This window comes from Duganella sp. CT11-25 (assembly GCF_047302815.1).
Lineage (GTDB): Bacteria > Pseudomonadota > Gammaproteobacteria > Burkholderiales > Burkholderiaceae_D > Rugamonas.
The window spans coordinates 3,821,535-3,878,175 of sequence record NZ_JBKBFD010000001.1 but is presented as its reverse complement, the minus strand read 5'-3'; the positions used below and the strand labels follow the sequence as shown (position 1 = coordinate 3,878,175).

Here is a 56,641-nt window from a genome sequence, read left to right as displayed (position 1 = left end):
GCTGCGCAACAAGCGCATCATCGGCAGCCTGAATCTGGGCAGCTGCGACCCGACCCGTTTCACGCCCAGCCTGGGCACCGATTTCATCGAGCACATGGCGTCGATCATCGCCATCTGCCTGGAAAACGTCATCAGCAACGAGATGCTCAAGTACATCGGGCTGACCGATTCGCTGACCGGCGTCTACAACCGCCGCTACATCGACCGCCGCCTGCTGGAAGAGATCGCGCGCGCGCGGCGCCAGTCGTATCCGATTTCCTTCATGTACATCGATATCGACCACTTCAAGCGGGTCAACGATACGGTGGGGCATGGCGGCGGCGACGAGGTGTTGCGCGAGGTGGCCAGCCGCATCAAGAACGAGCTGCGCACCTCGGACGCGCTGGCGCGCTTCGGCGGCGAGGAATTCGTCGTGCTGCTGATCGACGCCAACCTGGACAGCGCCGCCTTCGTGGCCGAACGCATCCGCGCCAGCGTGGCCGGCAGCATGATCGCGCTGTCGCCCGAGCTGCAGCTGTCGGTGACGGTGTCGATCGGCGTCGCCTGCCTCAATCCGGGCGAGGCCGAAGGCGATCCCGAAGTCATTTCCCGCACCTGGATCGCGCGCGCCGACGACTTGCTGTACGAAGCCAAGGAATCCGGCCGCAACCGCGTGGTCAGCCGCCGCGCGGACGACCAGGCCGCCTAGCGCAGCAAGCGCTGTTCGGCGCGGTTGACGGCGTCGGCCACGCCGCGCAGCACCACCACGTCGCCCGCTTCCAGCACGGTATCCTTGGCCACCTCCACGCGCGCCCTGCCGCGGCGGATGCTGGTCACCTCGGCGCCGGCGCCGGCCACGTCGAATTCGCCCAGCATCTTGCCCACGCACACCGCGCTGCCGTTCAAGGTGACCGAATGCAGCCGCTCCAGGTCGGCGTCCTCGCCGACATCGCTGGCGCCGTGGAAGTAGCCGCGCAGCGAGGCGTAGCGCTCCTCGCGCGCCGCCTGCACCCGGTGCACCACGCGCCGCAGCGGCACGCCCAGCATGATCAGCGCGTGCGAGGCCAGCATCAGGCTGCCCTCCATCAGTTCCGGCACCACTTCGGCCGCGCCGGCCGATTTCAGCATGTCGAGGTCGGTGTCGTCGTGCGAGCGCACGATCACCGGCAGGGTCGGCGCCAGCTCGTGCACCAGGTGCAGCACCTTCATCGCCGACGGCGTGCTGGCGTAGGTGATCACCACCGCGCTGGCGCGGTAGATGCCGGCCGCGACCAGGCTCTCGCGCCGCGCGGCGTCGCCGTAGGACACCTGGCGGCCGGCGGCCTGCGCCTCCTGCACCCGTTCCGGGTCGAGGTCGAGCGCGTGGTATTCGATTTTTTCCTCGCTCAGCATGGTGGCCAGGTTTTGCCCGCTGCGGCCGAAGCCGGCCACGATCACGTGCTTGTTGGTGGACATGGTGCGGCTGGCGATCCGCGTCAGCGCCAGCGACTGCATCATCCATTCGTTGGCCGAGACCTTCATGACGATCTGGTCGGACTTGGCGATGATGAACGGCGCCAGCAGCATCGACAGCACCATCGACGCCAGCACCACCTGGATGATGAAGGAATCCATCAGGTTGGTGCCGGCCGCCAGGTTCAGCAGCACGAAGCCGAACTCGCCCGCCTGCGCCAGCGCCAGGCCGGTGCGGATCGAGACGCCGTCCGAGGCGCCGAACAGCTTGGCCAGGCCGGCGATCAGCGCGAACTTGAGCAGCACCGGGCCGGCCAGCAGGATCAGCACCAGCCACCAGTGTTCGATCACCAGCCGGACGTTGAGCAGCATGCCGATGGTGATGAAGAACAGTCCCAGCAGCACGTCGCGGAAGGGCTTGATGTCTTCCTCCACCTGGTGCTTGTATTCGGTTTCGGAAATCAGCATGCCGGCCACGAAGGCGCCCAGCGCGAGCGACAGGCCGGCGCGCTCGGTGATCCAAGCCGCGCCCAGGGTCACCAGCAGCAGGTTGAGCATGAACAGTTCCTGCGAGCGGCGCTTGACCACGATGGTGAACCAGGTGCGCAGGATCTTGTGGCCGAAGAACAGCAGCAGCGCCAGCACGATGACCGCCTTCAGGCCGGCCCAGGCCAGGGTTTCCACCAGCGCGTCGGGGCGCTGGCCCAGCGACGGGATCAGGATCAGCAGCGGCACCACGGCCAAGTCCTGGAACAGCAGGATGCCGATGATCTTGCGCCCATGTTCGCTTTCCAGCTCCAGCCGCTCGGTCAGCATTTTGACCACGATGGCGGTCGACGACATCGCCAGCGCGCCACCCAGCGCGAACGAGGCTTGCCAGCTGATGTGCAGGGCAGGGGGCAGCTGGGTGGCGATGGTCCAGCCAAATATCATGGTTGCGACGATAGTGAGCACTACCTGCGCCAGGCCCAGCCCGAACACGATGCTGCGCATCGACATCAATTTGGAGAGCGAGAATTCCAGCCCGATGGAGAACATCAGGAACACCACGCCGAACTCGGCCAGCCCGTGGGTCGCTTCGCTCTGCTCGGCCAGGCCCAGCGCGTGGGGGCCGATCAGGATGCCGACGGCCAGGTAGCCCAGCATCGGCGGCAGGTGCATCATGCGGAAAGCGACCACGCCCAGCACCGCGCTGCCGAGCAACAAGAGGGTTAATTCAAGTGGTGAAAACGTCATCTCAACATCGCCAGTGGGTGAGCCAATAAGTAAAATTTCGTTGTTTGTGGGCCGTTGTCGGCACACTAAGCGCGTTATGTTGTGACTGGCAAGTTTTTTGCTTTCTCAATTCGGCTATACTTGGGCATGAGTGTAACCCATGAAAAAACAATGCTGAAAGCTTTTGACGCAAAAACGGCACTGCGCCTTGCCCGCGAGACCCTGCAAAACGAAGCGGACGCCATCGCCGCCCTGAACGCCCGCCTGGAAGACGACGACAGCGTGGTGCAGGCGATTTCCCTGCTGCTGAACTGCACGGGCCGCGTCGTCGTGTCCGGCATCGGCAAGTCCGGCCATATCGGCCGCAAGATCGCCGCCACGCTGGCCTCGACCGGCACGCCGGCGCTGTTCGTCCACCCGGCCGAAGCGGCGCACGGCGACCTCGGCATGGTCACCGCCGACGATGCCTTTATTGCAATTTCGTATTCCGGCGAAAGCGCGGAGCTGATGACCATCCTGCCGGTGGTCAAGCGCATGGGCAGCAAGGTCATCGCCATGACCGGCAAGCCCGGCTCCAGCCTGGCCAGCATCGCCGACGTCCACCTGAACGTGGCCGTGGCCAAGGAAGCCTGCCCGATGAACCTGGCGCCGACCACCTCGACCACGGTGACCTTGGCGCTGGGCGACGCCATCGCCGTGGCGCTGCTGGACCTGCGCGGCTTCAAGGAAGAAGACTTCGCCCGCTCGCATCCGGGCGGCGCGCTGGGCCGCCGCCTGCTGACCCACGTGAAAGACGTGATGCGCAGCGGCGCGGACGTGCCGAAAGTCACCGCCGACGTCAGGCTGACCGAGGCGCTGCTGGAAATCACGCAGAAGGGCATGGGCATGACCGCCATCGTCGACGCCGACGACAAGCCGATCGGCGTGTTCACCGACGGCGACCTGCGCCGCATGATCGAGAAGGTCCAGGATTTCAGCAAGGTCGTCATCCGCGACGTGATGCACGCCAACCCGCGCAGCATCGCGCCGGAAAAGCTGGCGGTCGACGCCGTCGCCGTGATGGAGCAGCACCGCATCAACCAGATGCTGGTGACCGACGCCGCCGGCAAGCTGGTCGGCGCGCTGCACATCCATGACCTGACCCGCGCCAAGGTGATCTGATGAGCGAATTGACTTATGTGGAACGCGCCGCGCGCGTCAAGCTGATGATCTTCGACGTCGACGGCGTGCTGACCGACGGCAGCCTGCACTACGGCGCCGAAGGCGAGGCGCTGAAGACCTTCAACGTGCACGACGGCCTGGGCATCAAGCTGCTGCAGGAATCCGGCGTGCAGACCGCCATCATCAGCGCGCGCACGTCGCCGCAGGTGATCAAGCGCGCCGCCGACCTCGGCATCGGCCACCTGCACCAGGGCGGCCACGACAAGCTGACGCCGTTCAACGCGCTGCTGGAAAAGACCGGCCTGACGGCCGAACAGGTCGGCTTCATCGGCGACGACGTGGTCGACCTGCCGATCCTGGGCCGCGTCGGCTTTGCCGTCGCCGTGCCGAACGGCCGCGCCGAAGTGCTGGAGCGCGCCCACCACGTCACGGTGGCGCACGGCGGCCGCGGCGCCGTGCGCGAAGTCTGCGAACTGCTGCTGCACGCGCAGGGCACGTACGAGCGCGTGATGGCGCAGTTCCTGGTTTGATAGGATAGAGTCATGCGTAAAAGAACAGCACATCGCTGGCAGTTGACGCTGATCCTGATGGTCGGCGTGTTTGTCGCCGTCGGCAGCTTCTGGCTGGTGCAGGTGGTCAACCAGGCGGGCGGCGAGGCCCAGGCCGACCGCTTCCGCAACGAGCCGGACTACATCATCGACCGCTTCAGCCTGGTACGCATGAACAAGCAAGGGCAGCCGTCGTACATCATCTCCGGCGACAAGCTGACCCATCACCCGACCGACGACTCGTCCGACATCGACAAGCCGTTCGTGCACAGCCTGGCCGGCGAGCAGCCGTCGATGAATATCCACGCCGACACCGCGCATGTCGACCAGGGCAATACGCGCGTCAAGCTGAATGGTAATGTGGACGTGGTGCGGCCGGCCACGGACAAGACGCAGGCGATGCGCATGCAGACGCCGACGCTGACCGTGTTCCCGGACGAGGAGCGGATGGAAACCGAGGCGCCGGTCGATCTGCACCTGGGCAGCTCGACTGCCAAGGGCACCGGCATGCAATTCAATAACGCGACGCGCCAGGTGCAACTGGGCGGACGCGGAACGATCACGATGCCGCCGCGAGCGGCACACTGAAGGAACGAGACATGAATGGATTCACGATGAACAAGTTACTCCTGTCGGCCGCGCTGCTGCTGGCCGCCGCCGCCGCGGTCAACCCCGCGCACGCGGAAAAAGCCGACTCCAGCAAGCCGACCGAGATCACCTTCGACAACCTGGACGCGGACGACGTCAAGCAGATCAAGACCTTCACCGGCAACGTCGTGCTGACGCGCGGCACGCTGCTGATGAAGTCGCCGAAGGCGGTGGTGACCGAGGATCCGGAAGGCTACCAGTACGTGGTGCTGCACAGCGCGCCCGGCACGCAGGCGAACTTCCGCCAGAAGCTCGACGGCGCCGGCGACCAGTGGGTCGAAGGCCAGGCCGACCGCATCGAATATGACAACAAGACCGAGCTGGTCAAGCTGTTCGCCAAGGCCCGCATCAAGCGCCTCGAAGGCAGCAAGACCAGCAGCCAGGTCGACGGCGAATTCATTTCCTACGACAGCCGCAAGGAATTCTTCGCGGTCAAGAACACGCCGACCGGCGAGAGCAAGCCGGGCGCGGGCCGCAGCACGATGGTGATCCAGCCGTCGAGCAAGCTGGCTGTGCCGCCGGCCACCACGCCGACGCCGGGGAAATGAGCATGGAACCATCCTGCGGTAGTACCCTGATCGTCAAAGGACTGCAAAAGACCTACGGCAAGCGCCAGGTGGTGCACGACGTCTCGCTGCAAGTCGAATGCGGCGAAGTGGTCGGCCTGCTGGGCCCCAACGGCGCCGGCAAGACCACCTCGTTCTACATGATCGTCGGCCTGGTGCCGTCGGACGCCGGCAGCATCGACATCAGCGGCGTCGACATCTCCTCGCTGCCGATCCACCGCCGCGCTTCGCTCGGCCTGTCCTACCTGCCGCAGGAAGCGTCGGTGTTCCGCAAGCTGACGGTGGAAGAAAATATCCGCGCCGTCCTCGAAATCCAGAAAGTGGACGGCAAGCCTTTATCCAAGGCTGAAATTGATGAACGGCTGAATACCCTGCTGGCCGATTTGCAGATCGAAAAGCTGCGCGAGAACCAGGCGCTGTCGCTCTCGGGCGGCGAGCGCCGCCGCGTGGAGATCGCGCGCGCGCTGGCGACCAACCCGCGCTTCGTGCTGCTCGACGAACCATTCGCCGGGGTCGACCCGATTGCCGTGATTGAGATCCAGCGCATCGTGCGCTTCCTCAAGGAACGCAGCATCGGCGTCCTCATTACCGATCACAATGTGCGCGAGACGCTGGGCATCTGCGACCGCGCATATATCATCAACCAGGGCACGGTATTGGCGTCAGGCCGGCCAGACGACATCATCGCCAACGAATCGGTGCGTCGCGTGTATCTGGGTGAACATTTCCGTATGTAAGCCCCATGAAACAGTCTTTGCAACTGCGCACGTCGCAGCACCTCGCGTTGACGCCACAGTTGCAGCAGTCGATACGGCTGCTGCAACTGTCGACGCTGGAACTGCACCAGGAACTCGAACAGCTGCTGACCGACAACCCGCTGCTGGAGCGTCTCGACGATCCGCTCGATCACTCGCTGCGGCTGCTGTCCGACGGCGCCATCAGCCAGCAGGCGCCGGTGGGCGATGCGCCGCCTGAAGGTCCGCCGGGATCGCAGGAAGCGCCGGCCGCCGACGCCGATGGCTACGACGGTCCCGCCGCCGACACCGAGAGCACCACCGCCGACGCCGACGTCGACTGGAGCGACGCCGGCCGCAGCAAGGCGCCCGACGACGAAGACGCGCGTCCGCAGCTGGAAGCCAACCACTGCACGTTGCGCGAGCACCTGATGGAGCAGATGCGGGTGACGGTGCTGGAGATGCGCGACCGCGCGCTGGTCGAGCTGATCATCGATGCGCTCGATGAGAACGGCTACCTGGAAGAATCGCTGGAAGAGATCCACGCGCGCCTGCCGGAAGAACTGGAACTCGACCTCGACGAATTGCAGACCGCCTTGTCGATGCTGCAGAGCTTTGATCCGATGGGGGTGGGCGCGCGCAACGCGTCCGAGTGCCTGGCGCTGCAAATCAAGCGCTTGCCGGGCGTGCCGATGGTGACACGGCGCATGGCGCTGGCCATCGTCGAGCATCATTTGACCTGGTTCGCGCAGCGCGATTTCAACAAGCTGAAGAAAGCGCTGCTGTGCGACGACGAGGATCTGCGCGAGGCGCAGACGGTGATCCGCCAGTGCAATCCGCACCCGGGTTCGGCCTTCGCATCGGACGTGTCGGACTACGTGGTGCCGGACGTGATCGTGAAGAAATCGCGCAACGGCTGGCAGGTCAGCTTGAACAACGACGTCATGCCGCGCCTGCGTGTCAACGCCATGTACGCCAACCTGCTCAAGCAGGGAAAAGGCGAGGGCGCGATGGGCGCGCAGCTGCAGGAAGCGAAGTGGCTGATCAAGAATATGCGCCAGCGTTTCGATACCATTCTACGCGTTGCACAAGCGATAGTAGAAAGACAAAAGAACTTTTTCTCGCACGGCGCGGTTGCCATGCGCCCCCTTGTGCTTCGCGAAATTGCTGATACACTGGGTTTACACGAGAGTACTATTTCTCGGGTAACAACTCAAAAATACATGCTGACCCCGCACGGCATGTTTGAGCTGAAATATTTCTTTGGTAGCCATGTCGCCACCGAAGCGGGAGGGGAAGCAAGTTCGACGGCGATACGTGCATTGATCGTGCAACTGACAGGAGCAGAAGACCCGAAAAATCCTTTATCCGACAGTAAAATTGCGGACATGCTGGGAGAACAAGGCATGGTGATTGCGCGACGCACTGTTGCCAAATATCGCGAAGCTTTAAAAATCCCGCCAGTCAGTCTCCGCAAGTCTTTGTAGTTTCTTGGTTCCTGCGCGCCCGGCCGCAATGGGCAACGCACTAACCGTCAGCGACATCATCTTTAGGAGTGTGTATGAATCTCACCATCAGTGGACATCATCTCGAAGTGACTGCAGCTATTCGCGAATACGTGCAGAACAAGCTGGAGCGCGTCACCCGCCACTTTGATCAAGTGATTGATATTGCTGTCATCCTGACTGTAGATAACCTTAAAGAGAAAGAGAAACGTCAGAAGGCTGAAATCAACCTGCGTATGTCGGGCAAGACCGTCTACGTGGAAAGCCTGTCGCAAGACCTGTACGCCGCCATCGATACGCTTATCGACAAGCTGGATCGCCAGGTCATGAAGTACAAGAACAAGGTCCAACAGCACGGCCACGATGCGATCAAGCATCTCCCGGATAGCTACGAACCCGCTGCCTCCGCCCTATAACAACGGCCCCGGCACATCCAACTAAGGGCGCACGGCGCCCTTTTTTGCGCCTGTGTTGGTAAACGATTTTCTGCCGTTTGGCAAGCACTGCCGACAGAAACCGCTTCCAGTGGTGAATTCCCCTACAGTTTCTCTGTATTTATGGTTTTTAGATAAGAAAAATGATTTAATTGGGTAGTTAAACGTTTTCCTTGTTTGACGCTAAAACTATAAAGAGAGACAACACCATGCAAACCTTAGCCATCCGTCCGATGAGCGCGGCCATCGCCGTCGCCATGCTCAGCCTCGCCAGCGCGCAAGCTTTCGCGCAAGAAACCGCCGCCGTGGACAGCGCCGCCACCGTGGTCGTATCGGGCATCCGCAAGTCCTACGCGGACGCCGTCAACATGAAGCGCGACACGCTGGAGATCACCGACAGCATTTCGTCCGACGGCCTGGGCCGCTTCCCCGACCTGAACGTGGGCGAAGCCATCCAGCGCATCCCCGGCGTGCAGATCAACCGCGAGGCCGGCTCGCGCAACGCCACCATCAACCTGCGCGGCCTGCCGGGCACCTTCGCGCTGACCACCATCAACGGCATGTCCTTCGCGCAGCCGGTGCTGAACGGCTCGACGCCGCTGGGCGCGTTCAACTCGGACATCTTCAGCGCCGTGACGGTGCTGAAAAGCCCGACCGCGGCCGAGCAGCCGGGTGGCTTGAGCGGCAACATCGACCTGCGCATCACGTCGGCGCTGGCGCGCAAGGATGGCGGCGGCGTCAGCATCGGCGACGAGTACGACGAGCTGGGCAAGCTGACCACGCCCAACGCCACCGTGTCGTGGAACAAGCACTTCGGCAAGGACCTGGCGGTGTTCGGCGTGTACGCGTACAAGAAGGAAGACTTCCGTCGCGATTCGACCCAGATCCAGGACTACGATACGCTGGCGCCGAGCAATCTCGGCATCACGCAGGCGCAGTTCGACGCGCTGTATCCGAAATCGCAGTACGCCAAGGGCATCCTGTTCCCCGGCCAGATCCGCCAGACCGTGACCGCCAACACCGGCGCCACCAACAGCGGCGCGGCCGGCGTCGGCTGGCGCATGAACAGCGAGACCAAGCTCAACCTGACCGGCTACTTCAGTGACCGCAAGCTGGGCTCGTCCAACCAGTACCTGAACTATATCGACCCGACCGCCAACTCGCCGATCACCAACCTGGGGCCGGTCTTCGAGGTCGACACCGCAGGCGGCAAGCAGGCGATGATCAATTCCTACGACTACGCCAACGCCAGCGTGACCGACTCGCTGCGCTCGGCGCCGCAGCGGCAGATGACGCACGGCGTCACCGGCGATGTCGATTGGGAGAACGACGACTGGCATGTCAACGGCGCCTTCCACACCTCGCGCGCCGAGAACCGCCAGGACCAGCTGTCGATCGACATCGTGCAATCGGCGCGCACCCTGCCGGGCAGCAACGGCACCTACGGCCACTACTACTCGGGCGGCGACGACCTGGCGCAATCGGTGCTGACCCTGTTCACGCCGACGGTCAGCCACATCAATCCCGGCCCGTACGACCAGCGTCCCGGCACCTCGGTCACGCAGGCGCGCAACAACGGCAACGACCGCTTCGGCGTCACCGGCACCAACGGCCGCGCGCTGACCTCGGTGGATTCGGTGCAGGGTTCGGTGGAGCGCAGCTTCGAGCAGGGCTTCTTCAAATCGATCAAGGCCGGCCTGCGTTTCGAGAACAACGACTTCGTCTCCAGCGGCACGCGCAACACGGCGCAGGGCATCAACTTCGCGGCGATCCAATCGTCGCTGGCGATCACCAATCCCTACGTGTCGACCTTCGCCGACGGCTACATCCCCGGCTTCACCAAGAACTGGGTGGCGGTGGATATTCCTGCGGTGCTGAACGCGGTCAAGCCGGTGACCGTGCTGCCGGGCCAGACGCTGACGCCATACGGCCTGGTCAACAACGACGCCGATCCCGGCTTCTCCTCGTATAACTTCACGGTGTCGAACAAGATCTCGTCGGCCTATGTGTCCAGCATCTGGGGCACCAGCCTGTTCGGCGTGCCGGTCAAGGGCAACCTGGGCGGGCGCTACGAATCCACGCGCCAGACCATCAACTCGGTCGACACCAGCAACATCACCGTCACCATCCCGGGCGGCACCAAGGTGGTCACCACCAAGACGCCGCGCGAGTTCGAGCAGACCTACCACAACTTCCTGCCGTCGCTGGTGGCCAAGGCCGACCTGAGCGACAAGCTGGCGCTGCGCGGCGCCGCCTACCGCACCTTCGTGCGTCCGCAGCCGCGCGACATCACGCCGTCCACGGTGGTGACCGAACCGGCGCTGGGCACCGCCACGCCGACCTACAACGTCACCTTGGGCAGCGCCAACCTGCAGCCGTACAAGGCCAACTCCTACGACCTGGCGCTGGAATGGTATAACCGTCCCAACGGCCTGGTGGCGCTGACCGTGTTCCAGAAGGACGTCAAGGGCCTGGTGGGACCGGTGCGCGACATCAACCGCCTGTGCCCGGCCGACGCGACCGCGCTCGGCCTGGGCCACCTGTCGGTGGTGGGCAGCAACTGCCTGAGCGACATCATGGTCAATGTCGGCACGGCGGAGGCGCCGTCGATGCAGCCGGCCCGCGTCGTCATCTCGGGCCAGGCCAACCAGCAGGCGATCAAGGTCAACGGCGTGGAGTTCAACGTGCAGCAGAACCTGGACTTCCTGCCGGCGCCCTTCAACAACCTGGGCGGCGCGTTCAACTATGCCTACACCACCATCAAGGGCAAGAACGACGACGGCTCGGCGGCGACGCTGCCCGGCGTTTCCCGCAATAATTACAACCTGATCGCCTACTACGAGACCAGGACCTGGGGCGTGCGCGCGGTCTACAACTACCGCGACGATTACGACCTGGCGGCCGGCGGCACCTTCAACGGCGCGGCGCGTTCGGTCAAGGCGCGCGGCCAGCTGGACATGTCGGCCAGCTACACCTTCGACGGCGGCTACAAGATTTCCTTCGACGCCTTCAACATGACCAACTCGGTGCGCGAGGAATACGAGGGCACGTATATGAAACCGCGCCGCCTGGACGTCGACGGCCGCACCTACCAGTTCAAGCTGAGCGCCACTTTCTAACAGGAGCATCATGAAACATACTAAATTGTTTATCGCATTGTGGCTGGCGTCGGCCGCGCCGCTGGCGCTGGCTTGCGCCGCGCCGCCGCCGGCCAGCATCGACATCGACGCCAACAGCTATTACTCGGACAGCCATCATTCGGTGATCGATCCGGTGCTGAGGGCGCGCAACATCGCCAACACCAAGCCGATCGAGGACTTCCTGGGGCAGGTGGCCAGGGATGCCGGCGGCAAGGGCGAGCCGGCCTGCGCGCTGACCTGGCTGGAGAGCTGGGCCGGCCAGAAGGCCCTGCTGGGCAAGCTGTCCAGCGAGCAGGCTTACTACGTGCGCAAGTGGACGCTGGGCGGCATGGCCTTGAGCTACGCGCGCGTGCAGGCGTCCGCCACGCCGGCGCAGCGGCAAGCCATCGAAGGCTGGTTCAAGGCGCTGGCCGATGCGACGATGGCGCACTCGGACGCCAAGAAGGGCACGCGCAACAACCACTACTACTGGGAAGGCCTGGCGGTGACGGCGGTGGGAGGCGTGACGCGCGACCCGCGCTACCTGGACTGGGGCCGCAAGGTGTTTGACCACGCGATGGGGCAGATGGCGGCGGACGGCTCGCTGCCGGCCGAGATGGAGCGCGGCGTCAAGGCGCTGCATTACCAGGTGTACGCCACCGTGCCGCTGGTGATGATCGCCTCGGTGCTGGACTTGCACGATGCCAGGCTGGACCAGCTGGTCAAGTTCACCGTTGCGGCGTCGGCCGATCCGTCGGGCATCGCCAAGGCCACCGGCTTCGAGCAGGAGCGGGTCGGCGTGCGCGACGTGACGACCATCCATGGCCGCCACGAGGGCAAGCCGCAGGAGGCGTCGGACAAGCCGCAGTGGCAGCCGCGCCTGGGTGGCGACCTGAACGCGCCGAATCCGCTGGAGCATCTTGCGGCGCGCAAATAGCGGTAGCAGTAGAATAGGGCTTTCTCTTCAGCCCTGTTCATCATGAGCGAATACGTCCACACCAGCGTCGGCAACGGCACCGGCTTCATCGTACTGGATCGTCCCAAGGCCTTGAATTCACTGTCGCTGGCGATGGTGCGGAGCATAACGCAAGCGCTGCTGGCGTGGCGCGACGATAGCGCCGTGGCCGCCGTCGTTATCCGCAGCAGCAGCGGGAAGGCCTTCTGCGCCGGCGGCGACATTCGCTTCTTCTACGATGTGGGCCGCGCAGGGCCGCAGGGCGGCAGCGCGCTGCTGGAGGATTTCTTCAGCGAAGAATATGCGCTCAACCACCTGATCCATTTTTATCCCAAGCCTTACATCGCGCTGATGGATGGCGTGGTGATGGGCGGCGGCATGGGCGTGTCGCAGGGCGGACCGCAGTGCCGCGCGCGCATCGTCACCGAGCGGACCAAGATGGCGATGCCGGAAGTGAATATCGGCTTGTTCCCGGATGTGGGCGGCAGCTATTTCCTGGCGCGCGCGCCGGGTGCGCTGGGCTACTATCTCGGCTTGACCGGTGTGACGATCAACGCCGCCGACGCCTTGTACGCCGGCCTCGCGGATGTCTACGCGCCCAGCGCCGACGGGGAAGTGCTGGACGCGATCCTGGAATCCACGCCGGGCGCGGAACTGCGCGACGCCGTCGCCGCCTTCTCGCCTTCGTCGCAACCGGTTGCCGGCGTCCTGGAGGCCAACCGCGCCGCCATCGACCGCCACTTCGGCGCCGGCTCGGTGCAGGCCATCGTCGCCTCGCTGAAGACCGACGACGGCGCGTTCGCGCAAAAGACCCTGCAAGTGATGGCGACCCGCTCGCCGCTGATGATGTGCGTCACGCACGAGTTGATCAAGCGCGGTGCGGCGCTGGACGTGGCCGATTGCCTGCGGCTGGAACGCACGCTGGTGCGCCACAACTTTGAAGACGGCGAAGTCATCGAAGGCATACGCGCGCTGGTGATCGACAAGGACAACGCGCCGCAGTGGAAGCCGGCTAGCCTGGACGAAGTCGGAGAAGACGCCGTGCAACGCTTCTTCCAGCCCGTCTGGCCCGACTACGCGCACCCGCTGCGCCATCTGGACTAGGCGCCAATGGCCGTGGAACTGGACCGTATCGACATCCAGATACTCAACCTGCTGCAGGAGGACGCCGCGATACCGCTGCGGCGCATCGCCGAGCTGGTGCATGCATCCCCCGCCACCTGCCAGCGCCGCATTGCCCAGCTGCGCGCCGGCGGCATCCTGATCAAGGAGGTGGCGCTGGTCGACCGCGTGCGCGTCGGCCGCCCGTTGACGGCCTTCGTCACCGTGCAGCTGGAACAGCAAAACACCGCGCTGTTGAAGATGTTCGAGTCATTGATGCGGGAAGAGTCCGATGTCATGGCCTGCTATGAGGTGGCGGGCGAATATGACTTCATGCTGGTGGTGACGGCCGTGTCGATGGAAGCCTTCCAGGCCTTCACGCGGCGCGTGTTCACGTCGAATAACAACGTGGCCAACTACAAGAGCCTGCTGGCCATGAATTGCGCCAAGTTCGAGACCAAGGTACCGCTCTGAAGATAGAGTAATTCTTGCAGCGCGGGGCATGAGAATGCAATTTTTTCTCATGGCCGATCAGTATCATGGGCCTTCGACTTTGAAGGAGCCCACCATGATCGACCACGTCTCCATCGGCACGCGCGCACTGGCGCGGGCCACCGATTTCTACTCCGCCTGTTTCGCTCCCTTGGGCTACACGCTGCAGCACCAGGACGCCACCCAAGTCATCTACGGCGCCAACGGCGCATGGAGCTTCTGCCTGTATCCGTCGACCGGCGACGGCGTGCTGGCGGGCGACCGCGCCCACCTGGCCGTTGCCGCGCCGAGCCGCGAGGCCGCCGCGGGATTCTTCTCCGCCGCGATGGCGCTGGGAGCGACCGCCTTGCGCGAGCCCGGTTTGCGGCCGGATATCAATGAGCGTTATTTCGGCACCATGATCAAAGACCTCGACGGCCATACCGTCGAGGTGGTGCACTGGCTGACCCCGGCCTGACGCCGGTCGCGCATCAGGATTGTTCGCGGTGGCGCAGGACCACGCGCTCGGTGGTGTTGAAGTAGGCGGCGAGTTTTTCCGCCATGTAGACCGAACGGTGCTGGCCACCGGTGCAGCCCAGCGCCACCGTCAGGTAGCTGCGGTTGTCGGTCTTGAAGGACGGCAGCCATTTTTCCACAAACACGCGGATGTCGTTCAGCATTTCCAGCGCGCTCGGCTGCGCATTCAGGAAGTCGATCACCGGCGCATCGCGGCCCGTCAGCGGACGCAGGGTCAGGTCGTAGTAGGGATTCGGCAGCGCCCGCACGTCGAATACGAAATCGGCGTCCATCGGCACGCCCAGCTTGAAGGCGAACGATTCAAAGAACAAGGTCAGCGGCGCGCGCTCGATCGCCACCAGATCCTTGACCCAGCTGCGCAGCTTGTTGGCGCTCAGTTCCGAGGTGTCGATCACATGGCCCAGCTGTTCGATGGTCGACAGCCGTTCGCGCTCTTCCATGATGCATTCGATCAGCGTGCGGCGCGCGGCCGGGTTCTGCCCCGGACGCAGCTCGTGCGACAACGGATGGCTGCGCCGCGTTTCCGAAAAGCGCGCCACCAGCGAGTGCGTGTTCGCGGTGAGGAACATGACCTTGACGTCGTGGCCCTCTTCGCGCAGGCGCTTGACGTCGGCCGGCAGCGAGGCCAGCGATTCGGCGCTGCGCGCGTCGACCGCCACCGCCAGGGCTTGCAGGCCTTCCTCCATCAGGGTCTTCACCAGGCTGGAGAGCAGGGCGGGCGGCAGGTTGTCGACGCAGTAGTGTCCGGTGTCTTCCAGCACGTTCAGTGCGACCGATTTGCCGGAGCCGGAAATGCCGGTGATGAGGACGATGCGCATCTGCTTAATCTCCGCTCATGGCTTGACGTTGGTGGAGCGGGGAATTCGTGGAGCGCAGCTCCGCGCCTGCGGAACGGTTGCGCCATGCATGGCGCGACTCCTTAGCAACATTCAGTCTTTGCTGCATTTCAATCTCCGCTCATTGCTTGTCGTTGCCGTTCCATGAATTCCTGCAGCGTGTCGATGCCGCGCAGTTGCAAAATCGTGTTGCGCACGGCGGCTTCCAGCAGCACCGCGATGTTGCGGCCGGCCGCCACCGGGATCACCACCTTGCGGATCGGCAGGCCCAGCACGTCCTCGGTCGGGAACTGGAACGGCAGGCGCTCCACTTCCTCGTCGGCCGCGCCGCGCCGCACCAGGTGCACGATCAGCTTCAGGCGCATCTTGCGGCGCACCGCGGTCTCACCGAAGATGGCCTTGATGTCCAGCAGGCCCAGCCCGCGCACTTCCAGCAGGTTCTGCAGCAACGCCGGGCAGCGGCCTTCGATCATGTTCGGCGCGATGCGCGAGAATTCCACCGCGTCATCGGCCACCAGGCCGTGCGAGCGCGAAATCAGTTCCAGGCCCAGCTCGCTCTTGCCGAGGCCGGAGTCGCCGGTGATCAGCACGCCCACGCCCAGCACGTCCATGAACACGCCGTGCATGATGATGCGCTGCGCCAGCTTCTTCGACAGGTAGACGCGCAAGAAGTCGATCACCTGCGCCGCCGGCAGCGGCGTCGAGAACAGCGGGATGTTTTTCTCGTCGCAGATGGCGAGGATGTCGGGCGGCGTTTCCAGGCCTTGGGCGATGATCAGCGCCGGCGGGCCGCCGGCGATCAGCTCGCCGATGACGTGGGCCCGCGTCAGCGACTTCAGGCGCTGGTAGTAATTGATTTCCTGGTGTCCGAAGACCTGGATGCGGCCCGGGTGGATGGTGTTCAAGTGGCCGACCTGGTCGGCGGCCGAAGCGACGTCGCCGGAGATCAGGCGCTCGCCGCCGGGGAAGCCGGCGAACCAGCCTAGCTGCAAACTTTCGCGATTGTCGTCGTAAAGCCTTTGTATCGTCAGCGGAGTTTGCAGCATGGGGCGTCTTTATCGAATAGGTTGAACTGTCCTTAGTTTAACCTATTGTCGGACGTCAGCCAGCGGCCTGCAGGCTGGGCAGCCAGTTGATGATGCGCGAATGCACCGATTTCGGTTCCGGGTCCGTGCTCAGCGCGGTGCGGAAGGCGTCATCGGAGAACATCTCGGCGATCTCGGACAGGATCTCCAGGTGCTGCTGGGTCACGTGATCCGGGATCAGGAGGAAGAACAGCAGGTTGACCGGCTTGCCGTCCGGCGACTCGAACGGGATGGGCTCGGCCAGGCGCACGAAGGCCGCCAGCGGCGATTTCAGGCTCTTCATGCCCTTGATGCGGCCGTGCGGCACGGCGACGCCATGGCCCAGTCCGGTCGAGCCGAGGCGCTCGCGCGCGAACAGATTGTCCGAGACGGTGGAGCGGGCGATGCCGCAATTGTTTTCGAAGATCAGGCCGGCTTGCTCGAAAGCGCGCTTCTTGCTGGAGACTTCCAGATCCAACAGCACATTTTCGAGAGAGAGTATTTTGCTAAGGTTGTTCATAACACGACATAAAATGTTGCAACGCACAAGGTTGGCATGCGAGCAGAATTATAGGCTTGTTTCTGCGCCATGTAACTCGAAATCGCTCGCGCCGGCGTTGCGTTTCCATCCGCCATGGTCTGGGCTGTGTGCTGGTATGTATGCATAGAGGAAAGGATTTGCTATTTCTGAACAGAAATCCTGAAAAACACCGGTTTTTTGCCTGAAACCGGGCCCTTTTGCCAATTTTTGACGCTTTTTGAAGCAGCGGCGGCGTATCGCTTGGCCGGCACGCTGTCTCCACATCATACGCCGGTTTTTTCTTGTTCGATTGAAAAAACTATTACGTTTATTGACGTGCGCCACGCAGGTTGGCTGGTTTCTGTGCTGTGCTGAAATTGCTGCGCCAGGGATTGATGTCCAGTCCGCCGCGCCGGGTATAGCGGGCGTACACGGCCAGCTGCTGCGGCTGGCACTGGCGCAGGATGTCGACGAAGATGCGCTCGACGCACTGCTCGTGGAATTCGTTGTGCTCGCGGAAGCCGATCAGATACTTCAGCAGGCTTTCCTGCTCGATCTGCGGGCCGCTGTAGTGGATCTGCACGCTGGCCCAGTCCGGCTGCCCGGTGACCAGGCAGTTCGATTTGAGCAGGTGCGAGACCAGTTTTTCCTCCACCGGTTCCTCGTCGTGCGCGGCCTTCAGGATCTCCGGCGACGGGCTGTAGTGGTCGACCTCGATGTCGAGGCGGTCCAGCAGCAGGCCGTCCAGTTCGCCCATCTCGACCATGCCGAATTCTTCCGGCTGGGTGATGGTGATGTGGACGTTGGCGCCGACGCCCTTGGACAGGTCTTGCTGCAGCAAGGTCTTCAGCGCGACCACGCCGTCGAGGCGGGTCTGGTTGAACGAGTTCAGGTACAGCTTGAAGGATTTCGATTCGATGATGTTGGGCGAATCGGCCGGCACCGTGATGCGGGCGATCGCCACCTGCGGCTTGCCGCGCTGGTTCAGCCATGAGATTTCATAGGCGTTCCAGATATCGACGCCGAAGAAGGGCAGGGTGCCGGACAGGCCCAGCTCGTCGCGCTTGCCCTGGCGCGGGATCGGGAACAGCAGTTCCGGCGCGTAATCGGTGCGGTAGGCGGAGGTTTTTCCCAGCGGGGACAAGTCGACGGTGTTGGTCATGGCGTTGCCTGTATTTCGGTGAAGGTCGGCATGGTACTGCAAACCATGCCGACCTGCTTGGATTAGCCGAGGAACAGCTTGTAGACGGGATTGGCGCTCTCGTCCCAGCAGCGGTAGCCCAGCGTGGTCAGGAATTGCGCGAACGCGCCCATCTCTTCGGCCGGCACCTGCAGGCCGATCAGGATGCGGCCGACGTCGCCGCCCTGGCTGCGGTAGTGGCACAGCGAGATGTTCCAGTTCGGCGCCATCGAATCGAGGAAGCGCATCAGCGCGCCCGGACGCTCGGGGAACTCGAAGCGGTACAGCAGCTCGTCCTTGGCCAGCGCGCTCTTGCCGCCGACCAGGTGGCGGATGTGGGCCTTGGCCAGCTCGTCGTGGGTCAGGTCCAGCGCCTTGAAGCCGTGCTCCTCGAAACGCCGCGCCAGCGCGCCCGATTCGCTGCGGTCGGCGATCTGCACGCCGCAGAACACGTGGGCCTCGTCCTTGTCGCTGATGCGGTAGTTGAACTCGGTCACATTGCGCGGGCCGACCAGCGAGCAGAAGCGCTTGAAGCTGCCGCGCTGCTCCGGCAAGGTGACGGCGAACACCGCCTCGCGCGCCTCGCCCAGTTCGGCGCGTTCGGCCACGAAGCGCAGGCGGTCGAAGTTCATGTTGGCGCCGCAGGCGATGGTGATCAGCGTCTCGTTCTTGATCGGCTCCTTGGTCAGCGCGGCGCGTTCGATATACGCCTTGGCGCCGGCGATGGCCAGCGCGCCGGCCGGTTCCAGGATGCTGCGGGTGTCGGTGAACACGTCCTTGATGGCGGCGCTGATGGCGTCGGTGTCGACGATGATGATGTCGTCCACGTACTGCTGCGTCAGGCGGAAGGTTTCCTCGCCCACCAGGCGCACCGCGGTGCCGTCGGAGAACAGGCCGACGTCGGCCAGCGTGATGCGCTCGCCGGCCTTGATGCTGCGCGCCATGGCGTCGGAATCGAGGGTCTGCACGCCGATGATCTTGATGTCGGGGCGGATCGCCTTGACGTAGGCGGCCACGCCGGAAATCAGGCCGCCGCCGCCGATGGCGACGAAGATCGCGTGGATCGGGCCCGAGTGCTGGCGCAGGATTTCCATGCCGATGGTGCCCTGGCCGGCGATCACGTCCGGATCGTCGAATGGGTGGACGAAGGTCAGCTTCTGTTCCTTCTCCAGGGTCAGCGCGTGGTTGTAGGCATCGGTATAGGACTCGCCGTGCAGCACCACCTCGACCTCGGCGCCGCCGCGCGCCTTGACGGCGTCGATCTTCACTTGCGGCGTGGTGGTCGGCATGACGATCAGCGCGCGGCAGCCCAGCTTGGCCGCCGACAGCGCCACGCCCTGGGCGTGGTTGCCGGCCGAGGCGCAGATCACGCCGCGCTTGCGCTGGGCCTCGCTCAGGTGCGCCATCTTGTTATAGGCGCCGCGAATCTTGAAGCTGAACACGCTCTGCATGTCCTCGCGCTTGAAGTAAATTCGGTTCTCGAAACGCTGCGACAGCGTCGGCGCGAGTTCCAGCGGGGTTTCATCAGCGACGTCGTAGACGCGCGCGGTCAGGATTTTCTTCAGATAGTCGATAGTCATGGTCTGCAAACTTAGAGTTCCAAGGCCCGGTGTCAGTGCCGACATTCGGACACTGACACCGAAGTTTCAATGCTAACTATCCGGCGGGTGACCGGGTGGAGCAGGGGCGCGGATGCCGGCGGGTGGGCCGGAATCGGACTGTTCAATCGTGCGGTGTATGAGTCATTATAATGGACACCTTTCGTCCCGCTAAAGAAACCGATGATCGAATCTGCAATTGCCTGGCTGCTGCACGTGCTGGCCGCGCCGGAAGTGGGGCTGACATCGGTCTTCATCATCAGTTTCGTCTCCGCCACGCTGGTGCCGCTGGGCTCGGAACCCACCGTGTTCGCCGTGATCAAGGCCAACCCGCTGCTGTTCTGGAGCGCCATCGGCGTCGCCACCGTCGGCAATACGCTGGGCGGCGCGGTCGACTACTACATCGGCTACCAGGCCAAGCAGACGTTCTCCAAGGAGCGCAAGAGCCGCTGGTTCCACTGGCTGGAACGCTACGGCGCCAAGACCATGCTGCTGGCCTGGCTGCCCGGCATCGGCGATCCGCTGTGCACCCTGGGCGGCTGGCTCAAGCTGCCTTTCTGGCCCAGCCTGGCCTATATGGCGGTGGGAAAACTGCTGCGCTACCTGACCATGACCACGCTGCTGTTGTACGTGCCGGACGGTGTTTGGCACCGGATCGGACAAATGCTGGGCTAATTTGGTGCAATGGATCATATTGCCGCATAAGCTTATGCATAAATTTCATTCAGTTGACTGATCGTGATTGGCATCTTCTTGCTCGTGAATGGGGGTTTCGGCGAATTTTCGGCGGGTTTCGGCCTTGATGAGTATCCGTAGGCCTTCTAAGGCTGTTCCCGCGTGGTGCGCCGCAATACGCTAGAATGACCCTCCCGGGTTCAGTTTACAAGTCCAATCGCATAATGAATGCCCCTGCACAAATCCAAGCTTTGCTGGCGGAGACGCCCCACGGTCCGGAGGCCACGCGCCTTCGGGAAATTCCTTATAACTACACGTCGTTTTCCGATCGCGAGATCGTCATACGGCTGCTAGGCGAGGAATCGTGGAGTTTGCTGGATGCGCTGCGCGGCGCGCGCCAGACCGGCCGCTCGGCCCGCATGCTGTACGAGGTGCTGGGCGATATCTGGGCGGTGCGGCGCAATCCCTATCTGCAGGACGACCTGCTGGACAATCCGAAACGCCGCCAGGAACTGATCAACGCGCTGCATCACCGCCTGGCCGAGGTGGACAAGCGCCGCCTGACCCTCGACGACGACGGCGCCCAGACCGACGAAGCGGCCAAGCAGCGCAGCGCCAACGTGGTCAAGCTGTTGCGCGCGGCCGGCAAGGCGGTGGCCGATTTCGGCGAGGAATTCAAGCAGGTCTACGACCTGCGCAAGCGCACCACCAAGGTCCTGGGCCGCTACACCGAAAAGCACAACGTCTGCTTCGACGGCATGAAGCGCATCTCGCACGTGACCGACGCCACCGACTGGCGCGTCGAGTATCCGTTCGTGGTGCTGACCCCGGACAGCGAAGAGGAAATGGCCGGCCTGGTCAAGGGCTGCATCGAACTGGGACTGACCATCATCCCGCGCGGCGGCGGCACCGGCTACACCGGCGGCGCGATCCCGCTGACGCCGATGTCGGCCGTCATCAACACCGAGAAGCTGCTCAACATGGGCCCGGTCGAGATGAAGGTGCTGCCCGGCCTGCAGAAGGAATACGCGACCATCCACACCGGCGCCGGCGTCATCACCAACAAGGTATCGGAAGCGGCCGAGAAGGCCGGCTTCGTGTTCGCGGTCGATCCGACCTCGGCGCACGCCTCCTGCATCGGCGGCAATATCGCGATGAACGCGGGCGGCAAGAAGGCCGTGCTGTGGGGCACCGCGCTGGACAACCTGGCCTCGTGGCGCATGGTCGACCCGAACGGCGACTGGCTCGAAGTCACGCGCCTGGACCACAACCTGTCGAAGATCCACGATACGCCGTTGGCCCGCTTCAGGCTGGAGTGGACCCATCCGACCGCGCGCGGCGAAAGCAAGGGCGCGCCGTTCAAGACCGAGATCCTGGAGATCGAAGGCCGCAAGTTCCGCAAGGAAGGCCTGGGCAAGGACGTGACCGACAAGTTCCTGTCCGGCCTGCCCGGCATCCAGAAGGAAGGCTGCGACGGCTTGATCACGTCGGGCCGCTGGATCCTGCACAAGATGCCGAAGTTCGCCCGCACCGTCTGCCTGGAATTCTTCGGCCAGGCGCGCGACGCGATCCCGTCGATCGTCGAGATCAAGGATTACCTGGACGGCTTGCCGGCCAAGGGCGAGAACTTCTCCACGCTGCGCCTGGCCGGCCTGGAGCACCTGGACGAACGCTACCTGCGCGCGGTCGGCTACGCCACCAAATCGAAACGCGGCGTGCTGCCGAAGATGGCGCTGTTCGGCGACATCGTCGGCGACGATGAAAACGCCGTGGCGCAAGCTGCGTCGGAAGTGGTGCGCATCGCCAACACCCGGGTGGGCGAGGGCTTTGTCGCCGTCAGCGCCGAGGCGCGCAAGAAATTCTGGCTGGACCGCGCCCGCACCGCCGCCATCGCCAAGCACACCAACGCCTTCAAGATCAACGAAGACGTGGTGATCCCGCTGAACCGCATGGGCGAGTACACCGACGGCATCGAGCGCATCAACATCGAGCTGTCGATCAAGAACAAGCTGCAGCTGGTCGGCGAACTGCAGGACTTCTTCGCCGCCGGCAATCTGCCGATCGGCAAGAGCGACGACGCCGACGACGCCGTGGGCGACGAGGAAATGCTGGGCGACCGCGTGCAGCAGGTCGAGACGCTGCTGTCGCAGGTGCATGCGCGCTGGACCTATCTGCTGGCCGGGCTGGACAAGCCGCTGGGCGCCATCACCGGCGAGCTGGCCGCGCTGGGCATGGAGCGCCTGCTGCCGGTGTTCGACGAACGCCTGAAGACGCAGCCGGACGCGACCCTGTTCGACATCGTGCAGGACCGCACCATCCGCGTCACCTGGAAGCAGGAAATCCGCGCCCAGCTGCGCCAGATCTTCAACGGTGCGGCCTACAAGCTGATCCTCGACGAGGCGACCGCGATCCACAAGCGCGTGCTGCGCGGCCGCGTGTTCGTGGCGCTGCACATGCACGCCGGTGACGGCAATGTGCACACCAACCTGCCGGTCAACTCGGACCACTACGAGATGCTGCAACTGGCGCACCAGGCCGTGGCGCGCATCATGACCCTGGCCCGTTCGCTGAACGGCGTGATCTCGGGCGAGCACGGCATCGGCATCACCAAGCTGGAGTTCCTGACCGAGGACGAGATCGGCCCGTTCCGCGACTACAAGCTGCGCGTCGACCCGGAGGGCCGCTTCAACAAGGGCAAGCTGCTGAACCTGCCCGGCATGGAGGCCGACTTAAGCAACGCCTACACGCCGTCGTTCGGCCTGATGGGCCACGAATCGCTGATCATGCAGCAGAGCGATATCGGCGCCATCGCCAACAGCGTCAAGGACTGCCTGCGCTGCGGCAAGTGCAAGCCGGTGTGCTCGACCCACGTGCCGCGCGCCAACCTGCTGTACTCGCCGCGCGACAAGATCCTCGCGACGTCGTCGCTGATCGAAGCCTTCCTGTACGAAGAGCAGACCCGCCGCGGCATCTCGATCAAGCACTGGGAGGAATTCGAGGACGTGGCGGATCACTGCACCGTCTGCCACAAGTGCGTCACGCCGTGTCCGGTCAACATCGACTTCGGCGATGTCTCGATGAACATGCGCAACCTGCTGCGCAAGATGGAGAAGAAGAGCTTCAAGCCGGCGCTGGCCGCCACCATGTTCTTCCTCAACGCCAGCGACCCGACCACCATCAACGCCACGCGCCAGGTCATGTCGAACTGGGGCTTCAAGGCCCAGCGCCTGGGCCACGACGTGCTGAAGAAGTTCGCCAGGAAGCAGACCAAGGCGCCGCCGCCGACGGTGGGCAAGCCGAAGGTGCGCGAGCAGGTGATCCACTTCATCAACAAGAAAATGCCGGGCAACCTGCCGAAGAAATCGGCGCGCGCATTGCTGGACATCGAGGACGACAAGGTTATCCCGATCATCCGCAATCCGAAGACCACCAACGCCGATACGGAAGCGGTGTTCTACTTCCCTGGCTGCGGCTCGGAGCGCCTGTTCTCGCAAGTGGGCCTGGCGACGCAGGCGATGCTGTGGGAAGTGGGCGTGCAGACGGTGCTGCCGCCGGGCTACCTGTGCTGCGGCTATCCACAGCGCGGCAACGGCGAGTTCGACAAGGCCGAGAAGATGATGACGGATAACCGCGTGCTGTTCCACCGCATGGCCAACACGCTCAACTACCTGGACATCAAGACCGTGCTGGTCTCGTGCGGCACCTGCTACGACCAGCTGGCGACCTACGAGTTCGACAAGATCTTCCCGGGCTGCCGCATCATGGACATCCATGAGTATCTGCTGGAGAAGCAGGTCAAGCTGGAAGGCGTCAACGGCACCCGCTATATGTACCACGAGCCTTGCCACAATCCGATGAAGCTGCAGGAATCGGGCAAGACCATCAACGCGCTGATCTCGACGGTGGACAACGTCAAGATCGAGAAGAACGACCGCTGCTGCGGTGACTCCGGCACGCTGCAGGTGTCGCGTCCCGACATTTCCACGCAAGTGCGCTTCCGCAAGGAAGAGGAAATGATCAAGGGCGCCGACAAGCTGCGCGCCGACGGTTTCGCCGGCGAGGTGAAAATCCTCACCAGCTGCCCGTCCTGCCTGGGCGGCGTGTCGCGCTACAGCGAAGACGCCGGCACCACGGCCGACTATATCGTGGTCGAGATCGCCAAGCACCTGCTGGGCGAGAACTGGATGCCGGACTACGTCAAGCGCGCCAACGACGGCGGCATCGAGCGGGTGCTGGTGTAATGGCCTGCGACCTGTGCAAGCTGCTGGCCGCGCCGCCGGCCGGCGTGCTGGTCTGGCGCGACCGGCAGGTATCGGTGGTGGCGGTGGACGAGCCCGAGTACCCGGGCTTCACGCGCGTGGTGTGGAACGAGCACGTCAAGGAGATGACCGACCTGTGCCCGTCCGAGCGCAACCGCGTGATGGACGTGGTGTGGGCGGTGGAAGCGGCGCAGCGCGCCGTGCTGGCGCCGGAAAAGATCAATGTCGCCAGTTTTGGTAACATGACGCCGCACGTGCACTGGCATGTGATCCCGCGCTACCTGGACGACGCGCATTTCCCGAACCCGACCTGGGCTGCGGCGCAGCGTTCGTCGGCGCCGGAAGTATTGGCATCGCGCCGTGCGCTGCTGCCGGCGCTGCACGCGGCCATCGTCGAACGATTGAAAGACTAAAATGAAGCAACCCATCGCACTGACCGTCCACAACAAATCCAAGGTGCTCGACATCGAGTTTGACGACGGTGCCGCGTTCTCGATCCCGTTCGAGCTGCTGCGCGTGTATTCGCCGTCGGCGGAAGTGATGGGCCATGGCCCGGGGCAGGAAGTACTACAGGTCGGCAAGCGCGAAGTCGGCATCGCCGCGATGGACCCGGTCGGCAACTACGCGGTGCAGCCGACCTTCACGGACGGCCACAACACGGGCTTGTTCACCTGGGACTACCTGTACAAGCTGGGTCATGAAAAAGATGCGCTGTGGGCCACCTACATGGACCGCCTGCACGCCTCCGGCTTCGAAGGCGACAGCGGCCGCGCAACCGGCGTCTCGCTGACCGGCCCGTCGACCGGCCACGTCCACGGCCCGGCCTGCGGCCACAAGCACTAATTCTTAGGGCGTGACCTGATCACGAAATGCATAAAGCACCTTCGCGCGGGCTAGTGGCTCCAGTTTTCGTAGGGTGCTGATGCTGATCTTTAATGGTTGGGAGTCTTCCGGTCTTTCAGTCTGCGGGGGCGCGCGGTAAATACCATTGCGTATCCGTTCGAGCCTGTCTTCTCTCATTCGCTGATGATCCCTACGGTTTACCTCTTGCAATTCGTTTATTTCCGCAATGGCATCTGCACTGAGTTCCGGTATCTCCATATCATCTGGAATTTCTATGCCATTCAGTTTCATAGCAGTTCTCCATTAATTCAAAAGGTGTTACTAGTTCAGGTAAAACGAACTCGCCGTCATTTATCAGCAGCCTAAGCAACCTGAGCTTTTGTGCGTTCGCGATATCGACGCAATTCCAAGTGAGCAAAATTTCGCATTTGTTGAATGTGGCTGAAGCGATGTGTCGGGCTGCGCCACCTCCCTTGCCGTTTAGACCGCCTCCTAGGACTAAAAGTTCGGACATACTTTCTAGTCTCTCGTTTTCTGGATGTTCAACAAGGTGTTTTACGCTTCGCAAGCGTTGCATTGCCCGAAGCGGATCTCCGCTCTTGATCTTTGCTGCTGGGTGGATCTGTCAGGTAACAGACGACGGACGTGTCGAGATAGACGGTTGGATGCATGATTGCGCCCTCGCTGGCTGAGCAGCCAGCTTAGGCGGCTCAGCCGGCGAGGCATTAGGCTGGATCAAACGTGATCACTTCGGTTGCCAGGTCCAGACCTTGCTGGCGATGTTGACGGCCTTGGGGATCAGCTTTTGCTGGTAGAACAGGTCGGCCACGCGCTGCTGGTTGGCGGTGATGGCGGGGCTGACCGGCACCGCGCCGTAGCGCGTGCGGCGCTGCCAGGTTTCGACGATGTCCGCCGGCAGGCCCATTTGCGGCGCCAGGATCGCGCTCACTTCCTTCGGATGCGTGTTGGCCCACGCGCCAATCGCCGCCGCCTGCTCCAGCAAAGCCGCCACCAGCTTCGGCGACTGTTCGGCGAACTTGCGCGAGGCGAGGTAGAAGCCGTTCGCCTGCGGCAGCCCGGTGTAGTCGCTCAGCACCCGCACCTGGTATGACTGCTGCGCCGACGCGAAGTACGGGTCCCACACCACCCACGCGTCGATGCTGCCGCTGACGAAGGCCGCCCGCGCATCGGACGGCGACAGGTACACCGGCTGGATGTCGCCGACCTTCAAGCCCGCCTTCCGCAGCGCGGACGCCAGCAGGAAGTGCGAGCCGGAGCCCTTCTGGAAGGCCACGCGCTTGCCCTTCAAATCCGCCACCGCGCGCAGCGGCGAATCCTTGGGCACGAAGATCGCCTCGCTGTTGACCGGCGCCGGCTCGGCGCCCACGTACAGCAGGTCGATGCCCGCCGCCTGCCCGAACACCGGCGGCGGCGCCCCCGTGCTGCCGAAATCGATGCTGCCGGCGTTCAGCGCCTCCAGCATCTGCGGGCCGGCCGGGAACTCGATCCACTTGATCTGCTGGCCCGCAAACGCCTTCTCCAGCGTGCCCTGGTGCTTCAGGAGACCCAGCAAGCCGCTGCTCTTCTGGAAGCCGATCTTGATCTCCGCGGCGTGCGCCAGCAAGGGCAGCGCCAACAATATGCAAAGCCATTTCTTCATCATCGTCCTTACGCGCTCTCGCGCTCTATCAATTCACAGGCCAGCAGGTTCAATCGGGAATCCTGCGCGGACGCGGGCAACACGCCCAGTTGTTCCAGGATGCGCAGCGCGGCGATCTCGCCGATCTCGCGCCCCGGCGGACGTATCGTGGTGAGGCTGGGCAGTAGCAGCGGCGAGAAGGCGTAGTCGCCGAAACCGACGATCGCGCACTGCTCCGGTATCTTCAGCCCCGCGCGCTGCCCCGCCAGCAAGGCGCCGGCGGCCAGGTTGTCGTTGGCGAAGATGATCGCCTCGGCGTTTTTTCCGCGCGCCATGGCCAGCGCTTCGATGGCCTGCTTGCCGGCGTCGAACGGGGCCTGCGCGGTCGGCACGTAGATGCGCGGCTCCAGGCCGTGCTCCTTCATCACCGCCGCATAGCCGTCGCTGCGGTCCACCGCGCTCAAGTCGCCCGCCACGCTGTTTTGCACGAAGGCGATGCGGCGATAGCCCTTGGCATACAGGTAGCGCGCCGCCTGCTCGCCAACCGCGTTGTTGGAGTAGCCGACCTGTATCGGCTTGCGGCGCGGCTGGTAGTCCCAGGTTTCCACTACCGGGATGCCGGCGGTGTTCAAGAGCTTCTCGGTGGCGCGGTTGTGGAAGCGCCCCGTCACCACCAGTGCCGCCGGCTTCCAGCCGAGGAAGGCGCGCACCGCGCTCTCTTCCTGCCTGGCGGAGAAGTAGCTCGACGCCAGCAACAGCTGGTAGCCGTGGCGGTTCAGCGTATCGCTGAAGCTCTGTATCGTGTGGGCGAAGATCGGACCCGAGATATTCGGGATCACCATGCCGACCACGCGCCCGTGCGAGGAGGCCAGTCCGCCCGCCACCAGGTTGGGCACGTAGCCCAATTCCTTGACGGCGGCGGCGATGCGCGCGCTGCGCTTGGCGGCGACGCGACCCGGCTCGGTGAAATAGCGCGACACGGTAATCGATCCGACTTCCGCCAGGCGCGCCACGTCGTGGATGGTCGCGCGGCCCGAGCCACGGCGCTTCCGTGGTGGCGCCGGTGGCGACGCTGGTGGTGCTGTTGATTCGGTCATTTCCGCATATTCCAAAAAAACATATCGATGATTTTTTTAATTCTTTGACTTCAAACCGGCCCGCCACGACACTAAAAAAAGGGTACCGGTACCACTTTTAGTGTAGCAGGCGTCATGTTGAGGACTAAGCAGGTTCTTCGATGATGAAAGAAGGTTTTCTGCATATGGCGCAAGGGGCGCTTCAAAATCAAGGAATCAGGAATGAAGAACAATCATAAAATTTTTGGCGCGCTGACCATCGGCGCTTTGCTGGTCAATACGGCTTATGCGGCAGCGGCGGAGGCCGACGCCGCGCCGATCGCCGATCGCGCCGACAGCGCATCCGTCCCCAGCGTGACGGTCAGCGCCACGCGCCGCGACGCCTCGCTGCAATCGGTGCCGGTCGCCGTCTCCGTGCTGGATGGCGACGCGCTGACGCAAGCCAACCGCACCAGCATCGACACCATCGTCCAGGAAGTGCCGAGCGTGACCTTCCGCCAGCAGGGCGGCAACAAGGACACGACCATCTTTGTCCGTGGTATCGGTACCATCTCCACCTCGCCCGGCGTCGAGCCGACCGTCTCCACCGTGATCGACGGCGTGGTGTATGCGCGTCCCGGCCAGGCCACGCTGGACCTGCTGGACATCGAGCACATTGAAATCCTGCGCGGCCCGCAAGGCACGCTGTTCGGCAAGAACGCCTCGTCCGGCGTGCTGAATGTGATCGGCCGCAAACCGTCGGAACAAACCAGCGGCTTTGTCGACGCTTCCTGGTACGAGGGCAACGAGAAGCGCGTGCGCGCCGGCGTCTCCGGCGCGATCCAGCCAGGCGTGGTGCGCGCGGCGGTGACCGCGCTGTACGCGGACTATGACGGCAACGTCGACAACGTGCACGCCGGCGGCGGCAAGCTGAATGGCTACGAACGCAAAGGCGCCCGGGGCCGCGTCGACATTACCCCGAACAGGGACCTGGACATCACGCTGATCGCCGACTACCTGCGCTCGAACGCGTCGCCGACCTTCACCGCCTACAAATCGACCAGCGCGCCGTTCTCGGCGGCGATCGCGCCGGTGGTGGCCGGCATCGAGAACCGCCAGGTCAACGCCGACATCCCTAGCGATATCCGCGACACCAACTGTGGCCTGTCGGCGCAGGTGGACTGGCGCAACGGCGGCTACACGCTGACCTCCATCACCGCCGTGCGCGACTGGGACAACCGGCAGTACACCAGCACCTCGGCCATCGGCAACGCGGCGGAAGTGGCGCGCATCTCGGCGGCGTATCCGGCCACCCGCGATATCGGCACCGTCGAATTCAGCCAGGCGTCGCAGGAGCTGCGCCTGGCGTCGCCGAAGGACCAGTTTGCGGAGTACGTGGTCGGCGCCTTCTACCTGCATGGCAAGGACCGCGAGACTTACCAGCGCATCGTCAACAACGGCGCGGCGGTCAATTCCGGCCTGGCCAACTACGGCGTCAAGAGCGACAGCTACTCGCTGTTCGGCGAGAGCACGCTGCGCCTGGTGCAAGACTGGCGCGCGATCGCCGGCGCGCGCTGGACCAAGGATGAACTGTCCTATGACCATGTGCGCACCTCGACGCAAGCCGTGGCTTTCGCCGGCGTGCAACCGGGCGTGCAGAACAGCGGTTCGACCAGCGAGGACGGCTACTCCGGCCGTCTTGGCCTGCAATATGATTTGTCGCGCAACGTGAATGCGTATGCGACCTACTCGCGCGGCTACAAGGGGCCGGCCTACAACGTCTTCTTCAACATGCTGAGCCGCGACACCCTGGCGCTCAAGCCTGAGACCTCGGATTCGTTCGAGCTGGGTCTGAAGGCCAGCGCCTTCGACCGCCGCCTGACCGCCAACCTGGCCGTCTTCAATACCAGGTACGAAAACTACCAGGCCAACTTCTACGACACCGTGGCCGGCGCCGTCGTCACGCGCTTGATCAACGCCGGCGATGTCTCGACCAAGGGCGTCGAGCTGGACCTGAATGCGCGCCCGGTGCGTGAACTGACATTGACCGGCAACCTGGCCTACACCGACGCCAGCATCGACAACTTCAACTGCCCGCCGGCCGCAGCCGCGTCCTGCAACCTGAACGGCAAGCCGTTGCCGTTCTCGCCGAAGTGGAAGGCCTTCACCCGCGTCAACTACGCGCTGAACCTGCAGAACGGCTTGATCGTCGATTTCTCGGCGGACTACTCGTACCAGGCCAAGACGCAGTTCGACCTGTTCCAGTCGCCGGATGCGATCCAGGGGGCATATGGCGTCGTCAATGCCGGCATCGCGCTGTCGTCGCCGGTCAGCGGCTGGCGCATCGCGCTGGTCGGCAAGAACCTGGCCAACAAGTCCTACGCCACGAATCTGGTGACATCCACCGGCTACGTGACCCGTGCCGTGCCGCGCGACGACGAGCGCTACTTCGGCATCACCGCCCGCAAGGAATTCTGACGCATGAGCCAAACTGCCCGCCAACTCAGCATCGCCGCCTTCATGATGCGGCACGGCCACCACGTCGCGGCGTGGCGTCATCCGCAGACGGACCTGGCGTCGAACCCGTTCAAGGTGTTCCAGCAGCAGGTCCGCAACGCCGAGCGGGCCTGCCTGGACGCGGTGTTCTTCGCCGACAGCCTGGCGCTGACCGGCGGCGTGCCCTCGCTGGAACCGCTGACGCTGTTGTCGGCGCTGGCCGCGTCGACCGAACGTATCGGCTTGATCGGCACCGCCACCACCACCTACAACGAGCCGTATTCGGTGGCGCGGCAGTTCGCGTCGCTGGACCAGATCTCCGACGGCCGCGCCGGCTGGAACCTGGTCACATCGGACAACGCGGCGGAGGCGGCCAACTTCGGCCGCGACCAGCACGTGGCCCACGCGGCGCGCTATGAAAGGGCGCGTGAATTTCATCAGGTTGTCACAGGACTGTGGGATAGTTGGGACGCCGATGCCTTCATCAACGACAAGGAAGGCGCGCGCCTGTTCGATCCGGCCAGGCTGCACAAGCTGAATCATCGCGGTACGCATTTCGGTGTGGCGGGGCCGCTGAACGTGGCGCGCAGTCCGCAGGGGCGGCCGGTGGTGGTGCAGGCCGGCGGCTCGGAGGTGGGGCGTGACCTGGCGGCGGCGACCGCGGAGGTGGTGTTCACCGCGCAGCCGACGCTGGCCAAGGCGCAGGATTTTTACCGCGACATCAAGCGCCGTGTCGTGGCGCAGGGTCGCGCGCCGGCGTCGCTGAAGATCATGCCGGGATTGTTCGCGGTGGTGGGGCGCACGCAGGCCGAGGCGGACGGGAAGTTCGCGCGGCTGCAAGCGCTGATCGAGCCCAAGGCCGGACTGGCGCTGCTGGGCCGCATGATCGGCAATTTCGATCTGTCGGCGTATCCGCTGGATGGCCCCTTGCCGGAGCTGCCGCAAACGCAGGATGGCCAGCGCAGCCGCCAGCAGCTGCTGACGGACCTGGCGCAGGGCGGGAACCTGACGATACGCCAGCTGTACGAGCGCATCGCCGGCGGGCGCGGCCACTTCACCGTGGTCGGCACGGCGGAGGCGGTGGCGGATCAGATGCAGACGTGGTTTGAGCAGGAGGCGGCGGATGGCTTTAATTTCATGGCGCCGTCGCTGCCTGGTGGATTGGATGATTTTCTGACGCTGGTGGTGCCCGAGTTGCAGCGGCGCGGCTTGTTCCGCACCGCTTACCAGGGCAGCACGTTGCGGGAGCATTTGGGCTTATAGGAGCAGGGATGAAGGCAGCGATCGCGGTGTTGGTGTTGAGTGTGGCGGCCTGGTCCGCACAGGCGCAGGAGTACTTCGGCGACGCGCGTCCCGATGCGCCGGAGCTGGCCGCGCGCGGCCCCTTGCCGGTCGGCGTGCGTACGCTGGTGGCGGAGCACGCGGACCAGCTGGACCTCCTGCATGCCAGCGAGGCCACACCGAATCCGCGCTACGCCCGCAAGCTGACGCTGGAAGTCTGGTATCCGGCGCGGCTGGCGGCCGGCCAAAAGGAGCATACGGTTTATACCGATGTGCTGGGATCCGGCCCGAACGATCCGCAGCGGCCCAATACGCCGTTCCAGTTCAACGGCCGCGCCGCGCGCGACGCCGCCGCTGCGACGGGGCGTTATCCGCTGGTGATCGTCTCGCACGGCTATCCCGGTTCGCGCCTGCAAATGAGCTACCTGACCGAGAACCTGGCCTCCAAGGGCTATATCGTGGTCGCCATCGACCATCCCGAATCCACCCGCGCCGACAAGGCCGGCTTCGCCAGCACGCTGCTGAACCGCCGGCTGGACGATTTGTTCGTGCTGGATACCGTGGCGGCATGGGGCGGCAAAGGCAGCGGCAACTTCCTGGCCGGCGTGGTGGATGCGGACAACACGGCATTGATCGGCTACTCGATGGGCGGCTACGGCGCGCTGAACACGGTCGGCGCCGGCGTCAGCCCGGTGGCGGCGGCCTACGTCCCCGGCGGCAAGCTGGCGGTCAATCAGCAGGGGAACGCGGAATACGAGGCGCGCCGCGACGCGCGCATCAAGGCGGTGGTGGCGTTCGCGCCTTGGGGCGGCGCGCACAAGGTGTGGGACGAGGCGGGCCTGGCCGGCGTGCGCACGCCGACGCTGTTCATCAGCGGCGACCAGGACGACGTGGCCGGCTACCAGGACGGCGTGCTGCGCCTGTTCCAGGGCGCGGTGCACGCCGACCGCTACCTGCTGACCTATGTCGGCGGCCGCCACAATTCCGCGCCGAATCCGCCGTCGCCGGCCATGTGGAGCAACTTTGACGATTTCCTGTCCTATTCGGAGCCGGTCTGGGACAGCCGCCGCATCAACAACATCAACCAGCATTTCGTCACGGCCTTCCTGGGCATACACCTGAAACAGCAGCCGTTCCAGCCCTACCTGGAGTTGCCGCCGCTGGCCGCCGACGGCACCATCAAACCCGACCCGGGCCTGTGGAAGGGCTTCCGTCCGCGCGCCGCGCTGGGCCTCGAATGGCGCCATCTGCCGGCCCAATAGCCGATTCAGGGGAAAAATGCCCCTACGCTTGTATAATGCAGGTAAATTAACCGGCCTGCATAACATGACCAATACCACTCATTTCGGCTACAAGACGGTCGCGGAAGACGAAAAAGTCCGCGAAGTCGCCAAGGTTTTCCATTCTGTCGCCGCCAAGTACGACATCATGAACGACGTCATGTCGGCCGGCCTGCACCGTATCTGGAAGACGTTCACCATCGCCCACGCGGGCGTGCGGCCCGGCTTCAAGTGCCTGGACATCGCCGGCGGCACGGGCGACCTGGCCAAGGTGTTTGCCAGGCAGGCCGGCCCGAGCGGCGAGGTCTGGCTGACCGATATCAACGAGTCGATGCTGCGCGTCGGCCGCGACCGCCTCTTGAATCGCGGCCTGCTGACCCCCACCTTACTGTGCGACGCGGAAAAACTGCCGTTCCCGGACAACTATTTCGACCGCGTCAGCGTCGCTTTCGGCCTGCGCAACATGACGCACAAGGACCTGGCGCTGGCGGAAATGCGCCGCGTGTTGAAGCCGGGCGGCAAGCTGCTGGTGCTGGAATTCTCGAAAGTGGCCGCGCCATTGCAAAAACCATACGATATTTATTCGTTCAAGGTGTTGCCATGGATGGGCCAGAAGATTGCCGGCGATGCCGAAAGCTATCGCTACCTGGCCGAATCGATCCGCATGCATCCGGACCAGGACACGCTGAAGACCATGATGGAAGAAGCCGGCCTGGAGCGCGTAACGTATTACAACCTGACGGCAGGTGTGGCCGCTTTACACACCGGTATCAAACTGTAATTACTGTAGGAATGACCATGAACATGAAAAAAATCCTGATCGGCGCCCTGTTGGCCGTCTCCGCCTTCTCGATGCTGGCGGAAGCGACCGCCCGTCCCATGGGCGGCGGCCGTTCGATCGGACGCCAGTCGCAGAACGTCAGCCGCATGCCGCCGGCCGCCGCGCCGCAGCAAGCGCCGCGCCAGGCCGCTCCTGCGCCGGCCCCGGCCGCGCCGGCGGCGATTCCGCCTAAACCGGCCAGCCCGTGGAAAGGCATCCTGGGCGGTGCGCTGCTGGGCCTGGGCCTGGGCGCCCTGTTCTCGCACTTCGGCCTGGGCGGCGCGCTGGGCGGCATGTTCGGTTCGCTGATCATGCTGGCTCTGCTGGCCGGCGTGGTGTACTTCATCGTGCGCCTGATCCGCAGCAAGTCGCAGCCCGCTGCGGCGGCCCCGGCTGCCTTCGGCGGCAGCCAGAACGTCTACTCGATGCCGCAAAGCGGCGGCGCGACGCCGGAAATCGGCTCGCGCCTGCAGCCTGAGCCGGTGCAGCAAGCCGCCGCGCCGGTCGCGCACACCCCTTGGGGCGTGCCAGCCGACTTCGACGCGCCGTCCTTCCTGCGCGTGGCAAAGGGCAATTTCATCCGCCTGCAAGCGGCCTGGGACAAGGGCGATGTCGCCGATATCCGCGAATTCACCACCCCCGAAGTGTTTGCCGAGTTGAAGATGCAAATCACCGAGCGCGGCGGCCAGGCCGACTTCACCGACGTCGTCAGCATCGACGCCGAGCTGCTGGGCATTGAAACCAGCGGCAACGAGTACCTGGCCAGCGTCAAGTTCGCCGGCATGATCAAACCGGCGCCGGACGCGCTGGCAGAGCCGTTCAACGAAGTGTGGAACCTGTCCAAGCCGGTGTCCGGCGCCACCGGCTGGATGCTTGCCGGTATTCAACAACTGGCGTAATCCCCGGGAAATCCCGGCAAGCTGGTAAGATCAAGACCGCCCGTATTTCCGGGCGGTTTTGTTTTGCGGTCTAGATATGGTTAAGGAATGATGTCACCGAACCCAAGCAACTTCTCCGCGGCGCCGGCCAGCGCCGCCATCAACCACTTGCTGGCGCAGGAGCCGTGGGCGCGCCAGCAGTTGCAGCGCCACGCCGGCAAGGTCGCCTGCATCGACGCCGGCGCGGTCGCGCTGCGCCTGCGCGTGACGGCCGACGGCATGGTCGAGGCGGCGCCGGCAGAAGAGCCGGCCCGCGTCACCATCCGCGTCAAATTGTCCGACCTGCCGCTGATCGCGCAAAACCGCGAACGCGCCTTTTCCTACGTGCAGATCGAGGGCGACGCCGAATTCGCCAACGCCATCTCCGCCCTGAGCCAGTCGCTGCGCTGGGAAGCCGAGCACGACCTCGACAAGGTGGTCGGCCCGATCGCCGCCGTGCGCCTGGTGTCGGGTGCCAAAGCGGCGTTTGCCGCCGCCAGGAACGGCCACCAGAAGCTGGCCGAAAACGTCGCCGAATTCCTGCTCGATGAAAAGCAGTTGCTGGTGCGGCCGCAAGCCGTGGCGGAATTCTCGGCCGACGTGGTGCGTCTGCGCGACGATGTCGAGCGCACCGCCAAGCGCCTGGCCAAACTGGAACAAAAATTGGGATCCCCATAAATGATGTTGAAATTCTTACGCCTGCTGAAAATCCTGCGGGTATCGGTGCAGTATGGCCTCGATGAAATCGCCATGTCCGGCTTGAAGAAGCCGCGCATCGCCAAGCTGGTCGACACGGTGTTCTTCTGGCGCGACATTTCGGCGCCGCGCGGCGAGCGCCTGCGCATGGCGCTGGAAGAGCTGGGGCCGATCTTCGTCAAGTTCGGCCAGGTGCTGTCGACCCGCCGCGACCTGATCCCGGCCGACCTGGTGGAGGAGCTGTCGCGCCTGCAGGACCGCGTGCCGCCGTTCGATTCCGACCTGGCGATCGCGCAGATCCGCAAATCGCTGGGCGCGCATCCGGACCAGCTGTTCGCCAGCTTCGAGCGCACGCCGGTGGCCTCGGCCTCGATCGCGCAGGTGCACTTCGCCACGCTCAAGGATGGCAAGCAGGTGGCGGTCAAGGTGCTGCGTCCGGGCATGAAGAAATCCATCGACGAGGACGTGGCGCTGATGCATATCGCCGCCGAGTGGATCGGCCGCGTGTGGGCCGACAGCAAGCGCCTGAAGCCGAAGGAAGTGGTCGCCGAGTTCGACAAATACCTGCACGACGAACTGGACCTGATGCGCGAGGCGGCCAACGCCAGCCAGCTGCGCCGCAACTTCGCCGACTCCAAGCTGCTGCTGGTGCCGGAGATGTACTGGGATTACTGCTCCAACAGCGTGATCGTGATGGAGCGCATGCACGGCATTCCGGTGTCGCAGATCGACCGCCTGGAGGCGGCCGGCGTCGACTTGAAAAAACTGTCCAGCGACGGCGTCGAGATCTTCTTCACGCAAGTGTTCCGCGACGGCTTCTTCCACGCCGATATGCACCCGGGGAATATCCTGGTGTCGATCGACCCGGCCACCTTCGGCCGCTACATCGCGCTGGACTTCGGCATCGTCGGCACGCTGAACGACTTCGACAAGGATTACCTGTCGCAGAACTTCCTGGCCTTCTTCCGCCGCGACTACAAGCGCGTGGCCGAGGCCCACATCGAGTCCGGCTGGGCGCCCAAGGAAACCCGCGTCGACGAACTGGAATCGGCGGTGCGCGCCTGCTGCGAGCCGATCTTCGACCGTCCGCTGAAGGACATCTCGTTCGGCCAGATCCTGCTGCGCCTGTTCCAGACCTCGCGCCGCTTCAACGTCGAGGTGCAGCCGCAGCTGGTGCTGCTGCAAAAGACGCTGCTCAATATCGAAGGCCTGGGCCGCCAGCTCGATCCCGACCTGGACCTGTGGAAGACCGCCAAGCCCTACCTGGAAAACTGGATGTCCGAGCAGGTCGGCTGGCAGGGCATGTGGCAGCGCCTGAAGGCCGAGGCGCCGCGCTACGCCCACATCTTCCCGCAGCTGCCGCGCCTGCTGCACCGCGCGCTGGAGCAGCAGGGCGAGCGGCCGCAGGATAATACCGAGCTGATCAAGGTGCTGATCCACGAACAGCAGCGCACCAACCGCATGCTGAGCCTGGTGGTGTACTTCGCCTGCGCGTTCGGCCTCGGCGTGGCGGGCTTCCAGCTGTACCTGCGCTGGCACCACCTGCTCTAGACCATGGCCGACTTCCAGCAGCGCGATCCGATGTCGCCGGCGTTCTGGGACGAGCGCTTCGAGCGCCGCTTCACGCCGTGGGACAAGGGCGGCGTGCCGCAGGCGCTGCGCGAGTTCGCCGCCGCCAATGCGCCGATGACGACGCTGATCCCCGGCTGCGGTTCGGCCTATGAGCTGGCCTTGCTGGCCGACGCGGGATGGGATGCGACGGCGATCGATTTCTCGCCGGCGGCGGTGGCGCTGGGCAAGGCGGCGGCCGGCGCGCATGCGGCGCGCGTGGTCGAGGCGGATTTCTTCGCCTGGCAGCCGCGACAGCCGCTGCAGTTGATTTACGAGCGCGCCTTTCTGTGCGCGCTGCCGCGCGCCATGTGGCCGCAGGTGGCGGCGCGCTGGGCGCAGCTGTTGGCGCCGGGCGCGTTGCTGGCCGGTTATTTCTTTTTTGACGAGGCGCCCAAGGGGCCGCCGTTCGGCATCGCCCGCGCGCAGCTCGATGCGCTGCTGCGGGCGGATTTCGACTGCATCGCCGATGACGCCGTCAGCGACTCGATCCCGGTGTTTGCCGGCAAGGAGCGCTGGATGATCTGGCGCCGCCGCTGACCCGGCTTAATCGCGGCGCGGATTGTTCGGATGGTCGTCGCGGCCGTTCGGCACGCCGTCATGGTCGCGGTCGCCGCGCGCCCAGCTGCCGCGCGTCATTTCCCAGTGGCCGTTGCGTTCGTTCCAGGCCGGCTGATGGTAGACATAGCCGCGGCGTTCGCGTTCCCAATGGCCTTTGGTCCAGACGTGGTGATTGCGTTTCCAGTCCCAGTAGCCGGGCACCCACACGTAGCCGCGCCGCGGATGCGGCGCCGCTTCGTCGCGCGGCGGCGGCGGGGCGGTCTGCACCACGATGACGGCGGCCGACACCGGCAGCGTCACGGTAGCGGCGGAAGCGGCGATGGCGGCGGCAAGCAATAGTTTTTTGATCATGATGAACTCCTTGTAAGGTGTGTGATGACCGTTATAAGGAGTTCTTGCCGCCGCTTCTGTGCGGGCGCACGCATAAGCCCGCCGAACGCCTGGATGTCAGAGCAGGTAGGCGAGCATCTGTTGCTGGTCGCGCGCCTGGCGGCGCTTGTAGGCGTGCAGGCCGACAAACAGCGCCATGCACAGCACGATGGTGCGGCGGTGCAGCGGCTCATCCGGCGAGCTGGCGGTCAGTTTGTTGTTGGCGGCGAAAGCGGGGGCGGCCAGGCAGGCGGCCAGGAGGCCGGCGTAGAGGTATTTTTTCATGATATTTCCCAAGGAATCAAAGAGATGGTGCGTCGTAAGTCCGGGACGGCAGACGAGGCGGCGATTCAGGGATTGGGAAATCTACGCTTGTTAAACAGTATTTAATCATGCACTACAACAATTTGCGAATAGTTTTTTCTAATCAAATCGATTGACGTCGCAGCGGCCCAACGGGCTTGTCCTTAGGAAACAGGCAGGTGGGCGGTAAAAAGCTTTATAATTCAGGGTTTTGATGATTTTTGCGGAGTAATAGATGCCGATCTACGCCTACCGCTGCGAGGCATGTGGTTTTGCCAAGGATGTCTTGCAGAAGATTTCCGACCCGCAGCTGACTGTTTGCCCGACGTGCGGCAAGGAGTCGTTTAAGAAACAACTGACCGCGGCTGGCTTCCAGTTGAAGGGCTCCGGCTGGTATGTGACCGATTTCCGTGGCGGCACGCCGCCGGCGACAGGTACCGCGCCCGGGGCGGCCAAGGAGGCGTCGGCGCCGGCACCCGCGCCTGCGCCGGTCACCGGCACGAAAACGGACTGAACATCCCGATTTCAACCACTCTAAGAGTATTCGATGCGTAAATATTTCATTACCGGCTTGCTGATCCTGGTTCCCCTGGCGATCACCGCCTGGGTGCTGAACCTGGTGATCAGCACCATGGACCAGTCCCTGCTGTTCGTGCCGGAACGCTGGCAGCCGCGTACCCTGATCGGCTTCGATATTCCCGGCCTGGGCACCTTGCTGACGGTCCTGATCGTGTTCCTGACCGGCCTGCTGACCAACAACCTGGTCGGCAACTACGTGGTCAAGCTGTGGGAAAAGCTGCTGACCCGCATCCCGGTGGTGAGCTCGCTGTATTCGAGCGTCAAGCAAGTGTCGGACACGCTGTTCTCGTCTTCCGGCAACGCTTTCCGCAAGGCGGTGCTGATCCCGTATCCGCACCAGAATTCCTACACCATCGCCTTCCTGACCGGCGCGCCGGGCGGGGATGTGAAGAACCACCTGGTCGGCGACTACGTCAGCGTCTACGTGCCGACCACGCCGAATCCGACCTCGGGCTTTTTCCTGATGTTGGCGCGCAAGGATGTGGTCGAACTCGACATGAGCGTCGATGCGGCCCTGAAGTACATCGTGTCGATGGGTGTGGTGGCGCCGGAAGATGCGCCGCGGCCTATCGAAATCGCGAGCAAGTAACTAAGATTAACTGAGTAACCTAACCTGAACCGAGAAATAAACATGTCCTCAATGCGTACTCACTACTGCGGCCTCACCACTGAAGCGCTGCTTGGCCAAACCGTCAGCCTGTGCGGCTGGGTACATCGTCGCCGCGACCACGGCGGCGTGATCTTCATCGACCTGCGCGACCGCGAAGGCCTGGTGCAGATCGTTTGCAATCCGGAGCAGGCGGAAGTATTCAAGGCGGCCGAAGCCGTCCGCAACGAGTTCTGCCTGCGCGTCACCGGCGTGGTCAAGGACCGCCTGGCCGGCACCGTCAACGCCAACCTGGCCTCGGGCAAGATCGAAGTCGTGTGCTCGCAGCTGGAAGTGCTGAACCCATCCGTGGCCGTGCCGTTCCAGCTGGACGACGACAACCTGTCGGAAACCACCCGCCTGACCCACCGCGTGCTGGACCTGCGCCGTCCACAGATGCAGAACAACCTGCGCCTGCGCTACAAGGTCACGATGGAAGTGCGCAAGTACCTCGACGACCTGGGCTTCATCGACATCGAAACCCCGATGCTGACCAAGTCGACCCCGGAAGGCGCGCGCGACTACCTGGTGCCGTCGCGCGTCAACGCCGGCAACTTCTTCGCGCTGCCGCAATCGCCTCAGCTGTTCAAGCAGCTGCTGATGGTGGCCAACTTCGACCGCTACTACCAGATCACCAAGTGCTTCCGCGACGAAGACCTGCGCGCCGACCGCCAGCCGGAATTCACCCAGATCGACTGCGAAACCTCGTTCCTGACCGAACAGGAGATCCGCGACCTGTTCGAGGACATGATCCGCAAAGTGTTCAAGAACACCATGTCGGTCGACCTGCCTAACCCGTTCCCGGTGATGAACTTCTCTGAAGCGATGGGCAAGTACGGTTCGGACAAGCCGGACATGCGCGTCAAGCTGGAATTCACCGAGCTGACCGAGGTGGTCAAGAACGTCGAGTTCAAGATCTTCAACAGCGCCGCCAACCTGCCTAACGGCCGCGTGGTCGGCATGCGCGTGCCGCAGGGCGGTTCGATGCCGCGTTCGGAAATCGACGCCTACACCCAGTTCGTCGCCATCTACGGCGCGCGCGGCCTGGCCTACATCAAGGTCAACGAGAAGGCCAAGGGCCGCGACGGCCTGCAATCGCCTATCGTCAAGAGCATCGACGACGCCACCCTGGCCACCATCCTGGAACTGACCGGCGCCCAGGACGGCGACCTGATCTTCTTCGGCGCCGACAAGGCGAAAGTGGTCAACGACGCGATCGGCGCGCTGCGCGTCAAGATCGGCCATTCGGAATTCGGCAAGAACGCCGGCCTGTTCGACGACGTCTGGGCGCCGCTGTGGGTGATCGACTTCCCGATGTTCGAATACGATGAAGAGTCGGATCGCTGGACCGCGACCCACCACCCGTTCACCGCGCCGAAAGACGGCCACGAAGACTGGCTGGAAACCAATCCGGGCGCCTGCATCGCCAAGGCCTACGACATGGTCTTGAACGGCTGGGAACTGGGCGGCGGTTCGATCCGTATCCACCGCGAGGAAGTGCAGTCGAAAGTGTTCCGCGCGCTGAAGATCGACGCCGACGAAGCCCGCCTGAAGTTCGGCTTCCTGCTGGACGCGCTGCAGTACGGCGCGCCGCCGCACGGCGGCCTGGCGTTCGGCCTGGACCGTATCGTGACCCTGATGACCAAGTCCGATTCGATCCGCGACGTGATCGCCTTCCCGAAAACCCAGCGCGCCCAGGATCTGCTGACCCAGGCGCCGTCGGAAGTGGACGAGAAGCAGTTGAAAGAACTGCATATCCGCCTGCGCGCCGTCGAGCCAAAAGTGGCAAGCTAACATTGCAATGGAAAGGGCGCTTCGGCGCCTTTTCTTTTACCTGATCTATGAAGCCTTACAAGATACCCGAGTCGGTGCTGGTGGTGATCCACACGGCCGACCTGCACGTGCTGCTGATCGAGCGCGCCGACAAGCCCGGTTACTGGCAGTCGGTGACCGGCTCGCTGGACGCGGCCGACGAACCGTTGCCGCAGACCGCCGCGCGCGAGCTGTTCGAGGAAACCGGCATCGTCGCCGACGGCGAGCGCATCGCGCTGCGCGACTGGCACCTGTCCAACATCTACACCATCTATCCCGTGTGGCGCCACCGCTACGCGCCGGGCGTGACGGAAAACACCGAGCACGTCTTCAGCGTCGAAGTGCCGCGCGACATCGCCATCACGCTCAGCCCGCGCGAGCACCTGAACCACGTCTGGCTGCCGTACCTGGAAGCGGCCGACCGCTGCTTCTCTTACTCGAACGCCGAAGCCATTCTCCAGCTGCCGCAGCAGATCCGCTAGGCCGGCGCCGTATGTGCGGACCCGCACGCCGCAAACCCGGACTCAGGGTTAGAATGGACGCATGAAAATCCGCGTCGCCACCTACAACATCCACAAGGGCGTTTCCGCCATCCGCGCCGAACCGCGCGTGCTCGCGCTCAAGCAGGCGATCGGCCTGTTCGACGCCGATGTGGTTTTTTTGCAAGAGGTGCAAGGCAAGCACGACCTCAAGGCCGCCAAATACGGCGCCGAACACCTGGGCCACAAGCACTGGCCCGCTGCAGCGCAGCATGAATTTTTCGCCGGCGAATCGCGCCACCTGCACGCCGCCTACGGCATGAACGCGATCTACGATCATGGCCACCACGGCAACGCGCTGCTGAGCGCCTTCCCGATCGCCAACCAGGCCAACCACGACGTCTCCGACCATGCCTACGAACAGCGCGGCATCCTGCACTGCGTGCTGAACACCGAGCACGGCGTGGTGCATTGCTATGTGGTGCACCTGGGCTTGTTCGAGGCCGGCCGCCGCCGCCAGACGCAGGCGTTGATCTCGGCCGTGCGCGAATCGGCGCCCGACGGCGAACCGGTCATCATCGCCGGCGACTTCAACGACTGGCGCAACACCCTCGGCGCCGAACTGCGCAACGCGCTGGGCGTGGTCGAGGCGTTCGACCAGCTCGGCTCGACGTCCACGCTGGACGACATCATGCGCACGCTGCGCCGCAAGTCCGGCGTCAATCCGGCCCGCACCTTCCCTTCGGCCTTGCCATTCTTCCGCCTGGACCGCATCTATGTCCGCGGCTTTAAAGTCGACGCGGCGGAGGTCATGCACGGCAGCCTGTGGGCCAAGCTGTCCGATCACGCTCCCATCGTCGCCAACCTGACGCTGGCCTGAGCGAGACCGTATGCGCACCGTCAACTTCGTCGCCGACAATGAAGTCAAGCTGCTGCACACCGGCACCGATTTTTTCCCGGCGCTGGTAGGCGCGATCAACGCCGCCCAGTACGAGGTGTATTTCGAGACTTATATCTTCGCCGGCGACGACACCGGCCAGGCGGTGCTGGCGGCGCTGATGGACGCGGCGCGGCGCGGCGTGCAGGTGCGCATGATCACCGACTGGTGGGGCACCGGCCGGCGCCAGATCGGCAGCATGCACCAGCTGCTGCTGGCGGCCGGCGTCGAGCACCGCATCTTCAATCCCTGGTTCAAGCGCGGCGTCACGCGCACCCACCGCAAGATCTGCGTGGTCGACCGCAACGTGGCGTTTGTCGGCGGCATCAACATCAACGACGACATGTTCTGCGACTACGACCACAGCAAGAGCCTGTCGGCGCCACGCTGGGATTTCGCGGTGCAGGTGCGCGGGCCGCTGGTGGCCTCGATCCAGCAGGAGGCCGTCACGCAGTGGCGGCGGCTGGGCAAGCTGGGCATCATCAAACGCATCAGCCTGTACAACGATATGCGCAAGGTCAACAAGATCGCCGCGCAGAACATGGTGCAGGCCGGCTTCGTGGTGCGCGACAACCTGCGCAACCGCAGGACGATACAGCGCGCCTACCTGCAGGCGCTGGGGCGGGCGCGCAAGAGCGTGCTGCTGGCCAATCCGTATTTCGCGCCGGGCGCCAAGTTCCGCCATGCGCTGGCCGCCGCCGCCGAGCGCGGCGTCGAGGTGGTGCTGCTGATCGGCGTCGGTGAAATCTGGCTGCAGGATGCGGTGGCGCATTCTTTCTATCCGAAGCTGCTTGCGGCCGGCGTCAAAGTGGTGGAATATCACAAGACCCAGTTGCACGCCAAGGTGGCGGTGATCGACGACGACTGGGCGACGGTGGGCTCCAGCAATGTGGACGGCTTGAGCCTGTTTTTGAACCAGGAAGCGAACGTGGTCATCAAGGACGCGGCGTTTGCGCAGAGCCTGCGCGAGCACATCGAGCAAGCCATCGCCGACGGCGTGGTGATCGATTATGCCGACTTCGAGCACGTGGGCCGCTTCCGCCGCATCGGCTACGAGATCGCGTTTGTGTTCTACAAGATCCTGATGCGGGTCTTTGCAGTGGGGAAATACGCTTGAGCGAAAGTGTCAGACTGGACAAGTGGCTGTGGGCCGCGCGCTTCTTTAAAACCCGCTCGCTGGCGACCGACGCCGTCGACAGCGGCAAGGTCATCGTCAACGGCGACAAGGTCAAGCCGGCGCGCGCCGTGCGCATCGGCGACACGCTGGAGATCGACAACGGTTCCGACCGCTGGGAAATCGACGTCATGGGCTTGTCCGACGTGCGCGCCGCCGCGCCGATCGCCCGCAACCTGTACGAAGAGACCGACCTGAGCGTCGCCCGGCGCGCCGCCGTGGCGGAAAACCGCCGCTTTTTCCGCGAACCCAGCGCCGATTTCAAGGGCCGCCCGACCAAACGCGACCGCCGCCAAATGGGCAAGTTGTAATCCCGCGTTGCTGCGTCGCAGCAATAGAACGCCACCTCTAACGGTACTGTTTGACTTTTACCCCCCGGTGGATAATAGTACGAGCGTTCGCAATTTTTTCACACGGAGTAAACTTAGCTGGAGCAGAATAATCTTTTTCTCTCCACGACTAATTACACCTGGGATGCAATCTTATTAATACCTCAACTAAATTTATGCGCAAAGGCGAGCTAACGCGCGCGGCAATCCTGGATGTGGCGCTGGACCTGGCCAGCCGCGATGGTCTGGAAGGCCTGACCATCGGATTGCTCGCGGATAAGATGAACATGAGCAAATCAGGGGTGTTTGCGCACTTCGGTTCGCGTGAAGACTTGCAGTTGGAAGTGCTGAAGCTGTATCACCACCGTTTCGAGCAGGAAGTGTTCTTCCCCAGCGTGAAAGAGCCGCGCGGCATCCAGCGCCTGAAGTCGATGTTCGCGCGCTGGGTCAAGCGGGTCAGCGTGGAGGTGGCGTCGGGCTGCATCTACATCAGCGGCGCCGTGGAATATGACGACCGTCCAGGTCCGATCCGCGAAGAGCTGATGGCGATGGTCGGCGCCTGGCAGGGCGCTTTGCTGCGCTGCGTGAAGCAGGCCGTCGAATGCGGCGACCTGAAGGCCGATACCGACCCGCAGCAGCTGGTCTACGAGATGTACGGCCTGATCCTGGCATTGCACCACGATGCGCGCTTCCTGCGCATTCCGGGCAGCCTGGAACGGGCGGGCAAGGGCTTCGAGCGCTTGATTGAAACCTATCGCAATCCGCAATCGCCGGCAGCGGTGGTCGGACAAGTTAATTAACCAAACATTCAAAAGTAGTCATCAGGAGAAAATCATGGGTCAATACGTCGCGCCAATCCGGGATATGCAATTCGTTCTGCACGAGTTCCTGAAAGTGGAAGATGAACTGAAAGCATTGCCGGACTACGCCGAAGTCGATGCCGACATCATCAACCAGGTACTGGAAGAGGGCGGCAAGTTCACCTCGGAAGTGCTGTTCCCGCTGAACCACTCGGGCGACCGCGAAGGCTGCAAGCACGACGCCGCCAGCCACACCGTGACCACTCCGAAAGGCTTCAAGGAAGCGTACAAGCAGTACGTCGACGGCGGCTGGGCGGCGCTGGCCTGCGATCCTGAATTCGGCGGCCAGGGCTTGCCGGTGGTGCTGAACAATTCGTTCTACGAAATGCTGAACTCGGCCAACCAGGCCTGGACCATGTATCCGGGCCTGTCGCACGGCGCCTACGAGTGCCTGAAGGAACACGGCACCGACCACCAGAAGGAAGTCTACCTGCCGAAGCTGGTCTCCGGCGAGTGGACCGGCACCATGTGCCTGACCGAACCGCACTGCGGCACCGACCTCGGCATGCTGCGCTCGAAAGCGCTGCCGCAGGCCGACGGCTCGTGGCTGATCACCGGCAACAAGATCTTCATCTCGGCCGGCGAACACGACATGGCTGAAAACATCCTGCACCTGGTGCTGGCCCGCGTGCCGGACGCGCCGGAAGGCTCGAAAGGCATTTCGCTGTTCCTGGTGCCGAAGTACCTGCCGAAGGAAGACGGCACGGTCGGCGAACGCAACCCGATCACCTGCGGCGCCATCGAAGAGAAAATGGGCATCCACGGCAACTCGACCTGCCAGATGAACCTGGACGGCGCCAAGGGCTGGATCATCGGCCAGCCGAACAAGGGCCTGAACGCCATGTTCGTGTTCATGAACGCGGCCCGCCTGGGCGTCGGCATGCAGTCGCTGGGCCTGACCGAGATCGCTTACCAGAACGCGCTGATCTACGCCAAGGACCGCATCCAGATGCGTTCGCTGTCGGGCGTGAAGGCGCCGGACAAGCCAGCCGATCCGATCATCGTGCACCCCGACGTCCGCCGCATGCTGTTGACCGGCAAGGCCTACGCCGAAGGCGCGCGCGCCTTCACCTCCTACGTGGCGCTGCAGATCGACCGCGAACTGCACCACCCGGACGAAGACGTGCGCAAGGAAGCCGCCGACGAAGTCGCGCTGCTGACCCCGATCGTCAAGGCCTTCATCACCGACAACGCCTGGATCGCCACCTCGGAAGCGATGCAAGTGTTCGGCGGCCACGGCTACATCTCCGAATGGGGCATGGAGCAGTATGTGCGCGACGCCCGCATCAACCTGATCTACGAAGGCACCAACACCATCCAGTCGCTGGACCTGCTGGGCCGCAAGATCCTGGGCGACAACGGCGCCAAGCTGCGCAAGTTCGGCGAGAAGATCAAGGCCTTCGTGGAAGACAACGGCACCGACGAAGCGATGAGCGAATTCGTCACCCCGCTGGGCGACCTGGGCGACAAGGTCACCAAGCTGACCATGGAAATCGGCATGAAAGCCTTCCAGAACCCGGACGAAGTCGGCGCGGCATGCGTACCTTACCTGCGCGTGGTCGGCCACATGGTGTACAGCTACTTCTTCGCACAGATGGCGAAAATCGCCCTGGCCAAGGAAGACAGCGGCGACAATTTCTACAAAGCCAAACTGGCCACGGCGCGCTTCTACTTCGCCCGCCTGCAGCCGGAAACCGCCACCTTGATTCGCCAGGCGCGTTCGGGCTCCGCCAACCTGATGGCACTCGACGCCGACCTGTTCTAAGAAACTAAAGGAAACGACATGACCAATTTCATCGTTAAAAAAGTAGCCGTGCTGGGCGCCGGCGTGATGGGCGCGCAGATCGCCGCCCACTGCGTCAACGCCAAAGTGCCGGTCGTCCTGTTCGACCTGCCTGCCAAGGAAGGACCGAAGAACGGCATCGTGCTGCGCGCCATCGAGAACCTGAAAAAACTGTCGCCTGCGCCGCTGGGCAACAAGGAACACGCCGCGCTGATCGAAGTGGCCAACTACGAGGACGACCTGGCCAAGCTGGCCGAGTGCGACCTGATCATCGAAGCCATCGCCGAGCGCATGGACTGGAAGCACGACCTGTACAAGAAGGTCGCTCCGCACATCGCTCCTAACGCGATCTTCGCCTCGAACACCTCGGGCCTGTCGATCACCAAGCTGTCCGAAGGCTTCGACGCCGACCTGAAATCGCGCTACTGCGGCGTGCACTTCTTCAACCCGCCGCGCTATATGCACCTGGTCGAGATCATCCCGACCGAGTTCACCAAGCCGGAAATCAGCGACCAGCTGGAAGGCTTCCTGACCACCACCCTGGGCAAGGGCGTGGTCCGCGCCAAAGATACGCCCAACTTCATCGCCAACCGCGTCGGCGTGTTCGGCATCCTGGCGATCGTCCACGAAGCCGAGAAGTTCGGCCTGTCGGTGGACGTGGTCGACGACCTGACCGGCGCCAAGCTGGGCCGCGCCAAGTCGGGCACCTTCCGCACCGCGGACGTGGTCGGCCTGGACACCATGGGCCATGTGATCAAGACCATGCAGGACTACCTGCCGAACGATCCGTTCGCCGCCGTCTACAAGACCCCCGCCGTGCTGGCGGGCCTGGTGGAAAAGGGCGCGCTGGGCCAGAAGAGCGGCGCCGGCTTCTACAAAAAAGTGGGCAAGGAGATCCAGCGCCTGGACTTCGCCACCGGTGAATACGTCGCCGGCGGCGGCAAGGCCGCCGACATCATCGCCCGCATCCTGAAGGAAAAGGATCCGGTCAAGAAGATGAAGGCGCTGCGCGAATCGACCAACCCGCAAGGCCAGTTCCTGTGGGCGATCTTCCGCGACGCTTTCCACTACATCGCGGTCCACCTGGACACCGTGGCCGACAACGCGCGCGACATCGACTTCGCCATGCGCTGGGGCTTCGGCTGGAACGTCGGTCCGTTCGAAACGTGGCAGGCATCCGGCTGGACCCAGGTGGCCCAGTGGGTCAAGGAAGACATCGACGCCGGCCAGGCGCTGTGCAACGCACCGCTGCCGGCCTGGGTGTTCGAAGGCCCGGTCGCTGAAAAAGGCGGCGTCCACACCGCCGAAGGCTCGTGGTCGGCGGTCTCGAAATCGTTCGTGCCGCGTTCGGAACTGGCCGTGTACAAGCGCCAGGAATTCCGCGCGCCGGTACTGGGTTCGGGCGAAGCCAATGGCCGCACCGCCGGCACCACCGTGCACGAGGACGACGACGTGCGCCTGTGGCACTCGGGCGACGAGGTGCTGGTGATCTCGCTGAAAACCAAGCTGCACGTGATCAGCCCGGGCGTCATCGCCGGCTTCAAGAAAGCGCTGGCCGAAGCGGAGAAAAACTTCAAGGGCCTGGTGATCTGGAGCGCGGACGCGGCCGACGGCGGCGCGTTCTCGGCCGGCGCCGACCTGCAATCGGCCCTGCCTGCGTTCATGCAGGGCGGCGCCAAGGCGGTCGACCCGATCATCAAGGAACTGCAAGACACCTTCATGGCGATGAAATACTCGAACGTGCCGGTGGTGGCGGCTGTTGCTGGCCTGGCGCTGGGCGGCGGCTGCGAAATGGCGCTGCACGCGTCGAAGCGCGTGGCGTCGATCGAGTCGTACATCGGCCTGGTCGAAGTGGGCGTGGGCCTGATCCCCGCCGGCGGCGGCCTGAAGGAAGCGGCGGTACGCGCCTACAAGGAAGCCAAGGGCACCGACATCCTGCAATTCCTGAAAACCGGCTTCACCAACGCGGCCACCGCGAACGTGTCGAAATCGGCCCTGGAAGCGCAGGCGATGGGCTACCTGAAAGAAGACGACGTGATCGTGTTCAACCCGTACGAACTGCTGCACGTGGCCAAGACCGAAGCGCGCGCCATGTTCGACAAGGGCTACCGCGCGCCGCTGAAGGCGCCGGTCCAGGTCACCGGCCGTTACGGCTGGGGCACCATCAAGGCCCAGCTGGTCAACATGCGCGACGGCGGCTTCATCTCCGCGCACGACTTCAAGCTGGGCGACATGATCGCCGAGATCGTGTCGGGCGGCGATATCGACCAGGGTTCGTTCGTGAGCGAGCAGTGGATCCTGGATGCCGAGCGTCGCGCCTTCCTGGAACTGCTGAACCATCCGAAGACCCAGGAACGCATCATGGGCATGCTGCAGACCGGTAAGCCAGTCCGCAACTAAAGGCCATGTCGATTCTGTCCCTGGCATTCAAAGTATTACTGCGCGTGAGGCCCAGCATGGTGTATGACCGTATCAAGCAACAAATGATGGACACCTTGCCCTTCGTGCGCTTGCTGGGGATCAGGATCGACGAGATCGGCAGCGGCACCTCCAGGGTGTCGATGCCGGAGGACCCGAAGCTCAACAACCACCTGGGCACGCAGCACGCCGGAGCCTTGTTCACGCTGGCCGAAACGGCCTCCGGCGCGGCCATGGCGGGCGGCTTCGCGGAACTGATCCTGGGCCTGCGCCCGGTCGCCAAGGAATCGCGCATCCAGTACCAGAAAGTCGCCAAGGGCGCCACCCGCGCCGAAGGCCGCGTCCCTGGCGATCTGGCCGCGCTGAAGGCTGAGCTGAAACAGCAAGGCAAGGTGGCGTTCCCGGTGGAGGTCGACATTTTCGACGCCGCCGGCACGCTGGCCGCACAGGTTCAAGTGGATTGGTATTTATCCGAGAAGCGAAGCTAAGGCCTCGCAACAGTCTTCGATCAAAAATTTTCGAAAGAACAAAATGAGCAAACAAATTCAAGACGCATACATCGTCGCCGCCACCCGCACCCCGATCGGCAAGGCGCCGCGCGGCATGTTCAACAAGACCCGCCCGGACGACCTGCTGGTGCGCGTGCTGCAATCGGCCCTGGCGCAGGCGCCCGGCCTGGATCCATCGCTGATCACCGACGCCATCATCGGCTGCTCGTTCCCGGAAGCGGAGCAGGGCTTCAACATCGCCCGTCAATCGGTGCTGCTGGCCGGCCTGCCGAAGACCATCGGCGGCGTCACCATCAACCGCTACTGCGCATCGGGCATCACCGCGCTGGCCATGGCCGCTGACCGCATCCGCGTCGGCGAAGCCGATGCGATGATCGCCGGCGGCGTCGAATCGATGTCGATGGTGCCGATGATGGGCCACCACCCATCGATGAACCTGAACATGTTCACCGACGAAAACGTCGGCATGGCCTACGGCATGGGCCTGACCGCTGAAAAAGTGGCGACCCAATGGAAAGTCTCGCGCGAAGCGCAGGACGCCTTCGCCGTCGAATCGCACCGCCGCGCCATCGCCGCGCAGCAGGCCGGCTTCTTCAAGGACGAGACCACCCCGGTCGAGATCATCACCCGCACGCCTGACCTGGCGACCGGCGAGATCAAGGTCAAGACCCGCACCGTCGACACCGACGAAGGCGCACGCGCCGATTCGACCGTGGAATCGCTGTCCAAGCTGAAGCCGGTGTTCGCCGCCAAGGGTTCGGTCACCGCCGCCAACTCGTCGCAGATGTCCGACGGCGCCGGCGCGCTGCTGGTCGTGTCGGAGAAATTCCTGCGCGAGCACAACCTGACCCCGCTGGCCAAGTTCTCGTCGTTCGCCGTCAAGGGCGTACCGCCGGAAATCATGGGCATCGGTCCGAAGTTCGCGATCCCCGACGCCTGCAAGGCCGCAGGCATCACCCAGGACCAGCTGGACTGGATCGAACTGAACGAAGCGTTCGCAGCGCAGGCGCTGGCCGTGATCGGCGACCTGGGCCTGGATCCGGCCAAGGTCAACCCGATGGGCGGCGCGATCGCCCTGGGCCACCCGCTGGGCGCGACCGGCGCGATCCGCGCCGCCACCGTGGTGCACGCACTGCGCCGCAACAACCTGAAATACGGCATGGTCACCATGTGCGTCGGCGCAGGCATGGGCGCGGCAGGTATCATCGAACGCGTGTAATCGGATAGCACGATACATAAAAGGGCGCTGCGGCTTACACCTCGGCGCCCTTAATCATTTGGAGACCACATGGATATCTTAAGCAGCAAGACCAACGGCGTGTTGACGCTGGAATTCAACCGCCCTGAGCGCAAGAACGCGATCACCTCGGCGATGTATCAGAGCATGGCCGACGCCATCAACGAAGCGGAACAGGATGCCGCAGTGCGCGCCATCCTGATCGTTGGCAAGCCGGAAATTTTCACCGCCGGCAACGACCTGGAAGACTTCATGAAAACGTCGCGTCCGGCCGACGGCTCGGGCATCGAGGAGCGTTCGGTCTACAAATTCATGATGGCTCTGAGCGGCTCGACCAAGCCTGTGGTGGCGGCCGTGGCCGGCGCGGCGGTCGGCATCGGCACCACGCTGCTGATGCATTGCGACCTGGTCTACGCGGCCGACAACGCCAAGTTCTCGATGCCGTTCGTGCAGCTGGGCCTGTGCCCTGAATTCGCATCGAGCATTTTGCTGACGCAAATTGCCGGCTACCCGCGCGCCGCCGAGAAGCTGATGCTGGGAGAAGCCTTCCTGGCGCAGGAAGCGCTGGAGATGGGCCTGGTATCGAAGATCGTACCGGCCGCCGAGCTGCGCGCGTTTGCCGAAGGCCAGGCCGCCAAGCTGGTGGCGCTGCCGGCCAGCTCGATCCGCGCCACCAAGCAGTTGATGAAGGCCGCCCGCAAGGGACCGGTCACGGAAGCCATCGCCGCCGAAAACAAATTCTTCGGCGCCATGCTGGCCGCACCGGAAGCCAAGGAAGCCTTCACCGCCTTCTTCGAAAAGCGCAAGCCGGACTTCACCAAGTTCGCGTAAACAACGGGCGGCTGTTTTACCCGCTCAGGTGTCTGATCCGCCAGGTGGTGCGATCGGCGCTGGATCCCGATCGGGACCGGGATCCGCATCGGGGGCGGCATCGGTCGTAGGGGAGTCTGTGATCCAGAGGCCGATTTCGCCGTTAAAATATTCGTGCTGGGTCAACGGCAAGCAGCAGTGCAGATAAACCGCCTGCCGGCCTGCGCTCCCGCCATTCCTGTATTCCAGCCGGAGCCGGATATCGAGTGCGGCCAAATTATAGATGCGATCGTCTTCCAGCGGCCGTTGCCGGCCGAGTTCGAATACCAGGCCGTACCGGGTATCCGGCATACTGAGAACGCCAGTGATGCTCTCGCCGTCGCCGGCGAACCGCCAACGAATCTTCACCTCCCTGCCGCGGGCGACGAACCCTCGTTCCCCGGCCATTTGCGGGACGAGCTCGGCCCCTCTGTTTTCAGCTTCCTGCATGATGTGGCTCCAATGATGGCATCCCGGCCGGGTTGGTGGTGTCAGGCGGAGACCCGCAACGTGTAGTAGCCAGCGGAGCTGTCCGCCGTGTCGTCAACGGCGGTGATGGTGGCGTTTGGATCGTTGGTGGTCGCGACATCGGTGGTTACGCCATTGATGACCGCCCTGACCGAGTAAGTGTCGCTCAGCGCCAGGATCGATTTCTTGAACGGCTCGGTCAGCACGATCGACTGCAGCGGCCGGCTGTTCTTGAGGATGGTGAACACCACCTCGGACTTGCAGCTGGATTCGAATTCCAGTTGATTCGGCCCCGAGCTTGGAATCTCGAGCACCTCGAACATATAGGTTTGCAGGCCGGCGTCCTGCCTGATCCCGGCGCTAAAGCCGACGCCAGGCGAGACACGCAGCGGGGCGGACGTGTGGAGGTTGCCGTCGAGGGTGGTCGCGGCGTTGACGGTGTACAGGCTCTCGGCGGGCACGAGCACGCTGGCGCCGGGCGCCACGATGGTCAGGGACGTGGCCACCAGTTGGCCTTTCAGGATCGTGTACTGAGCCGGATACTGGGTATTGTTGAGCAGAGTGATCGCCATGCTTGGCCTCCGGATATAGGCGCGGCGGATCGCCGCCGTAGGCAAAGATACAGGGCCGTTGCTGTTCCTGGGAAGTGTCTTCGCGTAACACGAGCGTGTTACGCAGGGCCAGTGTGTGCGGCACCACAGACGCGCGCGCGCCACTGCGCCATCATGGCCTCATCCCCCCAAATGGAACGATCATGGACTTTCCTACCCGCCACATGCAACAACCCTTGCCCTATGATCCTTCCTATGAAATCGAGGAGGAGGGCGAGGCCGAGACCATCGCCGGCCTGACCGAGGCCATGCACGGCATCGCCGCCACCGTCGACCAGGACACCGGCCATGCCCATCGGGGCGTGCATGCCAAGAGCCACGGCTTGCTGCGCGGCACCTTGCGGGTGCTGGACAAGCTGCCGCCCGACTATGCACAAGGCCTGTTCGCCGGCTCCGGCGGCGAGTGGCCGGTGGTGATGCGCCTGTCGACCACGCCCGGCGACATGCTGGACGATAAGGTGTCCACCCCGCGCGGCATGGCGATCAAGGTGATCGGCGTACCCGGCGAGCGCCTGCCCGGCGGCGAGGCCGATGCCACGCAGGATTTCGTGATGGTCAACGGCCCGGTGTTCCTGGCGCCGACGGCCAGGCAATTCCTCGGCAGCGTCAAGCTGCTGGCCGCCACCACCGACAAGGCGCCGGGCTTGAAGCAGGCCCTGTCCACCGCGCTGCGCGGCGCCGAGAAGGCGCTGGAGGCGGTCGGCATCGAGAGCGGCGCCATCAAGGGGCTCGGCGGCCATCCGGAAACCCATATCCTCGGCGAGACCTTCTTCACCCAGGCCCCGATCCTGTTCGGCCGCTACATGGCCAAGCTGTCGCTGGCGCCGGTGTCGCCCGGGCTGGTCGCGCTGGCGGGCCGGGAGGTCGACCTGGAACACAAGCCCAACGGCCTGCGCGGCGCCGTGGTCGATTTCGTGACGGAGAACAGCGCCGAGTGGGAGCTGCGCGTACAGCTATGCAGCGACCTGCAATCGATGCCGATCGAAGACGCCTCGGTCGAATGGACCAGCCCCTGGATCGCGGTGGCGCGCATCACGGCGCCGCCGCAGGCCGGCTGGACGCATGGCCTGTCGGTGCTGGTGGACGACGGCATGCAGTTCAGCCCGTGGCACTGCCTGGCCGCGCACCGGCCCATCGGTTCCATCATGCGCGTGCGGCGCGCCGTGTATGCGGCCTCGGCCCGCTTCCGCGCCGAACGCAATGGCGCGCCGCTGGCCGAGCCGCACAGCCTCGACCATTGGCGCGAGCATTAATCGCCACGATTAATACTTGTAGTTCAACCCCACCACGAACGAGCGGCCCGAGTGCACGTACAGCAGCGTGTCGTTGCGCTGGCTGTCGCGGCCGTAGCGCAGCGGCGTGTCGGTCAGGTTCTGGCCTTCTACGCTGACGCGCAACTTCGGCGTGATGTTGTAGGACATGCTGAAGTCCACATTGGTCGAGCCGTCGACGATGGTGAAGTCATGCCCCTGCACATCGCCCAGCACGTTCAACAGATACGATGAACGGTGCGCCGCCGAGACCCGCGCGCTGAACTTGCTGTCCTCGTAGAACAGCGTGATGTTGTGCGCGTTCGGCGACAGGCCGGTGAAGTTGGCCTGCTGCGTCAGCTTCTCGTTGGCCGGCGTGTTCGGATTGTCGACCCGCGTGATGTAGGTGATCTTCGAGTCGACGTGCGTGTAGTTGGCCAGCAGCCCGAAGTTGCTCCACTGGCCGGGCAGGAAGCTGAACGGCGCCTGCAGGTTCAGCTCGTAGCCGTTGAGCGGACCGCCGGGCGTGTTGACCTTGCGGTTGACCACCACCGTGGTGTTGGGCAGCGTGGCGCAGGCCGGCGTGCCGCCGGTGATGCTGCAGCCGCCGCCGATCAGGATCGAATCCGGCAGGCCCAGCGACGAGAACACCGCGCGCTCCGACACGCCCTGGATGAAGGTGCCGATATCCTTGTGGAACATGCCGGCCGAGATCATGGCGTTCTTGGCGTAGTACCACTCGGCCTGCAGGTCGTAGGTCTTGGCGCGGATCGGCGCCAGCATCGGGTTGCCGATGCTGACCGTCTGGCTTTGCGTCGACAGCGTGGTCGACGGCGCCAGGTCGGTGTACTCCGGCCGCGCCACGGTCTTGCCGGCCGAGAAGCGCAGCATCACGTCGCGCGGCAAGGTGGCCGAGACGTTCAGCGCCGGCAGGAAGTCGCGGTAGCGGTTGGCGATCGTGGCCGGCTGCAGTACGCCGTTGGCGTTGACCAGCGCGAACGAGGTGACGTCGGTCTGCGCTTCGCGCGCGCCGACGTTGCCGCGCAGCGGGATGGACCACAGGTCGTACTTGAAGTCCACCATCAGGAACGCGGCCTTGATCGATTCGTCGACGCCGCGGTTGACCTGGCCCAGGTAGTCGTAGCTGGAGCCGGGTACGGCCGAGCAGTGGCATTCGATGTCGTACACGGCGCGGAACTTGTCCAGGTCCACCGCCGTCCACGAGCTCGGCACGCCGGTGCCGCCCAGGCCGCTGCCGAAGCCGCTGATCTGGCGCGTCAGGCCGGCCAGGGTGACGCCGCTCGGCAGCGCCAGGCCGTTGCCGCCCGAAGCGATCTCGACGTTGGTCCAGGTGTTGTCGCGCTTGGAGAAGCCGCCGCGCAGCGTCAGGTTGTCGTTGAGCTCGTAGCTGGTGTTGATCTCGTTGGTCTTCAGCGTATTGCGCGTGTGCAGGTAGCGGCCGACGAACTGGCCGTGGAAGGTGCCGTCCGCTTCCTGCGGCGCGAAGCTGAAGTTGTTCGGGTTGGCGACGTCGATGCCGAAGTTCAGCGTCGGCACGTTGCGGTTGTTGCGGAAGTCGAAGGAGAAGCCGTTGACGTTGGGCGAGTCGAACTGCACGGTGGCGCGCATCGGTTCGTCCAGGTCGGATTTCGATTTCCCGCTCAGGAAGTCGACGCGCCAGCGGTCGGTCAGGTCGCGGTGGCCGGACAGCACGTGCTGCTTGAACAAGGTCGAGTATTTGTCGAGCAGGCCTTCGGTGCGGATGTCGACCGCATTGAACTTGCCATAGTCCCAGCTGCCGTTGTCGTTGAAGTGGGTCTCCAGGATCGAGGTCTGCGGCTTGCCGTTGGACTGGCCCAGGCTGCGCCCGAAGGAGATCGCCGAGATGTAGTTGTCGTAGCGGCTGTTGTTGAACTTGCCGCCCAGCAGATCGAGGTTCAGCTCGGTCTGGGTGTCGGGCCGCCACTGGAAGGAGCCGGTGAGACCGGTGCGCTCGTACTGCGTCAGCGAGCGGCGGTAGCGCGGGATGCGCGGCGCGAACGCGCCCGAGCCGGCCAGCGGCGAGGCCACCGTGCCGCCGTAGTTGTCGGTGCGCGACATCACGCTGTTGTAGGCGTCCAGGTTGGAGGTGCGCGGCACGCCGGTGCCGCAGTTGGCGGCGTCGATGCCCTTGATGACGCTGTTGGCAGGGTTCTGCGGCGCGTAGCCGAGCGGCGAGCAAAAGCCGCCGTCGTTGCTGGCGCTGAGCAGCTCGACCGCCTCATAGCCTTCCTCC

Annotated in this window: 53 protein-coding genes (2 of these 53 only partly in view); 39 read left to right on the top strand and 14 right to left on the bottom strand. The window is 64.0% G+C overall.

Features of this window, described 5'->3' with window-relative positions:
• A protein-coding gene (locus tag ACEN9F_RS16645; RefSeq protein ID WP_413421415.1) for a DUF484 family protein crosses the window boundary here: on the top strand, window positions 1–688 show its 3' portion. 494 nt of this gene lie to the left of the window's left edge; the window shows 688 of its 1,182 coding nt (coding positions 495–1,182); its start codon lies off the left edge, out of view; it ends in the stop codon at window positions 686–688.
• Here ACEN9F_RS16645 and ACEN9F_RS16640 read toward each other — a convergent pair.
• Complete coding sequence (locus ACEN9F_RS16640) at window positions 685–2,667, bottom strand: cation:proton antiporter (protein WP_413421413.1); 1,983 nt, start codon at window positions 2,665–2,667, stop codon at window positions 685–687. The genes ACEN9F_RS16645 and ACEN9F_RS16640 overlap by 4 nt on opposite strands.
• Window positions 2,668–2,817: 150 nt before the next feature.
• On the opposite strand from ACEN9F_RS16640, the gene ACEN9F_RS16635 reads away from it, so the two are divergent.
• The 12 genes from ACEN9F_RS16635 (at window position 2,818) to ACEN9F_RS16580 (ending at window position 14,366) form a co-directional block, all read left to right on the top strand.
• The gene (locus ACEN9F_RS16635; protein ID WP_413421411.1) at window positions 2,818–3,807 is read left to right on the top strand and encodes a KpsF/GutQ family sugar-phosphate isomerase; all 990 of its coding nucleotides are present in this window, start codon (window positions 2,818–2,820) and stop codon (window positions 3,805–3,807) included.
• Entirely contained in the window at window positions 3,807–4,337 is a 531-nt protein-coding gene (locus tag ACEN9F_RS16630; RefSeq protein ID WP_413421410.1) for a KdsC family phosphatase, read from the top strand. The genes ACEN9F_RS16635 and ACEN9F_RS16630 overlap by 1 nt, the downstream gene beginning before the upstream one ends.
• Before the next feature lie 12 nt (window positions 4,338–4,349).
• Window positions 4,350–4,943, top strand: a complete 594-nt coding sequence (lptC, locus tag ACEN9F_RS16625) for an LPS export ABC transporter periplasmic protein LptC (protein ID WP_413421408.1) — start codon at window positions 4,350–4,352, stop codon at window positions 4,941–4,943.
• 26 nt (window positions 4,944–4,969) lie between these two features.
• Window positions 4,970–5,551, top strand: coding sequence for a lipopolysaccharide transport periplasmic protein LptA (gene lptA, locus ACEN9F_RS16620; RefSeq protein WP_413421406.1), 582 nt, complete (start codon window positions 4,970–4,972; stop codon window positions 5,549–5,551).
• A 2-nt stretch (window positions 5,552–5,553) separates the two neighbouring features.
• Complete coding sequence (gene lptB / locus ACEN9F_RS16615) at window positions 5,554–6,306, top strand: LPS export ABC transporter ATP-binding protein (protein WP_413421405.1); 753 nt, start codon at window positions 5,554–5,556, stop codon at window positions 6,304–6,306.
• Between the two features lie 5 nt (window positions 6,307–6,311).
• On the top strand, window positions 6,312–7,790 hold the full coding sequence (locus tag ACEN9F_RS16610) for an RNA polymerase factor sigma-54 (RefSeq protein WP_413421403.1): 1,479 nt from the start codon (window positions 6,312–6,314) through the stop codon (window positions 7,788–7,790).
• Between the two features lie 74 nt (window positions 7,791–7,864).
• Entirely contained in the window at window positions 7,865–8,224 is a 360-nt protein-coding gene (gene hpf / locus ACEN9F_RS16605; RefSeq protein WP_166097693.1) for a ribosome hibernation-promoting factor, HPF/YfiA family, read from the top strand.
• Between the two features lie 227 nt (window positions 8,225–8,451).
• Complete coding sequence (locus ACEN9F_RS16600; RefSeq protein WP_413421400.1) at window positions 8,452–11,361, top strand: TonB-dependent receptor; 2,910 nt, start codon at window positions 8,452–8,454, stop codon at window positions 11,359–11,361.
• A gap of 10 nt (window positions 11,362–11,371) precedes the next feature.
• Window positions 11,372–12,298 (top strand): alginate lyase family protein, encoded by a 927-nt coding sequence (locus ACEN9F_RS16595; RefSeq protein WP_413421398.1) that lies wholly within the window; start codon window positions 11,372–11,374, stop codon window positions 12,296–12,298.
• Between the two features lie 42 nt (window positions 12,299–12,340).
• Window positions 12,341–13,420: an enoyl-CoA hydratase/isomerase family protein gene (locus ACEN9F_RS16590; protein WP_413421396.1), complete on the top strand. Its 1,080-nt coding sequence runs from the start codon at window positions 12,341–12,343 to the stop codon at window positions 13,418–13,420.
• Window positions 13,421–13,432: 12 nt separating this feature from the next.
• A complete protein-coding gene (locus tag ACEN9F_RS16585) occupies window positions 13,433–13,891 on the top strand; it encodes an Lrp/AsnC family transcriptional regulator (RefSeq protein WP_413421395.1) in 459 nt (152 codons plus the stop codon).
• Between the two features lie 94 nt (window positions 13,892–13,985).
• Window positions 13,986–14,366 carry a VOC family protein gene (locus tag ACEN9F_RS16580; RefSeq protein ID WP_413421393.1) on the top strand — a complete coding sequence of 127 codons (381 nt, stop codon included), beginning with the start codon at window positions 13,986–13,988 and terminating at the stop codon, window positions 14,364–14,366.
• Window positions 14,367–14,379: 13 nt separating this feature from the next.
• On the opposite strand, the gene rapZ is transcribed toward ACEN9F_RS16580, so the two are convergent.
• The 5 genes from rapZ to ilvA all read right to left on the bottom strand — a co-directional run bounded on the left by rapZ (window position 14,380) and on the right by ilvA (window position 19,605).
• Complete coding sequence (gene rapZ / locus ACEN9F_RS16575) at window positions 14,380–15,243, bottom strand: RNase adapter RapZ (RefSeq protein WP_413421391.1); 864 nt, start codon at window positions 15,241–15,243, stop codon at window positions 14,380–14,382.
• A gap of 128 nt (window positions 15,244–15,371) precedes the next feature.
• Window positions 15,372–16,307 (bottom strand): HPr(Ser) kinase/phosphatase, encoded by a 936-nt coding sequence (gene hprK / locus ACEN9F_RS16570; protein ID WP_008444515.1) that lies wholly within the window; start codon window positions 16,305–16,307, stop codon window positions 15,372–15,374.
• A 55-nt stretch (window positions 16,308–16,362) separates the two neighbouring features.
• Window positions 16,363–16,845: a PTS sugar transporter subunit IIA gene (locus ACEN9F_RS16565; protein ID WP_413421388.1), complete on the bottom strand. Its 483-nt coding sequence runs from the start codon at window positions 16,843–16,845 to the stop codon at window positions 16,363–16,365.
• Window positions 16,846–17,173: 328 nt separating this feature from the next.
• Window positions 17,174–18,007, bottom strand: coding sequence for an NADPH-dependent 7-cyano-7-deazaguanine reductase QueF (gene queF / locus ACEN9F_RS16560; protein ID WP_413421386.1), 834 nt, complete (start codon window positions 18,005–18,007; stop codon window positions 17,174–17,176).
• Window positions 18,008–18,069: 62 nt separating this feature from the next.
• Entirely contained in the window at window positions 18,070–19,605 is a 1,536-nt protein-coding gene (ilvA, locus tag ACEN9F_RS16555) for a threonine ammonia-lyase, biosynthetic (protein ID WP_413421385.1), read from the bottom strand.
• A 201-nt stretch (window positions 19,606–19,806) separates the two neighbouring features.
• Here ilvA and ACEN9F_RS16550 point away from each other — a divergent pair, with 201 nt between their 5' ends.
• The 4 genes from ACEN9F_RS16550 to ACEN9F_RS16535 all read left to right on the top strand — a co-directional run bounded on the left by ACEN9F_RS16550 (window position 19,807) and on the right by ACEN9F_RS16535 (window position 25,400).
• Entirely contained in the window at window positions 19,807–20,298 is a 492-nt protein-coding gene (locus ACEN9F_RS16550) for a YqaA family protein (RefSeq protein WP_413421383.1), read from the top strand.
• 224 nt (window positions 20,299–20,522) lie between these two features.
• Entirely contained in the window at window positions 20,523–24,539 is a 4,017-nt protein-coding gene (locus ACEN9F_RS16545) for a DUF3683 domain-containing protein (RefSeq protein ID WP_413421381.1), read from the top strand.
• Window positions 24,539–24,970 (top strand): HIT family protein, encoded by a 432-nt coding sequence (locus tag ACEN9F_RS16540; RefSeq protein WP_413421379.1) that lies wholly within the window; start codon window positions 24,539–24,541, stop codon window positions 24,968–24,970. The genes ACEN9F_RS16545 and ACEN9F_RS16540 overlap by 1 nt, the downstream gene beginning before the upstream one ends.
• A gap of 1 nt (window position 24,971) precedes the next feature.
• The gene (locus tag ACEN9F_RS16535) at window positions 24,972–25,400 is read left to right on the top strand and encodes a gamma-butyrobetaine hydroxylase-like domain-containing protein (RefSeq protein WP_413421378.1); all 429 of its coding nucleotides are present in this window, start codon (window positions 24,972–24,974) and stop codon (window positions 25,398–25,400) included.
• 3 nt (window positions 25,401–25,403) lie between these two features.
• Here the strand turns inward: ACEN9F_RS16535 and ACEN9F_RS16530 are convergent, their stop codons facing one another.
• From ACEN9F_RS16530 to ACEN9F_RS16520, 3 genes are all read right to left on the bottom strand, one after another.
• A complete protein-coding gene (locus tag ACEN9F_RS16530; RefSeq protein ID WP_413421376.1) occupies window positions 25,404–25,691 on the bottom strand; it encodes a hypothetical protein in 288 nt (95 codons plus the stop codon).
• A 454-nt stretch (window positions 25,692–26,145) separates the two neighbouring features.
• Window positions 26,146–27,060 (bottom strand): sulfonate ABC transporter substrate-binding protein, encoded by a 915-nt coding sequence (locus ACEN9F_RS16525; RefSeq protein WP_413421374.1) that lies wholly within the window; start codon window positions 27,058–27,060, stop codon window positions 26,146–26,148.
• An 8-nt stretch (window positions 27,061–27,068) separates the two neighbouring features.
• A complete protein-coding gene (locus ACEN9F_RS16520) occupies window positions 27,069–28,136 on the bottom strand; it encodes a LacI family DNA-binding transcriptional regulator (RefSeq protein ID WP_413421372.1) in 1,068 nt (355 codons plus the stop codon).
• A gap of 201 nt (window positions 28,137–28,337) precedes the next feature.
• Here ACEN9F_RS16520 and ACEN9F_RS16515 point away from each other — a divergent pair, with 201 nt between their 5' ends.
• The 8 genes from ACEN9F_RS16515 to ACEN9F_RS16480 all read left to right on the top strand — a co-directional run bounded on the left by ACEN9F_RS16515 (window position 28,338) and on the right by ACEN9F_RS16480 (window position 37,732).
• Complete coding sequence (locus ACEN9F_RS16515) at window positions 28,338–30,572, top strand: TonB-dependent receptor (RefSeq protein ID WP_413421370.1); 2,235 nt, start codon at window positions 28,338–28,340, stop codon at window positions 30,570–30,572.
• Window positions 30,573–30,575: 3 nt separating this feature from the next.
• On the top strand, window positions 30,576–31,853 hold the full coding sequence (locus ACEN9F_RS16510; RefSeq protein WP_413421368.1) for an LLM class flavin-dependent oxidoreductase: 1,278 nt from the start codon (window positions 30,576–30,578) through the stop codon (window positions 31,851–31,853).
• Window positions 31,854–31,861: 8 nt separating this feature from the next.
• Window positions 31,862–33,133, top strand: coding sequence for an alpha/beta hydrolase family protein (locus tag ACEN9F_RS16505; RefSeq protein ID WP_413421366.1), 1,272 nt, complete (start codon window positions 31,862–31,864; stop codon window positions 33,131–33,133).
• Window positions 33,134–33,197: 64 nt separating this feature from the next.
• Window positions 33,198–33,932: a bifunctional demethylmenaquinone methyltransferase/2-methoxy-6-polyprenyl-1,4-benzoquinol methylase UbiE gene (gene ubiE, locus ACEN9F_RS16500; RefSeq protein ID WP_413421365.1), complete on the top strand. Its 735-nt coding sequence runs from the start codon at window positions 33,198–33,200 to the stop codon at window positions 33,930–33,932.
• 17 nt (window positions 33,933–33,949) lie between these two features.
• The gene (locus tag ACEN9F_RS16495) at window positions 33,950–34,870 is read left to right on the top strand and encodes a Tim44 domain-containing protein (protein ID WP_413421363.1); all 921 of its coding nucleotides are present in this window, start codon (window positions 33,950–33,952) and stop codon (window positions 34,868–34,870) included.
• Window positions 34,871–34,957: 87 nt separating this feature from the next.
• Entirely contained in the window at window positions 34,958–35,566 is a 609-nt protein-coding gene (locus ACEN9F_RS16490; protein ID WP_413421361.1) for an SCP2 domain-containing protein, read from the top strand.
• On the top strand, window positions 35,567–37,135 hold the full coding sequence (gene ubiB, locus ACEN9F_RS16485; RefSeq protein WP_413421359.1) for a ubiquinone biosynthesis regulatory protein kinase UbiB: 1,569 nt from the start codon (window positions 35,567–35,569) through the stop codon (window positions 37,133–37,135). It abuts the gene before it with no gap.
• A gap of 3 nt (window positions 37,136–37,138) precedes the next feature.
• Window positions 37,139–37,732: a methyltransferase domain-containing protein gene (locus tag ACEN9F_RS16480; protein ID WP_413421357.1), complete on the top strand. Its 594-nt coding sequence runs from the start codon at window positions 37,139–37,141 to the stop codon at window positions 37,730–37,732.
• A 6-nt stretch (window positions 37,733–37,738) separates the two neighbouring features.
• Here the strand turns inward: ACEN9F_RS16480 and ACEN9F_RS16475 are convergent, their stop codons facing one another.
• Both ACEN9F_RS16475 and ACEN9F_RS16470 read right to left on the bottom strand, forming a co-directional pair.
• Window positions 37,739–38,104, bottom strand: a complete 366-nt coding sequence (locus ACEN9F_RS16475; RefSeq protein ID WP_413421355.1) for a YXWGXW repeat-containing protein — start codon at window positions 38,102–38,104, stop codon at window positions 37,739–37,741.
• A 96-nt stretch (window positions 38,105–38,200) separates the two neighbouring features.
• Complete coding sequence (locus tag ACEN9F_RS16470; protein WP_413421353.1) at window positions 38,201–38,407, bottom strand: hypothetical protein; 207 nt, start codon at window positions 38,405–38,407, stop codon at window positions 38,201–38,203.
• Window positions 38,408–38,660: 253 nt separating this feature from the next.
• On the opposite strand from ACEN9F_RS16470, the gene ACEN9F_RS16465 reads away from it, so the two are divergent.
• The 13 genes from ACEN9F_RS16465 (at window position 38,661) to ACEN9F_RS16405 (ending at window position 52,019) form a co-directional block, all read left to right on the top strand.
• Window positions 38,661–38,939, top strand: a complete 279-nt coding sequence (locus ACEN9F_RS16465) for an FmdB family zinc ribbon protein (RefSeq protein WP_413421351.1) — start codon at window positions 38,661–38,663, stop codon at window positions 38,937–38,939.
• Window positions 38,940–38,972: 33 nt separating this feature from the next.
• Entirely contained in the window at window positions 38,973–39,593 is a 621-nt protein-coding gene (locus ACEN9F_RS16460; RefSeq protein ID WP_413421349.1) for a DUF502 domain-containing protein, read from the top strand.
• A 51-nt stretch (window positions 39,594–39,644) separates the two neighbouring features.
• Window positions 39,645–41,444, top strand: coding sequence for an aspartate--tRNA ligase (aspS, locus tag ACEN9F_RS16455; protein ID WP_413427088.1), 1,800 nt, complete (start codon window positions 39,645–39,647; stop codon window positions 41,442–41,444).
• 47 nt (window positions 41,445–41,491) lie between these two features.
• A complete protein-coding gene (nudB, locus tag ACEN9F_RS16450) occupies window positions 41,492–41,944 on the top strand; it encodes a dihydroneopterin triphosphate diphosphatase (RefSeq protein WP_413421347.1) in 453 nt (150 codons plus the stop codon).
• Between the two features lie 61 nt (window positions 41,945–42,005).
• The gene (locus tag ACEN9F_RS16445; protein WP_413421345.1) at window positions 42,006–42,821 is read left to right on the top strand and encodes an endonuclease/exonuclease/phosphatase family protein; all 816 of its coding nucleotides are present in this window, start codon (window positions 42,006–42,008) and stop codon (window positions 42,819–42,821) included.
• 10 nt (window positions 42,822–42,831) lie between these two features.
• Window positions 42,832–43,995 (top strand): cardiolipin synthase ClsB, encoded by a 1,164-nt coding sequence (gene clsB / locus ACEN9F_RS16440; protein ID WP_413421343.1) that lies wholly within the window; start codon window positions 42,832–42,834, stop codon window positions 43,993–43,995.
• Complete coding sequence (locus tag ACEN9F_RS16435) at window positions 43,992–44,363, top strand: RNA-binding S4 domain-containing protein (protein ID WP_413421341.1); 372 nt, start codon at window positions 43,992–43,994, stop codon at window positions 44,361–44,363. Before clsB ends, ACEN9F_RS16435 begins: the two co-directional genes overlap by 4 nt.
• A 194-nt stretch (window positions 44,364–44,557) precedes the next feature.
• Window positions 44,558–45,181: a TetR/AcrR family transcriptional regulator gene (locus ACEN9F_RS16430; protein ID WP_413421339.1), complete on the top strand. Its 624-nt coding sequence runs from the start codon at window positions 44,558–44,560 to the stop codon at window positions 45,179–45,181.
• 34 nt (window positions 45,182–45,215) lie between these two features.
• Complete coding sequence (locus tag ACEN9F_RS16425; protein WP_413421337.1) at window positions 45,216–47,006, top strand: acyl-CoA dehydrogenase C-terminal domain-containing protein; 1,791 nt, start codon at window positions 45,216–45,218, stop codon at window positions 47,004–47,006.
• A gap of 18 nt (window positions 47,007–47,024) precedes the next feature.
• The gene (locus ACEN9F_RS16420; RefSeq protein WP_413421335.1) at window positions 47,025–49,424 is read left to right on the top strand and encodes a 3-hydroxyacyl-CoA dehydrogenase/enoyl-CoA hydratase family protein; all 2,400 of its coding nucleotides are present in this window, start codon (window positions 47,025–47,027) and stop codon (window positions 49,422–49,424) included.
• A gap of 5 nt (window positions 49,425–49,429) precedes the next feature.
• A complete protein-coding gene (locus ACEN9F_RS16415; protein ID WP_413421333.1) occupies window positions 49,430–49,930 on the top strand; it encodes a PaaI family thioesterase in 501 nt (166 codons plus the stop codon).
• Window positions 49,931–49,973: 43 nt separating this feature from the next.
• A complete protein-coding gene (locus ACEN9F_RS16410) occupies window positions 49,974–51,170 on the top strand; it encodes an acetyl-CoA C-acyltransferase (RefSeq protein ID WP_413421331.1) in 1,197 nt (398 codons plus the stop codon).
• 69 nt (window positions 51,171–51,239) lie between these two features.
• Window positions 51,240–52,019, top strand: coding sequence for an enoyl-CoA hydratase (locus ACEN9F_RS16405; RefSeq protein WP_413421329.1), 780 nt, complete (start codon window positions 51,240–51,242; stop codon window positions 52,017–52,019).
• Window positions 52,020–52,043: 24 nt separating this feature from the next.
• Here the strand turns inward: ACEN9F_RS16405 and ACEN9F_RS16400 are convergent, their stop codons facing one another.
• Together ACEN9F_RS16400 and ACEN9F_RS16395 are read right to left on the bottom strand one after the other, a co-directional pair.
• Complete coding sequence (locus ACEN9F_RS16400) at window positions 52,044–52,487, bottom strand: hypothetical protein (protein ID WP_413421327.1); 444 nt, start codon at window positions 52,485–52,487, stop codon at window positions 52,044–52,046.
• A 41-nt stretch (window positions 52,488–52,528) separates the two neighbouring features.
• Window positions 52,529–53,077, bottom strand: a complete 549-nt coding sequence (locus tag ACEN9F_RS16395; protein ID WP_413421325.1) for a hypothetical protein — start codon at window positions 53,075–53,077, stop codon at window positions 52,529–52,531.
• 182 nt (window positions 53,078–53,259) lie between these two features.
• On the opposite strand from ACEN9F_RS16395, the gene ACEN9F_RS16390 reads away from it, so the two are divergent.
• Entirely contained in the window at window positions 53,260–54,369 is a 1,110-nt protein-coding gene (locus ACEN9F_RS16390; protein WP_413421323.1) for a catalase family protein, read from the top strand.
• 9 nt (window positions 54,370–54,378) lie between these two features.
• Here ACEN9F_RS16390 and ACEN9F_RS16385 read toward each other — a convergent pair whose 3' ends face one another.
• Window positions 54,379–56,641: the 3' portion of a TonB-dependent receptor gene (locus ACEN9F_RS16385; RefSeq protein WP_413421321.1), read on the bottom strand. Its footprint extends 719 nt past the window's final position; the window shows 2,263 of its 2,982 coding nt (coding positions 720–2,982); the start codon falls outside the window, past its right edge — the gene reads right to left on this strand; it ends in the stop codon at window positions 54,379–54,381.

Bases quoted from the DNA above. Each gene is read 5' to 3' on its own strand.
- ACEN9F_RS16640 (WP_413421413.1), bottom strand. From the start codon at position 2,667: ATGACGTTTTCACCACTTGAATTAACCCTCTTGTTGCTCGGCAGCGCG.
- ACEN9F_RS16635 (WP_413421411.1), top strand. From the start codon at position 2,818: ATGCTGAAAGCTTTTGACGCAAAAACGGCACTGCGCCTTGCCCGCGAG.
- ACEN9F_RS16630 (WP_413421410.1), top strand. From the start codon at position 3,807: ATGAGCGAATTGACTTATGTGGAACGCGCCGCGCGCGTCAAGCTGATG.
- lptC (WP_413421408.1), top strand. From the start codon at position 4,350: ATGCGTAAAAGAACAGCACATCGCTGGCAGTTGACGCTGATCCTGATG.
- lptA (WP_413421406.1), top strand. From the start codon at position 4,970: ATGAACAAGTTACTCCTGTCGGCCGCGCTGCTGCTGGCCGCCGCCGCC.
- lptB (WP_413421405.1), top strand. From the start codon at position 5,554: ATGGAACCATCCTGCGGTAGTACCCTGATCGTCAAAGGACTGCAAAAG.
- ACEN9F_RS16610 (WP_413421403.1), top strand. From the start codon at position 6,312: ATGAAACAGTCTTTGCAACTGCGCACGTCGCAGCACCTCGCGTTGACG.
- hpf (WP_166097693.1), top strand. From the start codon at position 7,865: ATGAATCTCACCATCAGTGGACATCATCTCGAAGTGACTGCAGCTATT.
- ACEN9F_RS16600 (WP_413421400.1), top strand. From the start codon at position 8,452: ATGCAAACCTTAGCCATCCGTCCGATGAGCGCGGCCATCGCCGTCGCC.
- ACEN9F_RS16595 (WP_413421398.1), top strand. From the start codon at position 11,372: ATGAAACATACTAAATTGTTTATCGCATTGTGGCTGGCGTCGGCCGCG.
- ACEN9F_RS16590 (WP_413421396.1), top strand. From the start codon at position 12,341: ATGAGCGAATACGTCCACACCAGCGTCGGCAACGGCACCGGCTTCATC.
- ACEN9F_RS16580 (WP_413421393.1), top strand. From the start codon at position 13,986: ATGATCGACCACGTCTCCATCGGCACGCGCGCACTGGCGCGGGCCACC.
- rapZ (WP_413421391.1), bottom strand. From the start codon at position 15,243: ATGCGCATCGTCCTCATCACCGGCATTTCCGGCTCCGGCAAATCGGTC.
- hprK (WP_008444515.1), bottom strand. From the start codon at position 16,307: ATGCTGCAAACTCCGCTGACGATACAAAGGCTTTACGACGACAATCGC.
- ACEN9F_RS16565 (WP_413421388.1), bottom strand. From the start codon at position 16,845: ATGAACAACCTTAGCAAAATACTCTCTCTCGAAAATGTGCTGTTGGAT.
- queF (WP_413421386.1), bottom strand. From the start codon at position 18,007: ATGACCAACACCGTCGACTTGTCCCCGCTGGGAAAAACCTCCGCCTAC.
- ilvA (WP_413421385.1), bottom strand. From the start codon at position 19,605: ATGACTATCGACTATCTGAAGAAAATCCTGACCGCGCGCGTCTACGAC.
- ACEN9F_RS16550 (WP_413421383.1), top strand. From the start codon at position 19,807: ATGATCGAATCTGCAATTGCCTGGCTGCTGCACGTGCTGGCCGCGCCG.
- ACEN9F_RS16545 (WP_413421381.1), top strand. From the start codon at position 20,523: ATGAATGCCCCTGCACAAATCCAAGCTTTGCTGGCGGAGACGCCCCAC.
- ACEN9F_RS16540 (WP_413421379.1), top strand. From the start codon at position 24,539: ATGGCCTGCGACCTGTGCAAGCTGCTGGCCGCGCCGCCGGCCGGCGTG.
- ACEN9F_RS16535 (WP_413421378.1), top strand. From the start codon at position 24,972: ATGAAGCAACCCATCGCACTGACCGTCCACAACAAATCCAAGGTGCTC.
- ACEN9F_RS16530 (WP_413421376.1), bottom strand. From the start codon at position 25,691: ATGAAACTGAATGGCATAGAAATTCCAGATGATATGGAGATACCGGAA.
- ACEN9F_RS16525 (WP_413421374.1), bottom strand. From the start codon at position 27,060: ATGAAGAAATGGCTTTGCATATTGTTGGCGCTGCCCTTGCTGGCGCAC.
- ACEN9F_RS16520 (WP_413421372.1), bottom strand. From the start codon at position 28,136: ATGACCGAATCAACAGCACCACCAGCGTCGCCACCGGCGCCACCACGG.
- ACEN9F_RS16515 (WP_413421370.1), top strand. From the start codon at position 28,338: ATGAAGAACAATCATAAAATTTTTGGCGCGCTGACCATCGGCGCTTTG.
- ACEN9F_RS16510 (WP_413421368.1), top strand. From the start codon at position 30,576: ATGAGCCAAACTGCCCGCCAACTCAGCATCGCCGCCTTCATGATGCGG.
- ACEN9F_RS16505 (WP_413421366.1), top strand. From the start codon at position 31,862: ATGAAGGCAGCGATCGCGGTGTTGGTGTTGAGTGTGGCGGCCTGGTCC.
- ubiE (WP_413421365.1), top strand. From the start codon at position 33,198: ATGACCAATACCACTCATTTCGGCTACAAGACGGTCGCGGAAGACGAA.
- ACEN9F_RS16495 (WP_413421363.1), top strand. From the start codon at position 33,950: ATGAACATGAAAAAAATCCTGATCGGCGCCCTGTTGGCCGTCTCCGCC.
- ACEN9F_RS16490 (WP_413421361.1), top strand. From the start codon at position 34,958: ATGATGTCACCGAACCCAAGCAACTTCTCCGCGGCGCCGGCCAGCGCC.
- ubiB (WP_413421359.1), top strand. From the start codon at position 35,567: ATGATGTTGAAATTCTTACGCCTGCTGAAAATCCTGCGGGTATCGGTG.
- ACEN9F_RS16480 (WP_413421357.1), top strand. From the start codon at position 37,139: ATGGCCGACTTCCAGCAGCGCGATCCGATGTCGCCGGCGTTCTGGGAC.
- ACEN9F_RS16475 (WP_413421355.1), bottom strand. From the start codon at position 38,104: ATGATCAAAAAACTATTGCTTGCCGCCGCCATCGCCGCTTCCGCCGCT.
- ACEN9F_RS16470 (WP_413421353.1), bottom strand. From the start codon at position 38,407: ATGAAAAAATACCTCTACGCCGGCCTCCTGGCCGCCTGCCTGGCCGCC.
- ACEN9F_RS16465 (WP_413421351.1), top strand. From the start codon at position 38,661: ATGCCGATCTACGCCTACCGCTGCGAGGCATGTGGTTTTGCCAAGGAT.
- ACEN9F_RS16460 (WP_413421349.1), top strand. From the start codon at position 38,973: ATGCGTAAATATTTCATTACCGGCTTGCTGATCCTGGTTCCCCTGGCG.
- aspS (WP_413427088.1), top strand. From the start codon at position 39,645: ATGCGTACTCACTACTGCGGCCTCACCACTGAAGCGCTGCTTGGCCAA.
- nudB (WP_413421347.1), top strand. From the start codon at position 41,492: ATGAAGCCTTACAAGATACCCGAGTCGGTGCTGGTGGTGATCCACACG.
- ACEN9F_RS16445 (WP_413421345.1), top strand. From the start codon at position 42,006: ATGAAAATCCGCGTCGCCACCTACAACATCCACAAGGGCGTTTCCGCC.
- clsB (WP_413421343.1), top strand. From the start codon at position 42,832: ATGCGCACCGTCAACTTCGTCGCCGACAATGAAGTCAAGCTGCTGCAC.
- ACEN9F_RS16430 (WP_413421339.1), top strand. From the start codon at position 44,558: ATGCGCAAAGGCGAGCTAACGCGCGCGGCAATCCTGGATGTGGCGCTG.
- ACEN9F_RS16425 (WP_413421337.1), top strand. From the start codon at position 45,216: ATGGGTCAATACGTCGCGCCAATCCGGGATATGCAATTCGTTCTGCAC.
- ACEN9F_RS16420 (WP_413421335.1), top strand. From the start codon at position 47,025: ATGACCAATTTCATCGTTAAAAAAGTAGCCGTGCTGGGCGCCGGCGTG.
- ACEN9F_RS16415 (WP_413421333.1), top strand. From the start codon at position 49,430: ATGTCGATTCTGTCCCTGGCATTCAAAGTATTACTGCGCGTGAGGCCC.
- ACEN9F_RS16410 (WP_413421331.1), top strand. From the start codon at position 49,974: ATGAGCAAACAAATTCAAGACGCATACATCGTCGCCGCCACCCGCACC.
- ACEN9F_RS16405 (WP_413421329.1), top strand. From the start codon at position 51,240: ATGGATATCTTAAGCAGCAAGACCAACGGCGTGTTGACGCTGGAATTC.
- ACEN9F_RS16400 (WP_413421327.1), bottom strand. From the start codon at position 52,487: ATGCAGGAAGCTGAAAACAGAGGGGCCGAGCTCGTCCCGCAAATGGCC.
- ACEN9F_RS16395 (WP_413421325.1), bottom strand. From the start codon at position 53,077: ATGGCGATCACTCTGCTCAACAATACCCAGTATCCGGCTCAGTACACG.
- ACEN9F_RS16390 (WP_413421323.1), top strand. From the start codon at position 53,260: ATGGACTTTCCTACCCGCCACATGCAACAACCCTTGCCCTATGATCCT.